The organism is Amycolatopsis speibonae (assembly GCF_042647925.1).
GTDB classification, from domain to species: Bacteria; Actinomycetota; Actinomycetes; order Mycobacteriales; family Pseudonocardiaceae; genus Amycolatopsis; species Amycolatopsis speibonae.
Genome location: NZ_JBHRWK010000060.1, coordinates 1 through 56601, shown reverse-complemented (window position 1 = coordinate 56601; position 56601 = coordinate 1). Strand labels below are relative to the sequence as shown.

Annotated in this window: 54 protein-coding genes (1 of these 54 only partly in view); 30 read left to right on the top strand and 24 right to left on the bottom strand. The window is 69.6% G+C overall.

Annotated elements, in window-relative coordinates:
• The 5 genes from egtC to ACFOSH_RS33105 all read left to right on the top strand — a co-directional run.
• On the top strand, positions 1–503 hold the 3' portion of the coding sequence (egtC, locus tag ACFOSH_RS33125) for an ergothioneine biosynthesis protein EgtC (protein WP_378243689.1). 262 nt of this gene lie to the left of the window's left edge; only the last 503 of its 765 coding nucleotides appear in the window; its start codon lies off the left edge, out of view; the stop codon is at positions 501–503.
• Positions 500–1477: an L-histidine N(alpha)-methyltransferase gene (egtD, locus tag ACFOSH_RS33120; RefSeq protein ID WP_378243687.1), complete on the top strand. Its 978-nt coding sequence runs from the start codon at positions 500–502 to the stop codon at positions 1475–1477. Before egtC ends, egtD begins: the two co-directional genes overlap by 4 nt.
• A gap of 46 nt (positions 1478–1523) precedes the next feature.
• A complete protein-coding gene (locus tag ACFOSH_RS33115) occupies positions 1524–1946 on the top strand; it encodes a nitroreductase family deazaflavin-dependent oxidoreductase (protein WP_378243701.1) in 423 nt (140 codons plus the stop codon).
• 156 nt (positions 1947–2102) lie between these two features.
• The gene (locus tag ACFOSH_RS33110) at positions 2103–3710 is read left to right on the top strand and encodes an alpha/beta hydrolase (protein WP_378243685.1); all 1608 of its coding nucleotides are present in this window, start codon (positions 2103–2105) and stop codon (positions 3708–3710) included.
• Between the two features lie 237 nt (positions 3711–3947).
• Positions 3948–4667, top strand: a complete 720-nt coding sequence (locus ACFOSH_RS33105; RefSeq protein ID WP_378243683.1) for a nucleotidyltransferase domain-containing protein — start codon at positions 3948–3950, stop codon at positions 4665–4667.
• Here the strand turns inward: ACFOSH_RS33105 and ACFOSH_RS33100 are convergent.
• Genes ACFOSH_RS33100 through ACFOSH_RS33090 form a run of 3 tightly spaced genes read right to left on the bottom strand, consistent with a single transcriptional unit; the run spans position 4657 to position 7341 of the window.
• Entirely contained in the window at positions 4657–5004 is a 348-nt protein-coding gene (locus tag ACFOSH_RS33100; RefSeq protein WP_378243681.1) for a darcynin family protein, read from the bottom strand. The two genes, ACFOSH_RS33105 and ACFOSH_RS33100, sit on opposite strands and share 11 nt — an antisense overlap.
• Before the next feature lie 14 nt (positions 5005–5018).
• A complete protein-coding gene (locus tag ACFOSH_RS33095) occupies positions 5019–5909 on the bottom strand; it encodes an SDR family oxidoreductase (RefSeq protein ID WP_378243680.1) in 891 nt (296 codons plus the stop codon).
• Between the two features lie 13 nt (positions 5910–5922).
• On the bottom strand, positions 5923–7341 hold the full coding sequence (locus tag ACFOSH_RS33090) for an MFS transporter (protein ID WP_378243699.1): 1419 nt from the start codon (positions 7339–7341) through the stop codon (positions 5923–5925).
• A 156-nt stretch (positions 7342–7497) separates the two neighbouring features.
• Here ACFOSH_RS33090 and ACFOSH_RS33085 point away from each other — a divergent pair, with 156 nt between their 5' ends.
• Both ACFOSH_RS33085 and ACFOSH_RS33080 read left to right on the top strand, forming a co-directional pair.
• Complete coding sequence (locus ACFOSH_RS33085) at positions 7498–8400, top strand: LysR family transcriptional regulator (protein ID WP_378243678.1); 903 nt, start codon at positions 7498–7500, stop codon at positions 8398–8400.
• Positions 8401–8624: 224 nt separating this feature from the next.
• Positions 8625–9101, top strand: a complete 477-nt coding sequence (locus ACFOSH_RS33080) for an MgtC/SapB family protein (protein WP_449224200.1) — start codon at positions 8625–8627, stop codon at positions 9099–9101.
• 99 nt (positions 9102–9200) lie between these two features.
• Here ACFOSH_RS33080 and ACFOSH_RS33075 read toward each other — a convergent pair whose 3' ends face one another.
• The gene (locus ACFOSH_RS33075) at positions 9201–10001 is read right to left on the bottom strand and encodes an alpha/beta fold hydrolase (protein ID WP_378243676.1); all 801 of its coding nucleotides are present in this window, start codon (positions 9999–10001) and stop codon (positions 9201–9203) included.
• Positions 10002–10075: 74 nt separating this feature from the next.
• Positions 10076–12883: an aconitate hydratase AcnA gene (gene acnA, locus ACFOSH_RS33070; protein WP_378243674.1), complete on the bottom strand. Its 2808-nt coding sequence runs from the start codon at positions 12881–12883 to the stop codon at positions 10076–10078.
• A 341-nt stretch (positions 12884–13224) separates the two neighbouring features.
• On the opposite strand from acnA, the gene ACFOSH_RS33065 reads away from it, so the two are divergent.
• The 5 genes from ACFOSH_RS33065 (at position 13225) to ACFOSH_RS33045 (ending at position 18236) form a co-directional block, all read left to right on the top strand.
• Positions 13225–14574: an NlpC/P60 family protein gene (locus tag ACFOSH_RS33065; RefSeq protein ID WP_378243672.1), complete on the top strand. Its 1350-nt coding sequence runs from the start codon at positions 13225–13227 to the stop codon at positions 14572–14574.
• Between the two features lie 2 nt (positions 14575–14576).
• Positions 14577–15119, top strand: coding sequence for a molybdenum cofactor guanylyltransferase (mobA, locus tag ACFOSH_RS33060; protein ID WP_378243670.1), 543 nt, complete (start codon positions 14577–14579; stop codon positions 15117–15119).
• 121 nt (positions 15120–15240) lie between these two features.
• The gene (locus tag ACFOSH_RS33055; RefSeq protein ID WP_378243669.1) at positions 15241–16305 is read left to right on the top strand and encodes an AAA family ATPase; all 1065 of its coding nucleotides are present in this window, start codon (positions 15241–15243) and stop codon (positions 16303–16305) included.
• A 69-nt stretch (positions 16306–16374) separates the two neighbouring features.
• Entirely contained in the window at positions 16375–17259 is an 885-nt protein-coding gene (locus ACFOSH_RS33050; RefSeq protein WP_221473007.1) for a DUF58 domain-containing protein, read from the top strand.
• A complete protein-coding gene (locus tag ACFOSH_RS33045) occupies positions 17256–18236 on the top strand; it encodes a VWA domain-containing protein (protein WP_378243667.1) in 981 nt (326 codons plus the stop codon). Before ACFOSH_RS33050 ends, ACFOSH_RS33045 begins: the two co-directional genes overlap by 4 nt.
• A 9-nt stretch (positions 18237–18245) precedes the next feature.
• Here ACFOSH_RS33045 and ACFOSH_RS33040 read toward each other — a convergent pair whose 3' ends face one another.
• Complete coding sequence (locus ACFOSH_RS33040; RefSeq protein WP_378243665.1) at positions 18246–20213, bottom strand: hypothetical protein; 1968 nt, start codon at positions 20211–20213, stop codon at positions 18246–18248.
• 154 nt (positions 20214–20367) lie between these two features.
• The gene (locus tag ACFOSH_RS33035) at positions 20368–20829 is read right to left on the bottom strand and encodes a tRNA (cytidine(34)-2'-O)-methyltransferase (RefSeq protein ID WP_378243663.1); all 462 of its coding nucleotides are present in this window, start codon (positions 20827–20829) and stop codon (positions 20368–20370) included.
• Between the two features lie 111 nt (positions 20830–20940).
• Here ACFOSH_RS33035 and ACFOSH_RS33030 point away from each other — a divergent pair, with 111 nt between their 5' ends.
• Positions 20941–22536 (top strand): alkaline phosphatase D family protein, encoded by a 1596-nt coding sequence (locus ACFOSH_RS33030; protein WP_378243661.1) that lies wholly within the window; start codon positions 20941–20943, stop codon positions 22534–22536.
• Here the strand turns inward: ACFOSH_RS33030 and ACFOSH_RS33025 are convergent.
• From ACFOSH_RS33025 to ACFOSH_RS33000, 6 genes are all read right to left on the bottom strand, one after another.
• Positions 22524–22955 (bottom strand): acyl-CoA thioesterase, encoded by a 432-nt coding sequence (locus ACFOSH_RS33025; protein ID WP_378243659.1) that lies wholly within the window; start codon positions 22953–22955, stop codon positions 22524–22526. The genes ACFOSH_RS33030 and ACFOSH_RS33025 overlap by 13 nt on opposite strands.
• A gap of 58 nt (positions 22956–23013) precedes the next feature.
• Positions 23014–24300: an alpha/beta hydrolase family protein gene (locus ACFOSH_RS33020; RefSeq protein ID WP_378243658.1), complete on the bottom strand. Its 1287-nt coding sequence runs from the start codon at positions 24298–24300 to the stop codon at positions 23014–23016.
• Between the two features lie 102 nt (positions 24301–24402).
• Entirely contained in the window at positions 24403–25344 is a 942-nt protein-coding gene (locus ACFOSH_RS33015) for a TAXI family TRAP transporter solute-binding subunit (protein ID WP_378243656.1), read from the bottom strand.
• A complete protein-coding gene (locus ACFOSH_RS33010) occupies positions 25341–26744 on the bottom strand; it encodes a sensor histidine kinase (protein WP_378243654.1) in 1404 nt (467 codons plus the stop codon). The genes ACFOSH_RS33015 and ACFOSH_RS33010 overlap by 4 nt, the downstream gene beginning before the upstream one ends.
• Positions 26745–26747: 3 nt before the next feature.
• Positions 26748–27416 carry a response regulator transcription factor gene (locus tag ACFOSH_RS33005; protein ID WP_378243652.1) on the bottom strand — a complete coding sequence of 223 codons (669 nt, stop codon included), beginning with the start codon at positions 27414–27416 and terminating at the stop codon, positions 26748–26750.
• A gap of 10 nt (positions 27417–27426) precedes the next feature.
• Positions 27427–28779, bottom strand: coding sequence for an MFS transporter (locus ACFOSH_RS33000; protein ID WP_378243650.1), 1353 nt, complete (start codon positions 28777–28779; stop codon positions 27427–27429).
• A 192-nt stretch (positions 28780–28971) separates the two neighbouring features.
• Between ACFOSH_RS33000 and fabG the strand changes: the two genes are divergently transcribed.
• Together fabG and fabI are read left to right on the top strand one after the other, a co-directional pair.
• Entirely contained in the window at positions 28972–29676 is a 705-nt protein-coding gene (gene fabG, locus ACFOSH_RS32995; RefSeq protein ID WP_016334125.1) for a beta-ketoacyl-ACP reductase, read from the top strand.
• Between the two features lie 51 nt (positions 29677–29727).
• A complete protein-coding gene (gene fabI, locus ACFOSH_RS32990) occupies positions 29728–30495 on the top strand; it encodes an enoyl-ACP reductase FabI (RefSeq protein ID WP_378243648.1) in 768 nt (255 codons plus the stop codon).
• Between the two features lie 66 nt (positions 30496–30561).
• On the opposite strand, the gene ACFOSH_RS32985 is transcribed toward fabI, so the two are convergent.
• The 3 genes from ACFOSH_RS32985 to ACFOSH_RS32975 form a co-directional block, all read right to left on the bottom strand.
• Entirely contained in the window at positions 30562–30966 is a 405-nt protein-coding gene (locus tag ACFOSH_RS32985; protein ID WP_378243646.1) for a nuclear transport factor 2 family protein, read from the bottom strand.
• A 9-nt stretch (positions 30967–30975) separates the two neighbouring features.
• Positions 30976–32157, bottom strand: a complete 1182-nt coding sequence (locus ACFOSH_RS32980; RefSeq protein WP_378243644.1) for a Cmx/CmrA family chloramphenicol efflux MFS transporter — start codon at positions 32155–32157, stop codon at positions 30976–30978.
• 71 nt (positions 32158–32228) lie between these two features.
• Complete coding sequence (locus tag ACFOSH_RS32975; protein ID WP_378243642.1) at positions 32229–32813, bottom strand: TetR/AcrR family transcriptional regulator; 585 nt, start codon at positions 32811–32813, stop codon at positions 32229–32231.
• A gap of 85 nt (positions 32814–32898) precedes the next feature.
• Here ACFOSH_RS32975 and ACFOSH_RS32970 point away from each other — a divergent pair, with 85 nt between their 5' ends.
• Positions 32899–33945, top strand: a complete 1047-nt coding sequence (locus ACFOSH_RS32970; protein WP_378243640.1) for a ferrochelatase — start codon at positions 32899–32901, stop codon at positions 33943–33945.
• 172 nt (positions 33946–34117) lie between these two features.
• Here the strand turns inward: ACFOSH_RS32970 and ACFOSH_RS32965 are convergent, their stop codons facing one another.
• A complete protein-coding gene (locus ACFOSH_RS32965) occupies positions 34118–34759 on the bottom strand; it encodes a TetR/AcrR family transcriptional regulator (RefSeq protein ID WP_378243638.1) in 642 nt (213 codons plus the stop codon).
• A gap of 87 nt (positions 34760–34846) precedes the next feature.
• Here ACFOSH_RS32965 and ACFOSH_RS32960 point away from each other — a divergent pair, with 87 nt between their 5' ends.
• On the top strand, positions 34847–35737 hold the full coding sequence (locus ACFOSH_RS32960; protein WP_378243636.1) for an alpha/beta fold hydrolase: 891 nt from the start codon (positions 34847–34849) through the stop codon (positions 35735–35737).
• Positions 35734–36354 carry a VC0807 family protein gene (locus ACFOSH_RS32955; protein ID WP_378243634.1) on the top strand — a complete coding sequence of 207 codons (621 nt, stop codon included), beginning with the start codon at positions 35734–35736 and terminating at the stop codon, positions 36352–36354. The genes ACFOSH_RS32960 and ACFOSH_RS32955 overlap by 4 nt, the downstream gene beginning before the upstream one ends.
• Before the next feature lie 10 nt (positions 36355–36364).
• Here the strand turns inward: ACFOSH_RS32955 and ACFOSH_RS32950 are convergent, their stop codons facing one another.
• Positions 36365–37162 (bottom strand): hypothetical protein, encoded by a 798-nt coding sequence (locus tag ACFOSH_RS32950; RefSeq protein ID WP_378243632.1) that lies wholly within the window; start codon positions 37160–37162, stop codon positions 36365–36367.
• Between the two features lie 132 nt (positions 37163–37294).
• Between ACFOSH_RS32950 and ACFOSH_RS32945 the strand changes: the two genes are divergently transcribed.
• Complete coding sequence (locus ACFOSH_RS32945; RefSeq protein WP_378243630.1) at positions 37295–38692, top strand: sigma 54-interacting transcriptional regulator; 1398 nt, start codon at positions 37295–37297, stop codon at positions 38690–38692.
• A complete protein-coding gene (locus ACFOSH_RS32940) occupies positions 38689–40647 on the top strand; it encodes a vWA domain-containing protein (RefSeq protein ID WP_378243628.1) in 1959 nt (652 codons plus the stop codon). Before ACFOSH_RS32945 ends, ACFOSH_RS32940 begins: the two co-directional genes overlap by 4 nt.
• 1 nt (position 40648) lies before the next feature.
• Here the strand turns inward: ACFOSH_RS32940 and ACFOSH_RS32935 are convergent, their stop codons facing one another.
• The gene (locus ACFOSH_RS32935; RefSeq protein WP_378243626.1) at positions 40649–41962 is read right to left on the bottom strand and encodes a cytochrome P450; all 1314 of its coding nucleotides are present in this window, start codon (positions 41960–41962) and stop codon (positions 40649–40651) included.
• 49 nt (positions 41963–42011) lie between these two features.
• Here ACFOSH_RS32935 and ACFOSH_RS32930 point away from each other — a divergent pair, with 49 nt between their 5' ends.
• Together ACFOSH_RS32930 and mshC are read left to right on the top strand one after the other, a co-directional pair.
• On the top strand, positions 42012–42776 hold the full coding sequence (locus ACFOSH_RS32930) for a MerR family transcriptional regulator (protein ID WP_378243624.1): 765 nt from the start codon (positions 42012–42014) through the stop codon (positions 42774–42776).
• A 75-nt stretch (positions 42777–42851) separates the two neighbouring features.
• On the top strand, positions 42852–44090 hold the full coding sequence (mshC, locus tag ACFOSH_RS32925) for a cysteine--1-D-myo-inosityl 2-amino-2-deoxy-alpha-D-glucopyranoside ligase (protein WP_378243622.1): 1239 nt from the start codon (positions 42852–42854) through the stop codon (positions 44088–44090).
• Positions 44091–44162: 72 nt separating this feature from the next.
• On the opposite strand, the gene ACFOSH_RS32920 is transcribed toward mshC, so the two are convergent.
• Both ACFOSH_RS32920 and ACFOSH_RS32915 read right to left on the bottom strand, forming a co-directional pair.
• Positions 44163–45770, bottom strand: a complete 1608-nt coding sequence (locus ACFOSH_RS32920) for an ABC-F family ATP-binding cassette domain-containing protein (RefSeq protein WP_378243620.1) — start codon at positions 45768–45770, stop codon at positions 44163–44165.
• A 150-nt stretch (positions 45771–45920) separates the two neighbouring features.
• Entirely contained in the window at positions 45921–46400 is a 480-nt protein-coding gene (locus ACFOSH_RS32915; protein ID WP_378243618.1) for a MarR family winged helix-turn-helix transcriptional regulator, read from the bottom strand.
• Between the two features lie 152 nt (positions 46401–46552).
• Here ACFOSH_RS32915 and ACFOSH_RS32910 point away from each other — a divergent pair, with 152 nt between their 5' ends.
• Genes ACFOSH_RS32910 through ACFOSH_RS32900 form a run of 3 tightly spaced genes read left to right on the top strand, consistent with a single transcriptional unit; the run spans position 46553 to position 49206 of the window.
• Positions 46553–47131, top strand: a complete 579-nt coding sequence (locus ACFOSH_RS32910) for an ArsR/SmtB family transcription factor (protein ID WP_378243616.1) — start codon at positions 46553–46555, stop codon at positions 47129–47131.
• Complete coding sequence (locus ACFOSH_RS32905; protein ID WP_378243614.1) at positions 47128–48366, top strand: MFS transporter; 1239 nt, start codon at positions 47128–47130, stop codon at positions 48364–48366. Before ACFOSH_RS32910 ends, ACFOSH_RS32905 begins: the two co-directional genes overlap by 4 nt.
• Before the next feature lie 15 nt (positions 48367–48381).
• The gene (locus ACFOSH_RS32900; protein ID WP_378243612.1) at positions 48382–49206 is read left to right on the top strand and encodes a metallophosphoesterase family protein; all 825 of its coding nucleotides are present in this window, start codon (positions 48382–48384) and stop codon (positions 49204–49206) included.
• Positions 49207–49620: 414 nt separating this feature from the next.
• Here ACFOSH_RS32900 and ACFOSH_RS32895 read toward each other — a convergent pair whose 3' ends face one another.
• Positions 49621–50520 carry a PAC2 family protein gene (locus ACFOSH_RS32895; protein WP_378243610.1) on the bottom strand — a complete coding sequence of 300 codons (900 nt, stop codon included), beginning with the start codon at positions 50518–50520 and terminating at the stop codon, positions 49621–49623.
• A 189-nt stretch (positions 50521–50709) separates the two neighbouring features.
• Between ACFOSH_RS32895 and ACFOSH_RS32890 the strand changes: the two genes are divergently transcribed.
• The 5 genes from ACFOSH_RS32890 (at position 50710) to hisG (ending at position 54631) form a co-directional block, all read left to right on the top strand.
• Positions 50710–51390 carry an HAD family hydrolase gene (locus ACFOSH_RS32890; protein WP_378243608.1) on the top strand — a complete coding sequence of 227 codons (681 nt, stop codon included), beginning with the start codon at positions 50710–50712 and terminating at the stop codon, positions 51388–51390.
• A gap of 56 nt (positions 51391–51446) precedes the next feature.
• Positions 51447–52910: a DNA-3-methyladenine glycosylase 2 family protein gene (locus tag ACFOSH_RS32885; RefSeq protein ID WP_378243607.1), complete on the top strand. Its 1464-nt coding sequence runs from the start codon at positions 51447–51449 to the stop codon at positions 52908–52910.
• Positions 52911–52925: 15 nt separating this feature from the next.
• Positions 52926–53417 carry a methylated-DNA--[protein]-cysteine S-methyltransferase gene (locus ACFOSH_RS32880; protein WP_378243605.1) on the top strand — a complete coding sequence of 164 codons (492 nt, stop codon included), beginning with the start codon at positions 52926–52928 and terminating at the stop codon, positions 53415–53417.
• Positions 53418–53489: 72 nt separating this feature from the next.
• Complete coding sequence (locus ACFOSH_RS32875) at positions 53490–53753, top strand: phosphoribosyl-ATP diphosphatase (protein ID WP_020635144.1); 264 nt, start codon at positions 53490–53492, stop codon at positions 53751–53753.
• A gap of 32 nt (positions 53754–53785) precedes the next feature.
• Positions 53786–54631: an ATP phosphoribosyltransferase gene (gene hisG, locus ACFOSH_RS32870; protein ID WP_378243604.1), complete on the top strand. Its 846-nt coding sequence runs from the start codon at positions 53786–53788 to the stop codon at positions 54629–54631.
• A gap of 73 nt (positions 54632–54704) precedes the next feature.
• Here the strand turns inward: hisG and ACFOSH_RS32865 are convergent, their stop codons facing one another.
• The gene (locus tag ACFOSH_RS32865; RefSeq protein ID WP_378243602.1) at positions 54705–55640 is read right to left on the bottom strand and encodes a ParA family protein; all 936 of its coding nucleotides are present in this window, start codon (positions 55638–55640) and stop codon (positions 54705–54707) included.
• A gap of 67 nt (positions 55641–55707) precedes the next feature.
• A complete protein-coding gene (locus tag ACFOSH_RS32860; protein WP_378243600.1) occupies positions 55708–56493 on the bottom strand; it encodes a thioesterase family protein in 786 nt (261 codons plus the stop codon).
• Positions 56494–56601 lie beyond the last annotated feature (108 nt).

Below are 56601 nucleotides of genomic sequence, written 5' to 3'. Positions count from 1 at the left end.
TCCGGAACGGCACGACGGGGATGCCGGTGATCGAGGCGGCGAACGCGCCGTTCACCGGCGGCGGTTACCTCTTCAGCCACAATGGAGTGGTGAAGGGCTGGCCGGATTCGATGGCCGAACTCGCCGCGAAACTGCCGATCACCCGCCTTCTGACGCTGGAAGCGACCACGGACTCGGCGCTGCTGTGGGCTTTGCTGCGTGAGCGGCTCGAAGCGGGCGAAGACCCGCTCGCGGCCGTCACGTGGCTGACCGGAGTGGTCGAGGAGGCTGGGCCTGGTTCGCGGCTCAACCTCCTGCTGACCGACGGCCGGACGCTCATCGGCACGGCGTGGACGCATTCCCTGTCCTATCGGGACACCGGTGGAGGTGTGCTCGTCGCGTCGGAACCGTGCGACGACGATCCCGGCTGGATCCCCGTTCCCGACCACCACGCCGTCCGGGTCACCGGCGAAGGCGTGCGAATCCTTCCCCTCGAAGCCGATCGGAGCCCTGAGGCACGATGACCGAAGTGGACCTCGACGTACATCACAGCGAATCGGACATCACCGAGCAACTGCGCTCGGACGTCCGCGCAGGCCTGGAGGCCGACCAGAAGTGGTTGTCGCCCAAATGGTTCTACGACGCGCGCGGCAGCGAACTGTTCGAGAAGATCACCGCCCTGCCCGAGTACTACCCGACCCGGAGCGAACGGGAGGTGCTCGCCGCGCGCGGCGGCGAGATAGCGGAAAGCTCCGGCGCGCACACCCTGGTCGAGCTCGGCTCCGGGTCCAGTGAGAAGACCCGCCTCCTCCTCGACGCGCTCACGAAACACGGCACGTTGAAGGAGTTCGTGCCGCTCGACGTCTCCGAAACCGCGCTGGCGGAAGCCGCCGAAGCCATCACGGCCGACTACCCGTCACTCGAAGTCCGCGGTGTGGTCGGCGACTTCACCCGGCATCTCGACCTGCTGCCGGGTGACCGGCCGCGGCTGGTGGTCTTCCTCGGTGGCACGATCGGCAACTTCCTCCCCGCCGACCGTGCCACCTTCCTGCGCTCGGTCCGCGATGTGCTCGACGAAGGGGAGTGGCTTCTCCTCGGGACGGACCTGGTGAAGGACCGGGAAACGCTGGAACGCGCCTATGACGACGCGGACGGGGTGACCGCCGAGTTCAACCGCAACATGCTCCACGTGATCAACAACGGTCTCGGCGCGAACTTCGATCCGGCCGCCTTCGACCACGTCTCGTATTGGGACGAGGAGAACGAATGGATCGAAATGCGCCTGCGCGCGCGTGAGGCCTTGTCCGTCGACATCCCGGGCGCCGACCTGCGGGTGAAGTTCGCCGAGGGCGAATACGTGCGCACCGAGATCTCCGCGAAGTTCCGGCGGGAGGGAATCGCCGCCGAACTGGCCGATGCCGGATTCGCGGTGGAGAAATGGTGGACGGACTCGGAATCGCGCTTCGGGGTGAGCCTGGCAAGATCTGTCCGTGACTAACCCTCTCACCTTGCTCGCTCGCGCGCTCGGCACGAAACCGTGGCTGATGGGGCTCGCGGGCGGGATCATCTGGGTGGACAAGAAACTCCACCGCCTGTTCAAGGGGAAGGTGAGCCTGGTCGCGCTGGCCGGGCTCCCTTCCCTGCGGCTGACCACGACGGGCCGCAAGAGCGGTCTGCCTCGCAGTACCAACCTTTTGTACTTCCCGCACGATGGGGACTTCGTGCTCGTCGGCTCCAATTGGGGGAGGCCGAACGATCCCGCGTGGACACACAACCTGCGTTCGCATCCCGACGCGGCCGTCGCGCTGGCGGGCAAGGAGATCCCGGTCAGGGCCAGGGAACTCCTCGCCGGCGAGTATGAAGCGATGTGGAAACTGCTGCTGGACTTCTGGCCCGGTTACTCCATGGAGGAGCAAGCCGCTCGCCGTGTGTTACCGATTTTCGAGTTAAAGACAACCACTCGATAGGTTCGTACCATCCTTTCGGCCGGTGACTGGGTTACCGCCTTGTGCGAGGCTCGCTTGGTGTTACGCGCCGTGACGTCGACGGCGCACCGTGCGACGTGGTCCGACACGTCGCAAGCCGAGGGAGGAGTCGTTTTGCCGAGATCCACAAGGAGGCCGGTGCGCGGTTTCGCACTGGTAGGGGCACTCGTGGCCGGCGCCGCGTTGACCGGCGCGTCCGGGACGGCTGTCGCCGCCCAGGACGCCGGGACGTCCGCCGCCCAGGTCGGCGTGACCGCGCCGGTGACCTGGGGTGCCTGCACGGCGGACCAGGTCCGCGGTGTTCCCGCAGATCAGGTCAAGTTCTACAGCTGCGCGCGGTACCGCGTACCGATCGACCACGACAACGCGGCGCTCGGCACCATCGACATCGCGATGCTGAAGCGGGCGGCGAAGACGCCCGACAAGAAGGTCGGCTCACTGTTCCTCAACCCGGGCGGCCCCGGCGGCTCCGGGTTCCGGATGCCGATCGGCGCGGCGAACTACTTCCAGCCCCAGGTGCTGGACCGGTTCGACCTGATCGGGTTCGACCCGCGCGGGGTCGGCGCCAGCAACCCGCTCAAATGCTTCACCACGCAGGAGGACGCGAACGACGTCTTCGCCGCGCAGATCCCCGTGCCGTTGTCGCGGCAGGAGATCTCCGGCACGCTGGCGTCGTACCGCGACTACGGCCAGTTCTGCAAGAACAACGCCGGTGGCCTGCTGAACCACATGTCCACCAAGGACGTCGTGCGTGACCTCGACAAGATGCGGGCGGCGGTCGGCGACCAGAAGCTGACCTTCGTCGGCTTCTCGTACGGGACCCTGATCGGGTCGACGTACACGTCGATGTTCCCGAAGCAGAGCCGGGCCATCGTCATCGACGGCAACGTCGACCCGGCGCTGCGCACCAGCGACGGCGTGCAGTACGACCGTGAGCGGGCACGCGGGTTCGAGATCTCGCTGGACGGTTTCCTGCGCAAGTGCGCGCAGGTCGGGCCGAAGTGCTCCTTCAGCTCGGGCACGCCGCGGGAGAAGTTCGACGAGATCCGCGACTACCTGCGCCAGCAGCCGATCAAGCTGCCGGACGGGAGCAGCTACGACATCAACGCGTTCACCAGCACGGTCTCCGGTGTGCTGTACTCGCCGACGTCGTTCCCGCCGCTGGCCGACGACCTGCAGGCGCTGTACAACGTCGTCCACCCGCCGTCGGCGCAGACGCAGACGGCCCAGGCCGTCGAGCTGAAGGTGCTGCGGTCGGGAGCGAACGGGCGCGCGGACGCGGACCCGGACAGCCCGTACACCGGTGACGACTCCTACTTCGCCGTGAACTGCTCGGACAAGAAGATCACGGTCAAGCAGGAGAAGGTGCCGGAGATCGCCGCGAAGTGGGAGAAGGAATCGCCCACTTTCGGTCGCTACCAGGCGTTCTCGGACGTGGCGGGCTGCCCGGTGTGGCCCGCGAAGAAGCCGGACGTCTACCGCGGCCCGTGGCAGGCCAAGACCGACACCCCGGTGCTGGTCGTCGGCAACTACTACGACCCGGCGACCCAGTACCTGTTCGCGAAGCGGATGGCCGACGAGCTGGGCAACGCCCGGCTGCTCTCGGTCGACGCCTTCGGGCACTGCATCCTGGGTGACTCGCTCGGGGTGGACAAGGTGACGGCCGACTATCTGATCGACCTGAAGATCCCGGCCAACGGCCAGGTGTTCCAGCCGAACGTCCAGCCGTTCGAAACCACTGCCTGAAACCTGGGCTCGTGAACACGAAGGCCACCGTCGCGACGGTGGCCTTCGTGGCGTCCGGGGACCGGTCCCGGGCGACCTGCCCTAGGTTTCCGGGCGGGGAGGCTGGACGAACCGGGGCGAGCTTCTCGCTCCGGTTGTCCGGGTGGGTAACCAGGGCACCGGCCGAGACCTCCGGTGCACCTGGCCCCCGCCCGCCGACCGGTGTCGGTAGCTCACTGACCGCGGCATGCTGGACGAATGGATCCCGTCCGGGCCGCCCACGACCTCGTCACCGCTCGTTTCCCCGGTGCACGCGCCGCGATTCTGGGTGGCAGCGCGAACACCGTGCGCCGGACACCGTTCTCGGATCTCGACATCGTCGTGTTCCTCGACGGCCCGCCCGCGCCTTACCGCGAGACGACCGAGCACGAGGGCTCGCCGGTGGAGTGGTTCTGCCACACCCCGGTGTCTTACGAAGCGCTAGTCGAGCGGGAGACAGCGGACCGGCGTTCGCCTCTGCTGCACATGTGCGGCGAAGGCGTCGTGCTGCTCGACCGGGACGGGTTCGGCCATCGGACGAGCGAGGAGGCCCGGGCGCGGCTGCGCTCCGGGCCTCCACCGCTTTCCACTGCCGAACTGGAGGATCACCGCTACCGGCTCACCGATCTCCTGGACGACCTCGACGGCGCGGACGATCCCGACGAGCTGATCTTCATCGCGGACAGACTGCTGATCGCGGTGGCTGAGCTGGTCCTCGTCGTGCGAGGCCGATGGCGTTCACACGGCAAGTGGCTCTTACGCCGGCTTCGCGAAGCCGACCCGGAGCTCTCTCGGGAACTCCTGCTCAGCTACCGCAATGCGGTCTGCGCGGGAGACCCGGAGCAGTTGCGACGGGTCTCCCGCGATGTCCTCAACGGCGTCGGAGGCCGTCTCCTCCTCGGCTACCGGCGGGACGCTCCCGCCGGTCTCAGACGTTGACGCTCGCGTGGGTGTCCAAGCCGTAGTTCGTGGCGTACGCGTTCTCGACCCCGACCAGCAGGTCGACGATCTCGAAGTACCGGTCCCAGAACGGCGTCTCGCGCAGTGCCTCGATGAGCAGCTGGTACGAGTGGTGGTCCTCGGCTTCCCAGACCCACACGTCGGTCACGCGCGCGGAGTAGAACTCGGTGTCGAAGAACCGGGACCGGACTCCCTTCACCTTGCTCTCGATCACCGGGAGGACTTCGGTGGTGAAGGCCTCCACGCGCTGCTCGACGGTGAGGCCGAGCCATTCGGGCGTGGTCTTCACCAGGATGAAAGCGGTCACTTCGGACATGGTGTTGCTTCCTTTCAGGCGTAGGCGCCGGCCTCGATGTCCCCGGCCAGGGTCGGTCCGAAGGGGGCCCACTTGAGGAGTTCGCGGGTGTGCTCGCTCGACGCGGACATGTCCAGCGCGAAGAACCGGCCGACGAAGCCGAAGTGCTCGGCGCCGTTCTCCGGCGCGACGGACACCACGGGGACGTCGAGCATCCGTCCGACGGCTTCGGCGATTTCCTTTGTCGTGACGGCTTCTTCGGCGACAGCGTGGAGCAGCGAGCCGGTGGGCGCGCCTTCCAGCCCCAGCCGGACGAGCCGGGCCGCGTCGGTGCGGTGCACCGCCGCCCAGGCCTTGGTGCCGTCGCCGAGGTATCCGGAGACGCCGTGCTTGCGGGCGGCCGCGACAAGCCCCGAGACGAAGCCGTGGTCGCCGACGCCGTGGACCGACGGCGCGAAGCGGGCGCTGATCACCCGCATGCCCTTTTCGGCGTATTCGAGGGCGAGGTTCTCGCTGCCGCCTCGGTGAGAGTCGGGGCCGACGGCGGGGGAGAGATCGGTTTCGGCGGCGGGACGCCCCGTGGCCAGGGTCGAGAGCCCCGCGGCGAGAACGAAGGCCCGTCCCGTCCCGGTCAGCGCGTCGGCGAAGGTTTCGACGGCTGCTCGCTCGGCGCGGTTGGACTCGGCGGGGTTCGCCCAGTCGTGTTTGTTCGCCAGGTGGATGACCGCCTCGGCTTCGTCGGCGCCGGCGCGGAGGCCGGCGAGATCGTCCAGGTCGCCGCGGCGGACCCGGGCCCCCTTCCGCTCCAGCGTGGCGGCGGAGGCGTCCGAGCGGGCGAGGCCGGTGACCTCGTGGCCGGCGTCGAGCAACTCGTCCACGACGGCCGAGCCGATCCAGCCGGTCGCTCCGGTGACGAATACGTGCATGGGATAACTCCTTCTATTTGGTGTTGCGGGAAAGGCGTGATTGCAGGACGACGAGCGCCCCGAGGACGAGCACACTCACGCCGATCACCCGCAGGGCCGTGCTCGTACTGGTGACGAACGCGGAAATCACTTCGGGGGCGCGGCCGGGCGCGATGGCGAGGGCCTGCGCCACGGTGTGCGGATCGTGCTCCGCACGGAGGTCGGACGGCAGCGCGGCGACGAACTGTCCGGTGAGGACGGTGCCGATGACCGCGACGCCGAGCGCGCTGCCGAACTCGCGGGTGGTGGCTTGCAGCCCGGCGCCGACACCGGCCTGAGCCGGCGGCAGCGAACCGGAGATCGCGGCGGACAGGGTCGGAAGGGCCAGCGTGACACCGATGCCGGTCACCACGAGCCAGGCCGCGTAGACAGGGTACGGCGTCGAAGCGTCGTTTGTGGACAGTCCGACGAGGCCGCAGCCGCAGAAGACGAACGCGATGGCGACGGTGGCGTCGACGCCGACGCGCTGGACGAGCTTGCCCACCTTCCGCGCGCCGAGGACGACCGGCACTGTCAGCGGGATGATCCCCAGCCCGGTCAGCAGCACACTGAATCCCTTGCCGTACTGCAGGAAGGACGCGTTGACGTAGAACAGCGCGAACATCCCGAAGAAGATCGCGGTCATGCCGAGACAGGCACTGCGCAGCGCGGGCACGCGGAACAACCGGGGATCGAGCAGCGGATGCTCGGCCTTAAGTTCCACGAACGTCCACAGGGCGAACAGCACGACCGAACCGGCGAACCCGGTCAGGACGATCGGGCTGCCCCAGCCTTTTTCGGGCCCTTCGACGATGCCGAGCAGCAACGCGACCGACGCGCCGACGAGCAGGACTGCGCCGAGCGGGCCGATCGGCCGGTCGCGCCGCGGGGACACCGGCGCGATCCGGGCGACGAGCGCGGCGAGCACCAGGGAGAGCGGGACAGCGGCCGCGAACAGCCAGCGCCACGACCCTCCGGACAGCACCGCGCCGCCTCCGACGTTCCCGACGGCACCGCCGATCCCGGTCATCGACGCCCAGGTCGCGATGGTCACGCCCTTGCGTTCGGCGGGCACCGCGTGCAGCAGGACGGCGAGCGTGTTGGGCAGTACGGCGGCGGCGCCGACCCCGGTGATCGCCCGGCCCGACAGCAGGACCGGCACGTTCGGCGCGACAGTCGACAGCAGCGCGCCGATCGCGAACAGCGCCAGGCCGGCGAGCAGGACCCCCTTGCGGCCGAAGCGGTCGCCCGCGGCGCCGCCTGGGATCACGAGACAGGCGAAGAAGACGACGTAGGTGTCGACGATCCAGATCAGCGCCGACGCGGACGGGTGGAGGTCGCTCGCGGCCAGCATCGGGACGGCGAGGTTGATCGCGGCGACCATCCCGACCACGAGCACGACACAGGCGCACATGGCGGCCAGCAGGCCGGTTCGCGAGACCGGACGGCTCGCCGCGGCTGCGGCGTCGTCACGGAGGTGAAGTCGGAGTGGCATGTCCGCAAAGCTATTGACCAGCGTGGCCTTCGTGCCACGCAACTTTGGCAAAGAGTAGTTGCGTAAGATGCAACTATGGCCGATCAGCTGGACCTGAACCTTCTACGGGTGTTCGATGCGTTGCTGCGGGAGGGCAGCGTGACGGCGGCCGCTGAGCGGTTGCACCTGTCGATCCCGGCGGCGAGCCGGGCGCTGGGCAGGTTGCGGCGGGCGATGGGGGACCCGATCCTGGTGCGCGCCGGCCGCGGGATGGTGCCGACGCCGTTCGCGCTCCGGACCGTGCCGCGCGTGCGATCGCTGCTGGACGAGGCGTCCGCCCTGATCAGCGCCGACCGCGACCTGGCGATCGGCGATCTCGAACGCACCTTCACCATCCGCATCAACGACGGCGTCGCCGCGACACTCACCACCGCGGCCGTCGAGGCGACCGCCGCCGTCGCGCCGGGTGTGGTCCTGCGTTTCGTGGCCGAAGGCAGCGAGAGCACCGAAGCGCTGCGGGACGGTTCGGTGGATCTGGACATCGGGGCCGGTGACGTCACCGCTCCCGACATCCGTGCGATGCCGCTGTACCGCGAACGAGTGGTCGGGATCGTCAGGGCGGACGGTCCGCTCGGCGGCACACGGCGTCCGACGCTGGCCCAGCTTTGCCGGTATCCGCACGTTTCCGCCTCCCGGCGCGGCAGGGGCAGGGGGCCGCTCGACGACGTGCTCGAAGCGGCCGGCCTCCAGCGCCGGGTCGCGGCGGTCGTCCCCACGTCGGCCGTCGCCGCGTTCCTCGTCTCGTCGAGCGACTACGTCGGACTCGTGCCCTCTCGGCTCGCCGAGCAGTACGGCCGGTCGCTCGGCCTTCGCTGGTTCCCGATCCCCGCTGACCTCCCGGAGATCGAAGTCTGCCTGCTCTGGCACGCGCGCCTCGACGCCGATCCGGCCCAGCGCTGGCTACGCGAAACGATCCGCGACGCGCTCAAGTCCCTGTGAGCCCGTCCACGCGAGGGGTGGCCGGACGGCGGTCCGGTGGTACAGTCCCGAAGGTTGATCAACACCGATCGAGCAAGAAAGCGAGGTGAGCGGCACATGCCGGAAGACAGTTCTGGATCGACCGGAAGCGGTCGCCGTTCACCCGTGTGCGCGGTGCGCTGACCCTTTCCGGTCTCCTTTCCCTGTCTGGCTTTGTGTACGCACGCCAGAAAAGAGCCGGAATCATGAACACCTTCGAAATGCTGCTCAGGGTCGGCACCGGCGTCGGCCTCGGCGCCGTCATCGGCATCGAGCGCCAGTACCGCGCCCGGATGGCCGGACTCCGCACCAACGCCCTCGTCGCCGTCGGCGCCACCCTCTTCGTCCTGTTGTCCGCCCACGGTTTCGGCGGGCTGAACACCAGTGGTGACGCCGACCCGACGCGGGTCGCCGCCCAGATCGTCTCCGGCATCGGCTTCCTCGGCGCCGGGGTGATCCTGCGGGACGGACTGAACGTCCGCGGGCTCAACACCGCCGCCACGCTGTGGTGCTCGGCGGCCGTCGGATCCCTTGCGGGAGCGGGACTTTACGTCGTCGCGCTCGCCGGGACCGTGGTCATCGTCGGGGTCAACGTGCTGTTGCGCCCGCTCGGCCGCGTCGTCGACCGTCGCCCGGACAACCGTGACGAGTGCTCGGAGCAGGAAGAGCCCGAGAGGGCCTGACGAAGTGGGTCGGGTTGGTCGTGAGTGGTAAGTGCCGTTAGAACGGCACTTACCACTCACGACCAACCCGACCCACCACTTGCAGGTACGCCTGTCAGTTCAGCAGTCCAGGAAGTCAAGCAATATCCGCGAAAACCTGCCGGGCTTCTCCAGGTTGACCATGTGCGCGACCCCGGGAACGACGAGTTTCCGGGCGTCGCGTGCCTCGGTTTCGATCCGGTCGGCGATGGCGAGGATGTCCGAGGAATCCAGATCACCCACCAGCGTCAAGGTGCGCGGCGTCAGCTCGCCGACGCGTTCGATGGCCCGCAGTTCGTCCATCAGCATGAACCCGCTGCCGCGGTGCCGGGTGATCGTCTGCGTGTACATCTCCTGGCACCGTCGCCGGACGTCCTGGTCGACGACTCCCGGGACACGGTGCGGACCGTCCACCCACATTCGCAGGATGCATTCGATGGCGGCAGGGAGATCGCCCCTGGCGCCCGCTTCTTCGAGCTTCTTGTTCTGCTCCAAGACAAAGGGATCCTTGGTCACCATGGCGCTGAGCCCGGTCGCCACGAGGACGAGGTTCTCGACCAGGTCCGGGTGGGTCAGCGCGAAGTCGACCGCGATCCGCCCGCCGCCGGACAGTCCGACCAGTGAGGCGCGGGGGAGCGACAGCGCCCTCATCAGCTCGCGGAGATCGTCGTAGTGCCTGAACCGCTCTGTCGGCGTGGACGACTCGCCGTGTCCGCGCGCGTCGTACCGGATGACGGTGTGACGCCGTTCGAGTGTCGTCATCTCGGCGTCCCACATCCGCGAGTCGAGCATCCCGCCGTGCAGCAGGACGATCGGATCGCCCTCGCCCCGGATCTCGTACGCGAGCTCGCCGTTCTCGACCTGAATCCGTCCGTGGGCCATGTGCCCACGCTACCGAAAAACGACGAAGGCCCCTTTCCCCAAAGTGCGGGGAAAGGGGCCGACGCGGGCGATGCCTACGCCTGGGTCATCTTCCGCAGGACGTACTGCAGGATGCCGCCGTTGCGGTAGTAGTCCGCCTCACCCGGGGTGTCGATGCGGACGTCCGCGTCGAACTCCACCTTGGTGCCGTCGGTCTTCGTCGCGGTGACGTGGACCGTGCGCGGGGTTTCGCCGTCGTTCAGCTTCGTGATGCCCGTGATGTCGAACGTCTCGGTGCCGTCGAGGCCGAGCGACGAGGCCGACTCGCCTGCCGGGAACTGCAGCGGGATGACGCCCATGCCGATCAGGTTCGACCGGTGGATGCGCTCGAACGACTCGGTGATCACCGCGCGCACGCCCAGGAGCGAGGTGCCCTTGGCCGCCCAGTCACGCGACGAACCGGAGCCGTACTCCTTGCCGCCCAGGACGACCAGCGGGATGTCCTGCGCCGCGTAGTTCTGCGCCGCGTCGTAGATGAACGACTGCGGGGCGTCGTCCTGGGTGAAGTCGCGGGTGTAGCCGCCCTGCACGTCGTCCAGCAGCTGGTTGCGCAGCCGGATGTTCGCGAAGGTGCCGCGGATCATGACCTCGTGGTTACCGCGACGCGAGCCGTAGGAGTTGAAGTCCTTCTTCTCCACACCGTGCTCGGTCAGGTACTGCGCGGCCGGGGTGCCCGGCTTGATCGCGCCGGCGGGGGAGATGTGGTCGGTGGTGACCGAGTCGCCCAGCTTCGCCAGCACGCGCGCGCCGGCGATGTCGGTGACCGCCGACGGCTCCGCCTTCATGCCCTCGAAGTACGGGGGCTTCCGGACGTAGGTGGACTCCGTGTCCCAGTCGAAGGTCTTGCCCTCGGGGGTCGGCAGCGACTTCCACCGCTCGCCACCGTCGAAGACGTCGGCGTAGTCCTTGGTGAACATCTCCTGCGTGATCGCGTAGTCGATGGTCTCCTGGATTTCCGTGGCCGAGGGCCAGATGTCCTTCAGGAAGACGTCGTTGCCTTCGGTGTCCTGGCCGAGCGGCTGGTTCTCGAAGTCGAAGTCCATCGTGCCGGCGAGCGCGTACGCGATGACCAGCGGCGGCGACGCGAGGTAGTTCATCTTCACGTCGGGGTTGATGCGGCCTTCGAAGTTCCGGTTACCCGAGAGCACCGAAACCGCGGTGAGGTCGTTCTCCTGGATCGCCGCGGAGATCTCGTCCGACAGCGGGCCCGAGTTGCCGATGCAGGTGGTGCAGCCGTAGCCGACCAGGTGGTAGCCCAGCTTCTCCAGGTACGGCCACAGGTTGGCCTTGGTGTAGTAGTCCGTGACGACCTGCGAACCCGGCGCCATCGAGGTCTTGACCCACGGCTTGACCGCGAGACCCTTGTCGACCGCGTTCCGCGCGAGCAGCGCCGCGCCGAGCATGACCGACGGGTTGGAGGTGTTGGTGCAGGAGGTGATCGAGGCGATCACCACGGCGCCGTGGTCGAGGATGAACTCGCCGCGGTCGGACGTGCTGACCTTGACCGGGTTGGTCGGGCGGCCGCTGTGGCCGTTCGCCGCCGACTGGACCTCGACCGCGTCCTCCTCCTTGAAGGAGAGGGCGGCGGGGTCGCTGGCCGGGAAGGTCTCCTCGACGCTCTCGTCCACGTTGGTGTGCGGGACCTGCTCGCCGCCGACGTAGTCGTGGATCGACTTGCGGAACGAGTTCTTCGCGTCGGTGAGCTCGATGCGGTCCTGCGGGCGCTTCGGGCCGGCGATCGACGGGACGACCGTCGACAGGTCCAGCTCGATGTACTCGGAGTACTCCGGCTCGTGCGACGGGTCGTGCCAGAGGCCCTGCTCCTTGGCGTACGCCTCGACGAGCGCGACCTGCTCCTCGGAGCGGCCGGTGAGCTTGAGGTAGCGGACGGTCTCCTCGTCGATCGGGAAGATCGCCGCGGTGGAGCCGAACTCCGGGCTCATGTTGCCGATGGTGGCGCGGTTGGCCAGCGGCACCGCGCCGACGCTCTCGCCGTAGAACTCGACGAACTTGCTGACCACACCGTGCTTGCGCAGCATCTCGGTGATGGTGAGCACGACGTCGGTGGCGGTGACGCCGGTCGGGATCTCGCCGGTGAGCTTGAAGCCCACGACGCGCGGGATGAGCATGGAGACGGGCTGGCCCAGCATGGCCGCCTCGGCCTCGATGCCGCCGACGCCCCAGCCCAGCACGCCAAGGCCGTTGACCATGGTGGTGTGCGAGTCGGTGCCGACGCAGGAGTCGGGATACGCCTGGCCGTTGCGGGACATGACCGTGCGTGCGAGGTGCTCGATGTTGACCTGGTGCACGATGCCGGTGCCCGGCGGGACGACCTTGAACTCGTCGAAGGCGCCCTGGCCCCAGCGCAGGAACTGGTAGCGCTCGCGGTTGCGCTCGTACTCGATCTCGACGTTGCGCTCGAAGGCGTCGGCGCGGCCGAAGACGTCGATGATGACCGAGTGGTCGATGACCAGCTCGGCGGGCGCCAGCGGGTTGACCTTGTCCGGGTCGCCGCCGAGGTCGGTGACGGCCTCGCGCATGGTGGCGAGGTCGACGACGCAGGGCACACCGGTGAAGTCCTGCATGATCACGCGGGCGGGCGTGAACTGGATCTCGATCGACGGGTCCGCACTGGCGTCCCAGTTGCCGAGCGCGCGGATGTGGTCGGCGGTGATGTTCGCGCCGTCCTCGGTCCGCAGCAGGTTCTCGAGCAGGATCTTCAGGCTGTAGGGAAGGCGCTGGGAGCCCTCGACCTTGTTCAGGCGGAACACCTCGTAGGAGGCGTCGCCGACCTTCAGCGTGTCTTTGGCGCCGAAGCTGTCCTTGCTGGCAGGTGCTGTCACTTCTTACTCCAGTGGCGGGTCAGTTCGGTGTGTTCTCCTGGCCGTTCGGGTCGGCCCGGAGCGAGTGTTGCGCACCCCCACCGTAAGTCCGGACCCGGGATGGCACACCTCGTTCGTCCCTTCAAACAGTACGCCTGTACTTTTTGGCTGGCAACCCGACACGCGGGTAGGGAACATCTCATCGACCTGCGTCCATTCGAGTGACGAAACGTTCGTCTGTTCGTCCCCCGTTGAGGGGAAATGGTGCCTACGGTGTGTAAGTTCCTGGTGGTGCTTCTGGTAATGCTGTTACTGCAGTGGCACAGTGAGCTCGTCGTTCAAGATCAGGAGGTGGGCGGATCGTGCGTGGTGAAACCGGGTCAGGGGCCGGTGCCCGCCGTGGCGTGACCATCGGCGCGCTCGGCATCGCCCTGTTGCTCGGGGTGACCGGCACGGGTCTCGCGGTCCCGCCGCCCCCGCCGAACCCCAGCGACTCCGAAATCAACTCCAGCAAGGCCGACGCCAACGCCAAGGCGGGCGACGTCGGCAGGCTCACGAACCAGCTGGCCCAGGCCGAGTCGAAGCTCGCCCAGCTCAACGACGACGTCGAGCTGAAGATGGAAGAGGCCAACAAGGCGAGGGTCGACGCCGACACCGCGCAGGACGAAGCCGCGCAGGCGGACCGCGAAGCGCAGTCCGCGCGCACCGAATCCGATGCCGCGCAGGCGACCATCGACAAGGCCCGCGCCGACCTCGACAAGTTCGCCGCCGCCAGTTTCCAGCAGGGCAGCACCATCGGTTCGGTGTCGGCGTACATCACCGCCGACAGCCCCAAGGAACTGCTCGGCCGCGCCCAGCTGCTCGACGCGGTCGGCGGCAGCAGGCTGAACGCGCTCGACACGATGAAGCGCGCGCAGACGGAGAAGTCCAACAAGGACGCGACGGCGCGCAAGAAGCTGGAGATCGCGCAGGAACGCAAGCGCGCGGCCGAGGCGGCCAAGCACGAGGCCGACAACGCGCAGAGCGCCGCGCAGCACGCGCAGGACACGCAGTCCACGCAGAACGAGAAGCTCGAAGCCGACAAGACGAGCGTCGAGAAGCAGCTCTTCGAAGCGCAGCAGAAGGTCAGCGGGCTGCAGGGACAGCGGCAGCGCTACGACGACTGGAAGGCGCAGAAGGCCCGCGAGGACGAGGAGCGCGCTCGTCAGGCCGCTCTCGCCGCGTCGAGGCCCAGCCAAGGCGGCGGTGGCCGCCCGTCGAGCGGCAGGCCGGTCCAGTCGGCTCCCGCCGGGGCGAGTGTCGAAGCGGCCGTCCAGCGGGCGTTGTCGCAGCTGGGACTCCCGTACGCGTGGGGCGGCGGCAACACCTCCGGTCCGACGCGCGGTATCCGTGACGGCGGCACGGCCGACCGGTACGGCGACTACCTGAAGATCGGCTTCGACTGCTCGGGCCTGATGATCTACGCGTTCGCCGGGGTGCGGGCGCTCCCGCACTACAGCGGATACCAGTACAACGCCGGGCGGAGGGTGCCGCTTTCGCAGATGCGCCGCGGCGACATGCTCTTCTGGGGCGGCGGCGGAGGCATCCACCACGTCGCGATGTACCTCGGGAACGGGCAGATGGTCGAGGCGCCCCAGTCGGGCCTGCGGGTCCGGGTCGCGCCGGTGCGCTACGGCGGCATCATGCCGTACGCGGCCCGCTTGATCGGCTAGGCGTGGCGTACGCGGGGATCGTGCTGGCTGGCGGTGCCGCGCGCCGCCTGTCCGGTGTGGACAAACCCGCGCTCCCCGTTGGCGGGAAACCGTTGCTGGCCAGGGCTCTGGCCGCCCTTGTGGACGCCGACCCGGTGATCGTGGTCGGCCCCGAACGGCCGGGTTTCGGCGATGTGCTGTGGACGCGGGAGTCCTCGCCCGGAGCGGGTCCGGTGGCCGCGCTGGCGGCCGGTCTCGCGTTGGTGCGCACGGAGATCGTCGTCGTGCTGGCCGGGGATCTCGCCGGCGTCCGGTCGTCCACTGTGGATCGGTTGGTGACTTCGCTCGGCGCCGCGTCCGGTGCGGTGCTGGTCGACGGCTCGGGGGAGCGGCAGTGGCTCCTCGGTGCCTGGCGTGCGGAGGCGCTGTGCGGCGCCTTGCCGGAGACGGTCGAGAACGCGTCGTTGCGGCGGACGCTGGGTGGGCTGGAGATCGTCGAGGTGCCCGAAGAGCCGGGAGAGAGCGACGACATCGACACGCCGGAGGACCTCGACCGCTGGTCGTGAGAGCCCCTTCACAGCCGTCATACCGCTGATCGGGTTGGCTACCTTCACGAACGGCTGTGCCACCGACCACTACGGTCACATCCGGACGGAACAACGCAAGCGGGGAACACAGGAGGCACGAGTGACCGAGCCCGGCTACGCCGACGGCGCGCAGCAGCAGCCCGGAACGCCGGCGCGGGACGCCCAGTTGCTGGAGCGGACCGTGTTCGAGGTCAAACGGATCATCGTCGGCCAGGACAGGCTGGTCGAGCGGATGCTGGTCGGCCTGCTGGCCAGGGGGCACCTCCTGCTCGAAGGCGTTCCCGGTGTCGCGAAGACCCTCGCCGTCGAGACCTTCGCGCGCGTGGTCGGCGGTTCGTTCTCGCGTGTGCAGTTCACCCCGGACCTGGTCCCCGCCGACATCCTCGGCACCCGGATCTACCGCCAGGGCGCCGAGCGGTTCGACGTCGAGCTCGGCCCGGTCGTGGCGAACTTCGTGCTCGCCGACGAGATCAACCGCGCGCCGGCGAAGGTGCAGTCGGCGATGCTCGAGGTGATGGCCGAGCGGCACGTGTCGATCGGCGGCCAGACCTTCCCGATGCCCGACCCGTTCCTCGTGCTCGCCACGCAGAACCCGATCGAGAACGAGGGCGTGTACCCGCTGCCCGAGGCGCAGCGCGACAGGTTCCTGTTCAAGATCGTCGTCGAGTACCCGACCGCCGAGGAAGAGCGGGAGATCATCTACCGGATGGGCGTCACCCCGCCCACCCCGCAAGAGGTGCTGAGCCCGAGCGAGCTGGTCCGGCTGCAGAACGTCGCCTCGCAGGTCTTCGTGCACCACGCGCTGGTCGACTACGTCGTCCGACTCGTGCTCACCACCCGTACGCCGAACGACCACGGACTCGCCGATGTCGCGGGCTGGGTGTCCTACGGCGCCTCGCCGCGTGCCAGCCTCGGCATCATCGCCGCCGCCCGCGCGCTGGCACTGGTCCGCGGCCGGGACTACGTGCTGCCGCAGGACGTCGTCGATGTCGTCCCTGACGTGCTGCGTCACCGGCTCGTGCTGTCCTACGACGCGCTGGCCGACGGCGTCCCCATCGACCACATCATCACGCGGGTGCTGCAGACCGTGCCCCTGCCGCAGGTCTCGGCCCGTCCGCAGGGCGGCGCCGCGCAGGGTGTCCCGGCCGGTGCACCGGTCAGGTAGGGAATCCGCGTGAAGAACGAGAAGGGCGAACGTCCTTCCTGGGCACCGCCGGTACTACGCGGGGAGCGGATGGAGGCGGGCCTGCGCACGCTCGAACTCGACGTGCGCCGCCGCCTCGACGGTCTGCTGCAGGGAAACCATCTCGGCCTCGTGCCAGGACCGGGTTCGGAGCCGGGGGAGGCCCGGCCGTACCAGCCCGGTGACGACGTCCGCCGGATGGACTGGGCGGTCACCGCGCGGACGACGAGCCCGCACATCCGGGAGACCGTCGCCGACCGTGAGCTGGAGACGTGGCTGGTGGCGGACGTGTCCGCGAGCCTCGACTTCGGCACGGCGCTGTGCGAGAAGCGTGACCTGGTCGTCTGCGCGACGGCCGCGGTCGCCCATCTGACCGGCGGCGGTGGCAACCGGATCGGCGCGCTCGTCTCCAACGGGGCGGGCAGCATCACGCGGATCCCGGCGCGCGGCGGGCTCCCGCACGCGCGGGGGCTGGTCCGCAAGCTCGCCGAGACCCCACGCGCCGAGGAAGGCGTCCGCGGGGACCTCGCCGCGGCATTGGAGAAGCTGCGCCGCCCGCCCCGCCGTCGCGGGCTCGCCGTGGTGATCTCCGACTTCCTCGGTGACACCGAATGGCAGCGCCCGTTGCGCGCGCTCGGCGGGCACCACGACCTCATCGCCATCGAAGTCCTCGACCCGCGCGACATCGACCTGCCCGACGTGGGCACCGTCGTGCTGGCCGACCCGGAGACAGGGAAACAGCGCGAAGTGCACGCTTCGGCCTTGCTGCGCAAGGAATTCGGCGCCGCGGCGCATGCTCACCGGCAGGAGGTCGCGGCCGCGCTGCGCCGGGCCGGTGCCGCGCATCTGGTGCTGCGCACCGATTCGGACTGGATCGCGGACATGGTCCGGTTCGTGGTGGCACGCAAGCGCCGCTGGTCCGGTGGTGTCGCGTGAGCCTCACCGGATTCGCTTCGCCGTGGTGGTTCCTGCTGCTGCTGGCGGTCGCCGCGGTGGCCGTGGGCTACGTGCTTTCCCAGCGCGGGCGGCGCAAGCGCACCATGCGGTTCGCCAACCTGGAACTGCTGGAGAAGGTCGCGCCGAAGAGCCAGGGATGGGTGCGGCACGTGCCCGCCATCCTGATCGTGCTCTCGTTGCTGGTGCTCACAGTCGCGCTCGCCGGGCCGACGGCCGAACAGAAGGTGCCGCGCAACCGGGCCACCGTGATGCTGGTGATCGACACTTCGCTGTCGATGGAAGCGACCGACGTCGCCCCGACCCGGCTGAAGGCGGCTCAGGAGTCGGCGCGTTCGTTCGCGCAGAACATGACACCCGGGGTGAACCTCGGGCTGATCTCCTTCGCGGGGACGGCGACCGTGCTGGTCGCGCCGACCACCGATCGCGGCGGTGTCGTGAAGGCGATCGACAACCTGAAGCTGGCGCAGTCGACGGCCACCGGTGAAGGGATCTTCGCGGCGTTGCAGTCGATCGAGAGCTTCTCGGCGATCGTCGGTGGCGCGGAAGGCCCGCCGCCCGCCCGGATCGTCCTGATGAGCGACGGCAAGCAGACCGTCCCGGATGATCTGTACGCACCGCGAGGCGGCTACACGGCCGCGCAGGCGGCGAAGCAGGCCCAGGTGCCGATCTCGTCGATCTCGTTCGGGACCACGCACGGTTCGGTCGACATCGACGGCAAGCCCCAGGACGTGAAGGTCGACGACGAATCGCTGGAGGAGATCGCCCGGCTTTCCGGCGGCGACTTCTACAAGGCGGCGAGCGCGGACGAGCTGAAACGCGTGTACGACGACCTCGGCGAGCAGATCGGGTACGAGCTGAAGGACGCCGACGCGAGCCGGCCTTGGGTCATCGTCGGGACGTTGGTGCTGATGATCGGCGCCGCCGCTTCGCTCTTCCTGGGCCAACGCCTGCCGTAGCGGGTTCGGCTAGCGGATGACCACCGCGCTCCCGGTGGCCGGCCAGCGCACCGCGTGCACCTGGCCGGCGCTGTTGTCGGACGAGCCGACGATGTCACCGAGGGCGTTGATGCCGTTGGCCTTGGTCCGGTGTCCGCCGGGCAGCGCCGGCAGCTCGGTCACCGTCCCGTCCGGGGCCCAGCGCAGCGCCTGTCCCGGGGCTCCGGCGACGCCGAATTCGTACGAGCCCGACACGACCCCGGCGTCGCTGATCCCGGTCGCCTCGCCACGCGAGGTGCCCTCGGGGAGGGACAGCTTGGTGATCCGGCCGTCGGGGCTCCACCGGACCGGGTGCTCCCCGGAATAGCCGACGACGTCGCCACGATCGTTGAGCGCGACGGCACGGGTGTGCTCCTCGCCGGGCAAGCCCGTCAGCTCGGTCACCGTTCCGTCCGGATCCCAGCGGACCACGTGGTCGTTGGTCTCGTTGCGGATTCCGGAACTTCCGATGATCACCCCGCGGTTGTTGATCGCCTTCGCGGCGCCACCGGCGTGGCCGGGCAGGAGGGGCAAGAGGCTCGGCGTCCCGTCCGGGGCCCACCGCGTCGGCTGTGAGCCGCCGCGCCGGGAGCTCGCGCTGCCGACGATCACCCCGTTGTCGTTGATCCCCGAAGCGCGTGAGCGGTGCGTGTGGAACTCCGGCTCCTTGAGGGCCGTCATGGTTCCGTTCCGGTCCCAGCGGATCGCGCGGTCCTTGTTCAGCTTCTTGTTGTCGGTTCCCACGATGACGCCGTGAGCGTTGATGTCGTCGGCCTCCGGCGTGTTCGAGTCGGGGGAGAGGTCGGTAAGGACACCGGACGGTGTCCAGGTGACAGGGTGCGGCATGCCCTCCGGCGGGAGGGACTGGCCGATGGCCTGTCCGTGGACGTTGATCGCGAAAGCCTCCGCACGGTCGCCCCCGGGGAACGAACGGCTCAGATCGATGGCCTTGCCCGGTGCCGTCCACTGCGCTGCGTGCCGCCCACGCACGGAGGTTTGTTCGGATTCGCCGGCCACGACGCCACGGGCGTTGATCGCCGCACCTGTGCTCTGGTCGTGTCCTGGCAGGGCGCCGAGGCCGGTGACGGTGCCTCGGGCGTCCCACACGACGGCGGTGTGGTGACCACTTCCGATGCTGGAATGCCCGGTGATGACGCCGGAGTCGTTGATCGCCTCGGCGCTGCCCCCTGGGTGCTCGGGGTGGAGGTAGGGCAGGGGCGTGGCGGTGCCGTTCACGGCCCAGCGCACGGGGTGGGCGCCGGAGCTGCCGACGACGACGCCGGCGTTGTTGATGCCTTCCGCCGAACCGCGGTCGTCACCAGGAAGCGGGGCCAGCTTGACGACGGTTCCGTCGGGGTTCCAGCGCACGGCCTGGGTCCCGGAGGTCCCGGCGATCGCGCCCGCGTCGTTGATCGCCGAGGCCGACGATCGGGAGTCGCCTGGTGCCAGCGCAAGCAAGGTCATGACGCCTTTCGCGTCCCACCGCGCCGCGCGCTCGACCGGCGGACTGCCGATCATGACGGTGCCGGCCACGACAACGCCGGTGTTGACCGCGGTGGCCTCCGAGTGCTCGTAGCGGTCGGGCGAGCTCAGCTCGGTGAACGAGCCGTCCGGACGCCAGAGCGCGGGCCGCCGGACGGACAGGTCGTCATAGGCCGAACCGGCGATGAACCCCTTGGCGTTGATCGCCCGCGCTTCCGTCATGCGGTATGTGCCCGGCACCGCGAGCGGGACCACCGCGCCGTCGGCGTTCCAGCGCGTGGCGATCGCCCCGCCGGCGGCGGTGCTGTGGACGCCGGCCATGGTGCCGGTGTCGTTGATCCCGGTGACGCGGCTGTCGCTGTCGACGGGGAACGCGCCGAGATCGACGACCTGCACCGAGGCACCCGCCGCCTTCTGCGCGCCGCCGAGCAGAAGGACCGCGACAAAACCGCACAGCAAGAACTTTCTCCGCGCCACGTGAACCCCTCCCGATTCGCCCGAGTCGGAGTATGGCGAAACGAGGGCAGGGGCGGGAACCGCTGATCGGACGCGGGCACACTCGTCCGCCCGTACTTCGTACGACGTCTCACAAATCCTTTGTGGCTCTACGAAACCATCTATCCACAAAGGATCAGGGGGCTGCGAAGCCGTTCTGCCGCCAAGCCTCGTAGACGCTGATCGCCGCGGTGTTCGACAGGTTCAGCGACCGGCTCGACGGCAGCATCGGCAGCCGCACCCGATCGGTCACCTGCGGGGATTCCTGGACTTCGGGAGGTAGTCCCGCCGACTCCGGCCCGAACATCAGCACATCACCGGGCTCGTACGCGACGTCGGTGTGCAGCCGCGTCGCCGAAGCGCTGAACGCGAAGACCCGGGCGGGCAGCAAGGCCGCCCATGCCGCGTCGAGATCCGCGTGGACGTGGACGCGCGCGAGGTCGTGGTAGTCGAGCCCGGCGCGCCGCAGCTGCTTGTCCTCCAGCGTGAAACCGAGCGGTTCCACCAGGTGGAGCTCACAGCCGGTGTTCGCGGTCAAGCGGATCGCGTTACCCGTGTTGGGCGGGATTTCGGGGCGGTAGAACAGGATGCGGAACACGAGGGTTGATCGTCTTTCGTTCACGGGCGGTTCGCCTGAGTGCGGCCGGGTGGCCATCAAGCCGGACAAGCATGAGGCCCGCCCGTGACCATCCCACCACAGGAGGGCTTCATGCCTTCGCTCCCTCACCCCCTGTCGCGGCGTCGCTTCCTCGGATACGGCTCCGCCGGCGCGGCCGCCGTCCTGCTGGGGACCGGTGCCTGGAACGCCGCCGGTGCGATGCCGCTCGCTCGCGGTGCCGGAAACCCGTTCACCCTCGGCGTCGCGTCGGGTGACCCGCTGCCCGGCGGCGTCGTGCTCTGGACCAGGCTCGCGCCGAAGCCCTACGAGGCCGACGGCTTCGGCGGCATGCCGCGGACGCCGGTCCGCGTCGAGTACGAGGTTTCGCTCGACGAGCGTTTCCGCGCCGTGATCCGCCGCGGTTCCGCGGTCGCCACGCCCGAACTCGGCCACTCCGTGCACCCCGAGATCCACGGGCTCGCGCCGGACCACGAGTACTTCTACCGCTTCCGCACGGGCGGGGAGATCTCGCCGGTCGGCCGCACCCGGACTGCGCCCGTCGCGTGGTCTTCGCCGCGTGAGCTGAACTTCGCGTTCGCGTCCTGCCAGAACTGGGAGGCGGGGCACTTCACCGCGTACGACCACATGGCGGCCGAAGACCTCGACCTGGTCGTGCACCTGGGCGACTACCTCTACGAAAGCGGTGTCACGGGCGTCGGCCGCGGGACGCCGGTGGGTCCGCAGTTCAAGGGCGAGACCTTCGACCTGGCCCGCTACCGGCTGCAATACGCGCTCTACAAGTCCGAAGCGCCGCTGATGGCCGCGCACGCCGCCTTCCCGTGGATCCACGTCAACGACGACCACGAGGTGGAGAACAACTGGGCGGGCGACCACTCCCAGGCCGACAACGAGCCCGACCAGGACCCGGTGGTGTTCCGCCAGCGCCGCGCCCAGGCCTTCCAGGCGATGTACGAGCACCTGCCGTACCGCATCGCCCAGCTGCCGAAGGGGCCGGACGCGCGTCTGCACCGGAGGCTGAGCTACGGCACTCTCGCCGACTTCACCATGCTCGACACCCGCCAGTACCGCGACGACCAGCCGTGCGGCGACGGTCAGTCGGCGAACTGCACCGAGCGGTTCGACGAGGAGCGCACCCTGCTCGGCTCGGAACAGCGGAAGTGGCTGCTCGACGGCTTCTCCCGGTCCCACGCGCGGTGGCAGATCCTGGGCAACCAGGCACCGATGGGCCAGACCGACACCGACGCGGGCGAACCGACGAACGTGTACCTCGACCCGTGGGACGGCTACGTCGCCGACCGCGACCGGGTGCTCGCCGCGGCGCAGGACCGGGGCGTGCGGAACCTGGTGGTCATCACCGGCGACAGGCACCAGAACTACGCCTGGGACCTCAAACGGAACTTCGGCGACCCGGGTTCGCCCACCGTCGCGAGCGAGTTCGTCGGGACGTCGATCACCAGCGGCGGCAACGGCGCCGACATGACGCCCGCGGGGGAGAACCTGCTGAAGGCCAACCCGCACATGAAGTTCTTCAACAACCAGCGCGGGTACGTCCGGGTCAACGTCAACCGGCAGCGCTGGCGGAGCGACTTCCGGGTGGTCCCGTTCGTCAACACCCCCGGCGCGCCGATCAGCACGCGGGCCAGCTACGTCGTCGAAGACCGGCGCCCCGGCGTTCAGTCCGCCTGAACGGGCAGGAAGGCGGCGTACTCCTCGCGGACCGACGCGGGCGGCGCCGCCTTCTTGAGCGTCGCCGGATCGACGAAGACATAGCGGGTCTTCACTTCCGTGCACACGTCGCCGCCGCGGATGATCTCGAAGTCGACGATGAGCGACGTGGTGCCGAGGTGGTTCAGGAACACGGCCACGACCAGTTCGTCGTCGTAGCGGCAAGGCGCGCGATAGCGGAGGTTCGACTCGGCGACGACGACGTCCACCCCGCGGGCCAGCGCCGCCTCATGGGAACCGAAGAGCGCTCTCTCCACCTCGAACATGGCCATGTCGACGTAGGCGAGGTAGTTCGCGTTGAACACGATGCCCTGTCCGTCGCACTCGTGGTAGCGCACGCGCAGCGGCATTTCGACGATCGGTTTCCGTGGCTCGGTCACGTTTTCCAACCTACTTGAGGGGCCCTTCCCCGGGCTGGGGAAGGGCCCCTCACCAGGCTCAGTCGATGAAGTCGATGTTCGGATAGCGCGGCGACTCTCCGTCGAACAGCTGCCGGTCACGGCCCTTCAGGTGCAGATCGAAGAACGCCCCGATGTAGTCCCGTTGTGCGGTCAGCGACCGCTTCGGGTCGATGGTGCCGATGGACGCCTTCCGTTTCTCCGGCGTCACCAGCGCGCCGAGCTGCGGCACGACGATCTGCAGATCGCTGTACGACATGTGCGTGCTGCCGCCTCGCAGGAGCAGGTCCCGCTTCCAGCCCCGCTGGTTGGCCCAGAAGTCCGCCCAGCTGCGGTCGAAGCCGGGTTGACGGTGCGTGTGCTCCAGCGGCTTCCCGTTCTCGTCGACGCCCTCGGCGCCCATCAGCAGGAACGGCCGGTCGAGACCGCGTTTCGTGACCTCGCCCGGGACGTAGGCGCTTCCCGGCGGGTAGCCGAACGCCGTCGCCATCGCGCCGTCCAGGTTGATCCCGGCGTCGATCCGGCGGTCGTGGACCATCGTCTCGCCCGCCGTGAACCCGCCGTAGGAATGCCCGTAGGCCCCGACCTTCGACAGATCGAGCGACCAGCCGAGCCCGCGGGGGAGCGGCCGGTTCTCGGCGTCCGGGTTCTGCCCCCGAGTGATCTTCGTGAGCTGGTCGAGGACGAACCGGCTGTCGCCGACCCGCGCGTCGAGCGCCTTCTTCATGAATTCGGGACCCTCGCCAGGCGGGAGTGCCGTTTCGAGCCGCCCGCCGGGGAACTCGACCGCGGCGCTCTCGTAGGTGTGCGAGAGCGAGACGACCACGTAGCCGCGGCTCGCCAGGTCGTCGACGATCGCCGAGTACGTCTCCCGAGGTCCCCCGAAGCCGGGAGAGAAGAGCACGACCGGCTTCGGCGCACCGGACGCCACCGGAACGCCGATCTCGGCCCGCCGCTTCGACGACGGCCAGTCGACGCTGCCGACCGGGACATCGAGGTCGTTCTTGTCCGCGAGAGCCTGGTCGATGACGGCGCTCATGCCGGGCGTGAGCCACGGCGCCCGGGGGCCTTCGGCGAACCGGTCCGCCGGATAGGTGACGGTGGCCATGAGCTCCCGGCGCCGTTCCGGTTTCCACGGATCAGCGCGGGAGCCGTCGATGAGGTGGAGGTCGGTGGTGCCGACCTCGTAATGGCCGGTGAGGGCTGGTGCGGTGAGTTTGACCTGTTCCGCCGCGAGAGCGGGGGCGGTCGTGGCGAGCCCGCCCGCGAGCGCGAGGCCCGCGACGACTGCCGAACCCCGCACCACCCTGGTGTGTCTCGATGACACTGCTGGAGTCCTTCCGGATCGGGGGCGGCCCGACGACCGCCTCCCTTCCGACCATGGCAGCGCCACCGGGTGACGCGCATCCCTCTGGAGGTGGAGCCCCGGTCACCCGTGCAGGGCACGGTAGGCCGACGCGGCTCCCGGATGCAGCGGCACCTTGCCGGTGCCGATCAGCGTCCGGACATCGAGGAACTGGGTCCCGACGGCGGGCGCCGGGACGAGGTCGGCGGCGTGCCCGGCCAGTACCCGCGCGACGGCGGCCGCGGCGTCGTCGGGCAGGGAAGGCGCCGCCAGCAACAGGTTCGCGACGCCGATCGTCCGCAGTTCGCCGACTCCCCGATAGGCCTGGGCCGGGACGTGGACCTGGTCGTACACCGGGCCGTAGCCCGCGCGCAGGGCGGGAAGGTGGGTGTCGAGGGGGAGGAGCGTGATCGGGGTGGTCCGGTTCAGTTCGGTGAGCGCGGGTGTGGGGATCCCGCCGGACCAGAACAGCGCGTCGACCTCGTGCGCCACCAGCGCGTTGATCGCTTCCCCGAGGAGGAGGTTCTTCGCGTGCACCGGGATTTCCGCGCGGGCGAACAGCCGGGTGCTGAACACCGCGACGCCGGATCCGTTCGCGCCCATCGCCACCGGCCGCCCGGCCAGGTCGGCGAGCGATCGCACGCGGCCGTCCGCGCGGACCACGGCCTGGTGGTAGTTCTCGTAGACGCGGCCGATGGCCGAAAACGAGATCGGCACGGAGAACGGCTCCGCCCCGGTGAAGGCGGACTCGGCGACGTCGCCGAGGACGAGTCCGAGATCGGCCCGGCCGTCCCGCAGCCGTCGCAGGTTCTCGACACTGGCCTCGGTCGCGACGGCCGTGGCGCGCAGCCGCGGTTCCATCCGGTTCAGCTGCTGGGCCAGCAACTCCGCGAAGGCGAGATAGAAACCGCCGCTCTCGCCCGCCGCGATGACGATCTCACGTTCGGGGCCCTGGTAGCCCGCCGTCGAGCAGCCTGCGAGGGTCGCGAGCCCGGCGAGGAGCGCGGTGCGCCTGGTGACGGTCATGGTGTGTCCTCTGCCGCGAGCGGGAGTTCGACGCGGACTTCGAGTCCGTGCGGTTTCGCCTCGCACAGCTCGAGTTTCCCGCCGCGGGCGACGACGTACTGGTTCGCGATCGCGAGGCCGAGCCCCGTCCCGCGCGGCGCGCCGTCGCCACCGGCACGCCAGAACCGTTCGGTCGCGCGCTCACGGTCCTCTGTGGACAGTCCGGGACCGTTGTCGGACACGAAGACCGTGGCGGTCTCGTCGCCGGTCTCGTAGCCGGTGGTGATGGTCGCGCCCTGACCGGCGTAGTGCACCGCGTTGTCCAGCAGGACATCCAGCACCTGCGCGAGGTCGCTTTCCGCACACCGCACCGGTACCGGCGTGTGGTGACCCTCCGCGGCGGGGAGGTGGACGCCGGCGTCGTCGGCCGACGGGCGCCACGCGTCGACCCGTTCGGCGAGTACGGAAGGGAGATCGCAGGGTTCGTCGTCGGCTTCACCCGCGGCGAGCCGGGTCGCGGCGCTTTCGGCGAGCGCCAGCGCGAGCAGCCCGTCGAGCAAGGACTCCAGGCGTTCGACCTCCGCGACGGTCGCCCGGTAGGCCCGCTGGCCGTCGCCGTTGACCTGCGCGGCCAGGGAATCCACCCGCAACCGCAAGGCCGCCATGGGATTGCGCAGCTGGTGCGACGCGTCCGCGACGAGCCGCCGCTGCTGTTCGGACGCCTCGACGACGGCGTCGGACATCCGGTTGAACGAGGTCGCGAGCGACCGCAACTCCCTCGGTCCCGCTTTGTCCGGAACCTGCGCCCGATGCCCTCCGGTGACCGCCTCCACGCCGGTCTCGAGTTCGTGCAGCGGCCGCACCATCCACCGCGCGAGCAGGACCGCGAGCAGGACGAACATGGCCGCGACCAGTACAGCGCCCGCGACGATCGCGGCCCAGCGCGTGGCGACGTCGGCCGCCGCCGTGGTCACCGCCGCGCGAAGCACGACCACCCCGGCCACCCTGGTCCCGGTGCCGACCGGGCGGGCGAAATAGACCGGATCCGCCGACCACGGGGTCAGCTGTTCGGGTCCCTTCGCGGGCTGGTTGCGAAGCGCCGACTCGACGAGCGTGTGGACCAATGGTTCCGCGGCGGTCATCCCGCCGGTTTCGACCAGGGGCATCCCGCGCGCGTCGACCACCACGACGGCCTCGCCGTATAACGACGAATACCGCGCGGCGTCGACCCCCAGCGCGGTCGGGTCAGCGGCGTCGACGGCCTGCTGGGCGAGGACGACGAACCGGTCGACGTCGGCGTTGCGGGCGATGACCAGCTGCTGCGTCCGCTGCGCGGCGGTCGAGCCGAACAGCGGGATCGCGAACGCGGCGACCACCGTCAGCGCGAGCGCGACGAGGACGACCAGCAGCCGGGTGCGCACCGGTCAGTCCCGGCCGAAGCGGTAGCCGAAACCCCGGATCGTGGTCAGCAGCCCCGGCCGGTCGAGTTTCGCGCGCAGCTGGGTCAGGTGCACGTCGAGCGAACGGGAGACGGCGAGGTACGCGTCGCCCCAGACCTCGTCCATCAGCTGCTGCCTGCTCACCGCGGTGCCGGGCCGGGCCGCGAGCACCGCGAGTACGGCGAACTCCTTGGTGGTGAGACCGATGTCGTTCCCGCCGACCAGCACCCGCCGTGCCGCGAGGTCGATTTCGACGTCTTCGACGCGGACGACGTCGTCCTGCGGCACGGACGAGCTGGCGGCGCGGCGCACGACCGCGTCCATCCTCGCCAGCAGTTCGGCGAGCCGGACCGGTTTGGTCAGATAGTCGTCGGCGCCGAGCCGCAGCCCGCGCACCACGGACCGCTCGTCCCCGCGCGCGGTGAGGACCAGCACCGGCACCAGCGACACCTGGCGCACTTTCCTGAGCACGTCGAGCCCGTCCATGTCGGGCAGGCCGAGGTCCAGCAGGATCACGTCGGCCTCGCGGTGCCGGTGCAGCGCGTCGCAGCCCCGGACCGCGTGGGAGACGGTATGGCCGCGCGTTTGCAAGGTCTCGGCGAGAGCGTCTGCGACGCTGGCGTCGTCTTCGACAAGCAGCACCCGCACGGCCATACCCTTCCGCCTAGCCTTCTCGGCCGGACACCGGCTCGGACTGCTTCTTCTTTTCGAGCTCCGAGGTCTTCGACGTTTCCCGCATTGTGCCGTACACGATGAGCGACACCAGGACACAGCCCGCGACGTAGTAGAAGAACACCGATTCGTGGCCCGCCCCCTTCAGCGCCTGCGCGATGAGCTCGGCGGTGCCGCCGAAGATCGCCACGGTCAGCGCGTAGGGGAGACCGACGCCGATCGCGCGGATCTTCGTCGGGAACAGCTCGGCCTTCACGATCGCGTTGATCGAGGTGTACCCGGTGACGATCACCAGCCCGGCCAGCATCAGCAGGAACGCGAGCACCGGCTCCTTCGTCCCGCCCATCAGCGTCATGATCGGGACGGTCAGCAGCGTGCCGGCGATCCCGAAGAACATCAGCAGCGGACGGCGGCCGATGCGGTCGGACAGTTTGCCCGCGAACGGCTGCAGGATCGCGGCGACGAGGATCGCGCAGAACAGGATCAGCGTGACCGTCCGGCGCGGGATGCCCGCGGTGTTCTCCATGAACTTCTGGCTGTAGGTGGCGAAGGTGTAGAACGACACCGTGCCGCCGAGGGTGAGGCCGACGACCAGCGCGATCTCCTTGGGGTACTTGGCCAGCGCGCGCAGCGTGCCCTTGTCGCCCGCGTCCTTGCCGGTGCCGGACTCCTTGGCCTCCTCGAAGCTGGCCGACTCGTCCATCCCGCGGCGCAGGATCATCACCACGACCGCGGCGAGCGCGCCGACGACGAACGCGATCCGCCAGCCCCACGAGGTCAGCTGCTGCTCGGTGAGGATGGCCTGCAGCAGCAGCTGGAGGCCGAGCGCCAGCAGCTGGCCGCCGTACAGCGTCACGTACTGGAAGCTGGAGTAGAACCCGCGTTTGCCGGGGGTGGCCACCTCGGACAGGTAGGTCGCGGAGGTCGAATACTCGCCACCGACCGAGAGGCCCTGGATGAGCCGGGCCACCAGCAGCAGGATCGGCGCGGCGATCCCGATCGTGGCGTAGGTCGGGGTCAGCGCGATCATCAGCGACCCGGCCGCCATCAACGTGACGGAAAGCACGAGTGCGCTTCGTCGCCCGAAGCGGTCGGCGAACCGGCCCAGCATCCAGCCGCCGAGTGGCCGCATGAGGAATCCGACGGCGAACACCGCCGCCGTGCCGAGGAAGGCCGCCGTCGTGTCCTTGGTGGGGAAGAAGGACTTGGCGAAGTACGTGGTGAAGGCGGCGTAGGCGTACCAGTCGTACCACTCGACCAGGTTGCCGATGGAGCCGCGCAGCACGTTGCCGACGACTCGCCTCTCGCTTACGGGCGGCGACGCTTCACCGATCCGGGTTGTCATCTTTGACCTCCTGTGTTCCGGCTCACGGTGAACAATCCGTGACGGCCGGGCAAGGTTTCGGCCCGGTTCCTAACATCCGCTTAGGACGGTCGCGGTTACCCGGAGGTAGGGGTGGCGCGGCTCCGGCTGGTCCCGGGTGTGCCGATAGCCTCAGTGCGTCAGCGGGACGAAGACGAGGCGAGGAGAGCTGAAGTGGGACGGTCGGTACTGGTCACCGGCGGCAACCGCGGCATCGGTTTGGCGATCGCGAAGGACCTCGCGGCGCAGGGACACAAGGTCGCGATCACGCACCGCGGTTCCGGAGCGCCCGAAGGCCTCTTCGGGGTGCAGGCCGACGTCACCGACGCCGAGCAGATCGACGCCGCCTTCAAGCTCGTCGAGGAGCACCAGGGCCCTGTCGAGGTCCTCGTCGCGAACGCCGGCATGACCGACGACACCCTGCTCATGCGCATGAGCGAGGAGCAGTTCACCCGCGTGGTGGACGCGAACCTCACCGGCGCCTACCGGGTCGCCAAGCGCGCCTCCCGCGGCATGCTGCGCGGCAAGTGGGGCCGCTACATCTTCATCTCGTCCGTCGTGGGCCTCACCGGGTCGGCCGGTCAGGTCAACTACGCGGCGAGCAAGGCCGGTCTCGTCGGTCTCGCCCGTTCGCTCGCGCGTGAGCTGGGCTCCCGCAACATCACCTCGAACGTCATCGCGCCGGGCTTCGTCGCCACGGACATGACCGACGAACTCGGCGAGGACCGCAAGAAGGAGATCCTCGCCCAGGTCCCCTCCGGCCGGTACGCCGAGCCGTCGGAGATCGCGGCCGCCGTCCGCTACCTTGCCTCCGAAGAGGCCGGCTACGTCAACGGCGCGGTGCTGCCGGTCGACGGCGGCCTCGGCATGGGCCACTGACGTCCCCGTTTTCCCCGTACCGATCGAAAATCACTCCGGACTGGAGGTCCCGTGCCAGGACTGCTCGAAGGCAAGCGCCTGCTGATCACCGGCGTCATCACCGACGCCTCGCTCGCGTTCCACGCGGCCAAGATCGCGCAGCAGGAGGGCGCGAAGGTCGTGCTCACCGGCTTCGGCAGGTTGTCGCTCGTCGAGCGCATCGCCAAGCGTCTCCCCGAGGAGGCGCCGGTGCTGGAGCTGGACGTCACCAACCAGGAGCACCTCGACTCGCTCGCCGACCGCGTCCGTGAGCACGTCGACGGGCTCGACGGCGTGCTGCACTCGATCGGATTCGCCCCGCAGTCCTGCCTCGGCGCGCCGTTCCTGGACGCGCCCAGCGAGGACGTGAAGGTGGCCGTCGACGTCTCGGCGTACTCGTTCAAGTCCCTCGCCGTCGCGACCCTGCCGCTGCTGTCGCGCGGTTCGTCGATCGTCGGCATGGACTTCGACGCGCGCGTCGCGTGGCCCGTCTACAACTGGATGGGCGTGGCGAAGGCGGCGCTGGAGTCGGTCAACCGGTATCTGGCGCGCGACCTCGGTCCGAAGGGCATCCGGGTCAACCTGGTCAGCGCCGGTCCGATGAAGACCATGGCCGCGAAGTCGATCCCCGGTTTCTCCGAGCTGGAGGAGGGCTGGGGTGACCGTGCGCCGCTCGGCTGGGACAGCTCCGACCCGGACCCGACGGCGAAGACGGTCTGCGCCGTGCTGTCGGACTGGCTGCCCGCCACGACCGGCTCGATGATCATGGTCGACGGTGGAGTGCACGCCCTCGGCATCTGATTTCTTTGAAGCGCGTGAAGGCCCCCTTCCCTCGGTTCAGCCGAGGGAAGGGGGCCTTCACGCGCTTCAGGGGAGGACGGCGTTGGCGACGTGCCAGGAGTCCTCGAGCAGCAGGTACTTGGTGATCAGGCCGTCGTCGTTCACCTCGAACTCGATGGTGAAGGCCGAGTCGATGACCTTGCCGGTGTTGCGGATCGTCGAAAGCAGGCGGCCGATCGCGACCGCGTGCGGTCCGTCGACGAGGACACGTTCGACGTCGAACCGGCCCTTGGCGAGGCCCTTGTCGAGCAGGTCGTAGAACTCGCGGACTTCCGCCCGGTTCCGGCGCGGGCCGATCCACGGGACCAGTTCGGTCGCGCCGGGGATGTCCCACGCCACGGTGTCGGCGAAGAGTTCCGTCGCGCCATCGGCGTCCCCTGTGGACACTCGCCGGAAGAGCTCGGTGATGGTGGATCGTGTTCGTTCGGACATGATTTCTCCTTACTGGGTAACAGGTTCGCGAAGCAGTCGGGTGTCGTCGGTGCGCTGGACACCGACCGCGAAGGTGAGTAGGAGTACGGTGGCGGCCCCGAGCCCGGCGCTCACCCACGCGACGCTGGGGTAGCCGAGTCCGGCGTCGATCGACTCGCCGCCGAGCCACGGGCCGACGGTGTTGCCGACGTTGAAGGCGGCTGTCGTGCTCGCGCCGACGAGGGTGGGCGCGTTCCCCGCCACGGCGAAGGCTCGGACGTTCAAGGCGGGATTGATCCCGAAGCCGGCGACGCCGAACAGGAACACGGCGAAGATCGCCACAGGGGTCGCCGGGCCGGAGAGCGCGAGCAGTACCAGGGCGAGCAAGGCGACGGCGAGGCCTCCATAGAGGGTGGCGAAGGGCTTCGCGTCGGCGAGCCGCCCGCCGACCGTGATGCCGACCAGCGCGCCGAGCCCGAACAGTGACAGCACTCCGGGCACCCAGCTTTCCGGCAGTCCGGCGACTTCGGTCAGTAAGGGCGCGAGGTAGCTGAAGGTCGCGAAGATCATCGCCTGCGCGAGCGCGATCACGCCCAGCGCCAGCCAGAACCGGCCCCCGCGGTAGAGCCGCAGCTCGGTCGCGACATCCGTTTTCGCGCTGTCGTCCTGGGTTTCCGGGACGAAGGCGAAGACGCCGATCAACGCGATGACGGTCAGCGCCGTCACCGCCCAGAAGGCCGCCCGCCAGCCCGCGTGCTGGCCGAGGAAGGTCCCGGCGGGCACGCCGGCGATGTTCGCGACGGTGAGCCCGCCGACCAGGATGGCCATCGCGCGGCCACGGCGTTCCACCGGGACGAGAGCGACGGCGGTGGCCGCCGACACCGCCCAGAACCCGGCGCAGGCGACGGCGCTGACGACGCGGGTCGCGAAGAGCAGGGCGTACCCGGACCCCAGCGCGCCGACGACGTGCGAGATCCCGAAGACGACGAGCAGGGTCATCAAGGTGGCACGCCTCGGCACCCTCAGTGTCGCGATCGCGAGCAGGGGAGCGCCGACCACCATGCCGATCGCGAAGGCCGAGATGAGCAGCCCGGCCTCCGGGATGCCGACGTTCAGATCGGCCGCCATCCCCGGCAGCAGGCCGGTGATCATGAACTCGGACGTGCCGAGCGCGAACACGCTCAGTCCGAGTACGCAGACTGCCAAAGGCACGGGCTTTCCCTCCAGTTTTGTATTGATCGGTCCAAAATGTGGGCAGCGTTGCGCACAGGGCTTTCTCGGGTCTATTTCGCGGCGATCGCGTTCAGCGCGATGTCGGCGACGGCCGTCATGGCCGCTTGCCGGGCGCCGCGGCGGGACATCAGCCGGAGACCGGCGACGGTGCTGTGCGCGAACTCGGCGATGTCGCCGGGCTCGCGGGCGCTGTCGATCGTTCCGTCGAGCTGTCCTTCCCTGGCGCAGGCCGCGAGAAGGGTGAGGTGCCGTCCGGTGTCGGCGCCGATCCGTGCCTTGATCTCGGGGTCGCGGTCGCCGAATTCGGCGACGGTGTTGACCACGAGGCAACCCCGGCCGCGGTGGGCGACTTCTTCGTCGATCGTGTACGAGAACAGGGCACCGAACCGCTCGATCCCGGTTCCGGAATCCTCCAGCAAGGCCGTTCTGGCCACGATCCCGCGCTCGGCGTAATGGTCGAGCGCGCGCATGAACAGTTCGTGCTTGCTGGTGAAAGTGTTGTAGATGCTGCTGCGGCCCAGGCCGGTGGCTTCGCAAAGAGCCTGCGTCGATGTGCCCTCGTAGCCGCGATCCCAGAACGCGTCCATGGCGCGCCCGACCGCGGCGCGCTCGTCGAATTCCTTCGGCCTGGCCATGGAAGTGACCGTACCAGGTTTTGGATCGGTCGGTTCAAAACGGGCCGGGTCAGCGTGCGGGGCGCCACAACGGCAAGATGACAGGGTGGGTTACGACGCGCTGCTTTGGCTTTCGTTCGGTGGTCCCGAGGGACCCGACGAGGTGATGCCGTTCCTGGAGAACGTCACGCGGGGACGAGGGGTCCCGCGGGAACGGCTGCTCGAGGTCTCGGAGCACTACCAGCACTTCGGCGGGGTCTCGCCGATCAACCGCCTGAACCGGGACGCGATCTCCGCGGTGGAGAAGCAACTCGCGTCCGCCGGGATCGACCTGCCCGTCCACTTCGGCAACCGCAACTGGCGGCCGATGGTCGAAGACACCCTCGCCGAGATCACCAAGGCTGGCGCTCGGCGCGTCCTGGTCTTCCCCACGAGCGCGTACGGCGGCTACTCGGCCTGCCGTCAGTACGACGAGGACATCGAGCGCGCCCGCGCGGCCGTCGGCGACGGTGCGCCGGAACTGGTGAAGCTGCGACAGTTCTTCGACCACCCGCTGTTCGTCGCGGCCGTCGCCGACGCCGTCCGCGCCGCGCACGCGGAACTCGGGAACGCCCCCGGAACCCGGACGGTCTTCTGTGCCCACTCGGTGCCCGAGTCCGCCGACACCGCCTCCGGGCCGCCTTCGGAAGGCGGCCGCCGCTACTCGCGCCAGATCGCCGAAGCCGCCCGCCTCGTCGCGGCCGAAGCGGGGATCGAGACCTACGACGTCGTTTGGCAGTCGCGCTCCGGCCCGCCCCAGGTGCCGTGGCTGGAGCCGGACATCGTCGACCACATCGACGCGCTGCACGCGGAAGGCGTCACCTCGGTGGTCGTCTGCCCAGTGGGCTTTGTGTCCGACCACCTCGAGGTGATCTGGGACCTCGACAACGAGGCCGCCGAGCGGGCCGCGGAGCACGGCATGGGCTTCGCGCGGGCCGCGACACCGGACACCGACCCGAGGTTCGCCGAACTCGTCGTCGAGCTGATCCGGGAGCACACCGAAGGGGCGCCGGCGCGGAAGCTGTCGCCGTTCACTGCTGCCGGGTGCACGATCAACGGGGCGCCTTGCGCGGTGGGCTGCTGCGAGCCCGCCAAGAGGCCCGCGCGCCCGTAAGCTTTTCGGTCCTCGTGAGTGGCGGGCTGGGGTTGCTCGCCGGTCCGGTCCGTCCGTGAAGGCCTCCTTGCCTACCTTCAGGGTAGGGAAGGAGGCCTTCACTACCTTCGGCATCGCCACATGCGTCGGGTTGGTCGTGAGTGGCGATTCGGGCTCTAACCCGAATCGTCACTCATGAGGTCTCCGCAGCGGACGCCACTGTCCGCCCACTCGAAGCCCAGCCGGCCTTCCCCGGCGCGGCCGTGATCCTCGACAGGTGCAGGTCAACCAGGGCGATGGCCTCTTCGCCGGTCTGGTAGCCCAGAAGCACCGCGTCACCCAGGCCGGACACCAAAGCCAGAAGCAGGACAGCTTCAGCGGGCGGGTCGACCGTGGCCACGAGGTCGCCGTCGTCTCGTGAGGCGGCGAGCATGGCCGCCACCACGTCGCGGAGCTGGCCGTGACCGGTCCGGAAGTGGCCGGCGATCTCGGGATCCTTGAGCGCGCGGACCAGGAAGGCGTTGGCGACCAGCGCGTCGTCACGGGCGGCGTCGTCCAGGGGGAGCAGGGCGACGAGCAGGTCCCGGACACCGGGTTCGCCGTCCGGCCGGGCGGCGGCGATGCGTTCCTCGATGCCTCCCCGCAAGGTGGTCGCCGCGTGGCGCAGCATGTCGTCTCTCGACGCGAAGTAGTGCTGGACGAACCCTTTCGAGATGCCGGCTTCGGCCGCGACCTCGTTCAGGCTGACTCCTTCGAGTCCTCGTTCGGCCGCGATGCGGCGGACGGCCGCGGCGATCTGCTGCCGCCGGTGCTCGTGATCGACGCGTTTGGGCACCCGCTCCTCCTTTTGGCAGTCCGATCGGATTGCCAACCTCTCACCAACTGCTTTACAATCCGATCGTATCGTAAAAAGGGAGGGTAAATGAAGGTGGGCGGGTTCGCCTCGTCGGAGGCGCGGGCCGAGTACGAGGTGGTCTACGAACGCGGTCTGGCGGCCTTGCCGCCGCCGGCCGGGATTCACGACATCCAGACGGCGTTCGGGGTGGCGCGCGTGTACCGGTTCGGGCGGCCCGGCGGACCGCCGGTCGTGCTGTTGCCCGGGCGGGCGGGGACAGCGGTGATGTGGGAACCCAATCTCGAGGCACTGCTCCCGCACGGCGAGGTCTACGCGGTGGACCTCATCGGCGAACCCGGCCGCAGTGAACAGACCGTCCCCATCCGCGACGGCGCGGATCAAGCCGCCTGGCTGAGCACCGTGCTCACCGAACTCGGCTTGGCGGAGGTGCACCTGGTGGGGTACTCGTTCGGCGGCTGGCTCGCGGCCAACCTCGCCGCACGGGCGCCGGAACGGCTGAGGTCGCTCACTCTGATCGATCCGGTACTGACGTTCGGCGGACTGACCGCGGGGCTGGTCGTCCGCGCAACGCTCAGCGCGGTTCCCGGCGTCAGCCGATGGGCTCGCCCGTCGTTCCTCCGCTGGATCTCCGGCGGCGCGGAAGTCGATGCCGCGGATCCGGTCGCGCGGGTGATCGACGAAGGGATGCGGACCTATCGCATCGCCCTGCCCGCGCCCAGGTTGATCACCGACGTGCAGCTGAGGTCGCTGCGGATGCCCGTGCTGGCCCTGGTGGCCGGGCGCAGCGTCATTCACCACCCGGAACGCGCGGCCGCGCGTGCCCGCGAGCTCCTGCCGCAGGGGCAGGTCGAACTGTGGCCGTCGGCGACCCATGCCATCGCGGGCGAAGCGGCGGCTGAGGTCAACGCGCGAGTCTTGGCCTTCCTGGCCGACTGCGATGCGAAGGCGCGGCCGTGACGGCGCGCGGCGGGAATCCGGCGCTTTCCTTGCTGCTCTGGGACGTCGCGCTCCCGTTGGCCGCCTATTACGGGCTCCGGCTCGCCGGGCAGAGCGAGCAGGTTTCGCTGCTGGCGGGAGCGGTGGTGGCCGCGGCCCGGATCGCCTGGGTCGCTGTTCGCGACAGGTCCTTCGACGGCTTCGCCGCGTTGCTGGCCGGGGTGCTCGGAGTCGGGCTCGTGTTCTCGCTGGTCACCGGTGACCCGAAATTCTTGTTGCTGAAGGAATCCTTCGGCACCGCGACCGCCGCGATCGTGCTGCTGGCGAGCTGTTTCAGTCGCACGCCCCTGGTGCTCGTCGCCGTGCGCGCCGGTTCCGGCGCGGCCAAACGCGCCGAGATCGACCGGCTCGGCGACGAGGTGCCCGCTTTCCGGCGGGCGTTCACCCGGATGTCGGCGGTGTGGGGAGTGGCACTGCTCCTGGAGGCCGTGATCCGGGTGCCGCTGGTCTACGCCTTGCCGGCCGACATGATGAGCGGGCTCAGCGTGGTCCTGCTCCTCGCCGTCATCGGCGGGCTGTCCCTCTGGTCCGTCCGGCACGCCGGGAAAGTCCTGAAAACTCCCGCCGTGGCCGCCTGACCAGCGTTGGCTACGGGCGCCTGTCCGCCTGCTCCGCGAACACCCGCACCGCTTCGTTGATCGCCGCGCAGCGCGCGTTGCGGACGGCCTCGGTCAGCGGCCGCAACGCCTCCGACCGCTGAAGCGCGGCCGACGAGGAGAGCGCGCCGCCCGGATCGTCGGACTCGGCGATCGCGAGGATCGCCGCGATCTCCTCGGCCCGCTGAAGCACCCGCAGCACCCGGCCGGGCATCCCGGCGGGCCAGGGCGCGTCGGTGGCCGACCGCAGCCGCGCCGAGAGTTCCGCTCGCACGCCCGGCCGCTCACTGGCGACGTCCAGTGTCTGCAGCGCGCCGGCACTCTCGCGGATCGCGTCGGTCAGGCCGTGCTCGGCCTCGCCCAGCGGGCGGTACTCGAGGACACCCGGCATGGGCACCGAGTACACGGTCCACCGCATCAGGCCTTCGGCGATCGCCTCGGGGATCACGCCGTAGCCGAGGTCGGGCAGTACGGCGGCGTCACCGGTCCGCAGCGCGGCCTCGGTGAACGGCCCGCCACCGCCCAGCCCGCGGACGTCACCGGGCACCGGGAGCAGCATTTGCATGCTCTTCGCCCCCTGGGCGCGCAGGGCGAGCAGCAGCTGGACCGGGGTCGCGGCCCGGTTGAACGCGAGCGGCAGGTCGAACGCCTCGGCGGCCGCGGCGTCCGCGGCGACGAAGTCGTGGGCTTCGCCCCAGACCTGAAGGGCGTCAAGGACGTCGTCGGAGGCGGCGGCCCCGTTCAGCCACGCCGAAGACCAGACCGCGAGGGTCGCACTAGGACGGCACACCGGAGTGATTTTAGTCGTGCTTCGAAGTGCGTGGGCCGCCCATCCCCGCCAGGCGGACCGAGCAGCGGTTGATCCAGAGCTGGAGTTGCTTCACGTCGACAGGGGCCACGATCGCGACGTAGCGTCGAACGGGTGAACGATGTTCCCGCAAATCTGCCCCGGACCGCCGGGGACCTTCGCGCGGCGGGCCACCTGCCGCGTTCGATCAAACAAGAGCTGCACGACAACCTTCTCGTCAAGCTTCGCACCGGCGAAGACGCCTGGCCCGGCATCGTCGGCTTCTCGCGCACTGTCCTGCCGCAGCTGGAACGCGCGCTGCTGGCCGGGCACGACGTCGTCCTCCTCGGCGAACGCGGCCAGGGCAAGACCCGGCTGCTGCGTACCCTCGCGGGACTCCTCGACGAATGGACGCCCGTCATCGAGGGTGCCGAACTGGCCGAGCACCCGCTCGACCCGATCACCCCGGAATCGCGCCGTCGCGCCGCCGAACTCGGCGACGCCCTGCCGGTCACCTGGCGGCACCGCGACGAGCGCTACACGGAAAAGCTGGCCACACCGGACACTTCGGTCGGTGACCTGATCGGCGACGTCGACCCGGTGAAGGTCGCCGAGGGCCGCAGCCTCGGCGATCCCGAGACCATCCACTTCGGACTCGTCCCGCGTGCCCACCGCGGCATCGTGGCGATCAACGAACTGCCGGACCTCGCCGAGCGCATCCAGGTCGCGCTGCTGAACGTGATGGAGGAACGCGACATCCAGGTGCGCGGGTACACCCTGCGCCTGCCGCTGGACGTGCTGCTGGTGTCGACGGCCAACCCGGAGGACTACACCAACCGCGGCCGCATCATCACGCCGCTCAAGGACCGGTTCGGCGCGGAGATCCGCACGCACTACCCGCTCGACGTCGACGCGGAGATCGCGGTCGTCCGGCAGGAGGCGCATCTGGTCGCCGAGGTCGGTGAGCCGCTGCTGGAGGTGCTCGCCCGGTTCGTGCGGTACCTGCGCGAGTCGCCGGTCATCGACCAGCGGTCCGGCGTCTCGGCCCGGTTCGCCGTCGCGGCGGCGGAAACGGTCGGCGCGGCGGCACTGCGCCGGTCCGCGCTCACCGGCGAGGAACCCGCCGTGGCGCGCCCTGTCGACCTCGACGCGGTGCCGGCCGTCCTGCGAGGCAAGCTCGAATTCGAGCCGGGGGAGGAGGGGCGCGAGACCGAGCATCTCGTGCACTTGCTGCGCCGTGCGGTCGCGGAAACGGCCCGTTCCCGGTTCGCCGGTTTGGATCTCCTGCCGCTGGCCGACGCCGTCGAGTCCGGCCATCTGGTGGCCACCGGGGAACGTGTACCCGGCAAGGACGTCCTCGCCGCGCTGCCCGAATTGCCCGTGCTCCACGACGTCGCCGCCCGTGCCGGAGTGAGCCCGGACGAACCGGCGGGCCGGATCGCCGCGGCGATCGAACTGGCGCTGGAATCCCTCTTCCTGTCGAGGAAACTCGCCAAGGACTCCGACGACACGACGACCGTCTACGGCCGATGAGCACCCTCCCCGAGGGCTACTCGTACGGGCCGTGGCACGACGGCCCGGACCCGCTGGCGCCGCCCGCCGACCTGCGGGACGCGCTCGACGAGATCGGCCGCGACGTGATGGCGGGCGCTTCTCCCCGGTCCGCGCTGGAAGAGCTGTTGCGGCGCGGGACACCGCGCACCGCCGGGCTCGACGAGCTGACCAGGCGGCTCTGGCAGCGCCGGTCGGAGATCCAGCGGCGGCACCGGCTGGACGGGACGCTCCAGGAGGTCCAGCGGCTGTTGGATGAGGCGCTGGAGGCCGAGCGGCGCGAGCTGTTCCCGGATCCGGACGACGATGCCCGCTTCCGCGAGGCCCAGCTGGACGCGCTCCCGCCGGGGACCGCGGCCGCCGTGCGTGAACTCGCCCAGTACGACTGGCGTTCCGCGCAGGGCCGGGAGAACTACGGGAAGATCCGCGACCTGCTCGGCCGCGAGCTGCTGGATTCCCGCTTCGAGGGGATGAAGGAAGCACTCCAGAACGCCGGGCCGGAAGAGGCCGAGCAGGCCAACCGGATGCTGGCCGACCTGAACGCCCTCCTGGCCGCGCATGCACAGGGACGAGAGGACGTCCCCGAGCGTTTCGCGGAGTTCCTGCGCGAGCACGGCGAGTTCTTTCCGGAGAACCCGAAGAACGTCGAGGAGCTGATCGACGTCCTCGCCGCCCGCTCGGCCGCGGCGCAGCGGATGCTCAACTCGATGACCCCGGAACAGCGGGCCGAACTGGCCGAGCTGTCCCAGCAGGCGTTCGGCGATCCCCGGCTCGCGCAGCAACTGTCCACTTTGGACGCCCAGCTGCGTGCCCTGCGGCCCGGCGAGGACTGGACGTCTTCGGAACGGTTCCGGGGTGACGATCCGCTCGGCCTCGGCGAGGGCGCCAGGGCGATGTCCGATCTGGCCGAACTGGACGCGCTGGCCGAACAGCTCGGCCAGTCCTATCCCGGCGCGAGGCTGGAGGACATCGACGTCGACGCGCTGACGAGACAGCTCGGACCGGACGCCGGTGTCGACGCGCGGAGACTGTCCGAACTGGAACGCGAGCTCCGGCGCCAAGGCCTGTTCGAGCGAGCTCCCGATGGCACGCTTCGGTTGTCTCCCAAGGCCTTGCGGAGACTGGGGGAGACGGCGCTCGCCGACGTCGTGAACGCGATGCGGGGCAAGACGGGGCAGCGGGATACCGAGTCCGCCGGGGCCGCGGGCGAGCCGACCGGCGCGACCAGGCCGTGGCGGTTCGGGGACATGCAGCCGTGGGACGTCTCCAGGACGGTCCGCAACTCCGTCCTGCGCTCGGTTTCGGTGGGCGAGCGGTCCGTCCGGATGGACGTCTCCGACGTCGAGGTGATCGAGACCGAGCACCGGTCGCGGGCGGCGGTGGCGTTGCTCGTGGACACCTCGTGGTCGATGGTGCAGGAGGGCCGCTGGCTGCCGATGAAGCGGACGGCGCTCGCGTTGCACCAGCTGATCAGCACGCGGTTCCGCAACGACGCCCTGCAGCTGATCACCTTCGGCCGCTACGCGACGTCAGTGGAACTGGCGGAACTGGTCGGGTTGGAAGGAGCCTGGGAGCAGGGCACCAACGCCCATCACGCGCTCCTGCTGGCCGGACGGCATCTGCGGCGGCATCCCGACGCTCAGCCGGTGATCCTGATGGTCACCGACGGCGAGCCGACGGCGCATCTGGAGCCCGACGGCACGGCGGAGTTCGACTACCCGCCCCAGCCGAGGACCTTGCTCAAGACCCTGTCCGAAGTGGACCGGATGGCGAAGCTGGGCGCGTCGGTGACGGTGTTCCGGCTCGGGGACGACCCGCGCCTGACGGAGTTCGTCGACCTCATCGCGCGCCGCTCGGGCGGCAGGGTCGTCGCTCCCGACCTCGACGGGCTCGGCGCCGCCGTGGTCGGCGACTACCTGCGGACCAGGAAGCGGTAGCTCAGCGGCCGGTCACCTTGATCCTGGCGCCCCGCGCCGGTTCCAGGGTGATCGGCCGCGACCGGATCCGCTCCGGCCGCGCGTGTTCCGGGGCGACGGTGAACCGGCCGAACAGCTCCCGCAGCACGATCGAGGCCTCCATCAGGGAGAACCCGGCGCCGAGGCAGCGGCGAGCACCTCCGCCGAAGGGCAGCCAGCTGCCTGGCGGCGGCGAGCCTTCGAGGAACCGCTGCGGACGGAACCGGCGAGGATCGGGGTGCTGGCCGTCGTCGGCGTGGACGACGATGATCGACGGCATGACGTCGAATCCGGCCGGGATCCGGTAGCCGCCGATCTCGACGTCCTCGGTCAGCCGACGGACGACTTCGCCGATCACCGGGCGCAGCCGCATCGCCTCCTTGACCACCGCTTCGAGCGCCTTCTCGTCGCCGTCGTCCGCCGCACGGGTGGTGAACGTGGCCTGCTCGGGATCGCGGGCGAGTTCGTGCAACGCCCAGGCGAGCGCGGTCGCGGTGGTCTCGTGCCCGGCGAGCAGCAGCGTGACCAGCTGATCACGGAGCTCGACGTCGCTCAGTTCGTCCCCGTCGGCGGGCATCGTGAGGAGCCGGGAAAGGACGTCGGTGCGCTGGTCGAGGTCGGTGGCTCGGCGCCGTTCGGCGATCTCGGCGTAGAGCAGTTCGTCGACCCGGGCCTGATGTTCCGCGTAGGTGCGCCAGGGCCGGTAGCGCTGCAAGCGCGGGTTCTGCCAGCCGATCACCTGGACCAGGCCGATCTCCACCAGATGCCCGATGAGCCGCCGGAGTTCGTCGAGCCGCGGTCCTTCGGCGACACCGAACACCACTCGCAGGATGATCTCCAGCGTCAGCGCACGCATCCGGTCGTGCGCGCCGAACGCCCGGTTCTCCGGCCAGCGGTCGAGTTCGGCCCTGGTCAGCTCGGTGATCATGTCGCGATAGCCGCGCAGCGCCACGCCGTTGAACGCGGGCATCAGCAGTTTCCGCGTGCGCAGATGCCGGTCCTCGTCGGTGACCAGGATGGAATGGTCGCCCATCACCGGCTTCAGGATGATGTTGCCTTCGCCCGCGTGGAACGTCGTGACCGGGCCGGAGAACACGGTTTTGATGTCCTCGAGATCGGTGAGCATGACGATGTCGCGGTGCGGCGCGAACCTCAGCCGGACGACGGATCCGTAGCGGCGCTTGAGCAGCGGGAGCACGTGATGCCGGAGATTGCCGACGACGAGGGTCTGGACGAGGCCGGGCAGGGGGGGCCCGGGTGGAAGTGCGGCCGACACGGTGGTTCCAGCTGTCCCCATCCTTCGTTTCTACGCGCGGCCCGGGATGGAGTCCACCTACGCTGGACCGATGGGGTATCCGGTGGGAAGGGTCGCGGCGCTGTCGGGGGTCACCGTGCGCGCGCTGCATCACTACGACGAGATCGGCCTGTTGTCACCGAGTGGGCGGACGGCCGCCGGCTACCGCAGCTACAGCGACGACGACCTCGACCGCTTGCAGCGCGTCCTGTTCTACCGCGAACTCGGGTTCGGCCTGGAGACGATCGCGAAGGTCGTGGACGACGCGGGAGTGGACGCGCTGGAGCACCTGCGGCGTCAGCGCGCGCTGCTCGTGGAGCGGGTCGGTGAGCTGACGCGGATGGTCGAATCCGTCGACCGGGTGATCGCGGCGAAGCAGGTCGGCGGCGCGTTGACGCCAGAGGAGCGGTTCGAGGTCTTCGGCGAGTTCCGTGAACCGGAGGGCTACGCGGAGGAGGCCGTCCGGCGGTGGGGCGAGACCTCGCAGTGGCGTGCGGCGGCCGTGCCGCGGTCCAAGGAGGAATGGATCGAGGCGGAGGAGGCCCGGCAGGACTGGGTCCGGCGGCTGCTCGACGTCGTCGACTCCGGCGCGCCCGCCGACAGCCCCGCGGCGATGGACCTCGCCGAGGAACACCGCAGGATGCTCGCGGCGTTCATGGGGGACTGCGACCACACCATGCACCGTGGGCTTGCCGGGCTCTACGCGACCGAACCGGTCCAGCTCGGCTTCCTGGTGCGTGAGCCGGACCAACGGCCGGGCCTCGGCGAGTACATCCGGGACGCCGTCCACGCCAACGCCGACCGGGCCGGGAAGTAGCGACTTCGGTTACTCCGGCCGTGTTCGTCTCCCACCGGACGGGAACGGCGCGGCGGCTCCGCTTACAGTCGGGGTATGCAGACTTGGTCATCGGTCGACGTGCCCCGTATCCCCGGCACCCCCCGTCCGCTGCGGCTTCACGACACGGCGACGGGGCAGATCCGCCCCACGGCGCCCGGGTCCACCGCCCGGATGTACGTCTGCGGCATCACGCCGTACGACGCCACCCATCTGGGGCACGCCGCAACGTATCTGACATTCGACCTGGTGAACCGCCTGTGGCGTGACGCCGGGCACGACGTCCACTACGTGCAGAACGTGACGGACATCGACGAGCCCCTGCTGGAGCGGGCCGAGCGGGACAAGGACGACTGGATCGTCCTCGGCATGCGCGAGACGGCGCTGTTCCGCGAGGACATGACCGCGCTGCGGGTGCTGCCGCCGCGGCAGTTCGTGGGGGCCGTGGAGAGCATCCCGGAGATCGTCGAGGTCATCGCCAAGCTGGTGGCGAACGGCAGCGCGTACCGCGCGGACGACGCGGAGTACCCGGACATCTACTTCGACCACAACGCGACCGGGCATTTCGGTTCCGAGTCGAACTACGACGCCGAGACCATGGCCAAGTTCTTCGCCGAACGCGGCGGCGACCCGGATCGTGAAGGCAAGCAGCACCCGCTCGACGCGCTGCTGTGGCGGATGGCGCGGCCCGGCGAGCCGTCGTGGGAGTCCGAACTGGGCGCCGGGCGGCCCGGCTGGCACATCGAGTGCAGCGCGATCGCGGTCAACCGCCTCGGTCTCGGCTTCGACGTCCAGGGCGGCGGCTCGGACCTGATCTTCCCGCACCACGAGTACAGCGCCGCGCACGCGGAGGCCGTCGCGGGGGACCGGCCGTTCGCGCGGCACTACGTGCACGCCGGGATGATCGGCCTCGACGGCGAGAAGATGTCGAAGTCGCGCGGGAACCTCGTGTTCGTCTCGCGGCTGCGCGCCGACAAGGTCGACCCGGGCGTCATCCGGCTCGCCCTGTTCGCCGGCCACTACCGCGAAGACCGGCCGTGGACCGCGCAGCTGCACGCGGACGCCGAAGACCGCCTCGCGCGCTGGCGCGACGCCGTCTCCCTCGGCGCCGGCCCGGCCGCCGAGGACACCGTCGCGCGCCTGCGTGACCACCTCACCGACGACCTCGACACGCCCAAGGCGATCGCGGCCGTCGACGCGTGGGCGGAGCAGGCCCTGAACCGCTCCGGCATCGACTCCGCGGCCCCCGGTCTGATCCGGAACGCTGTCGACGCGCTGCTCGGCATCGAGCTCTGAGAAACGTCATGAAAGGGGCTTTCAGGACGAATTTCGTCCTGAAAGCCCCTTTCATGACACTCGTATAACGCCCTACACGGCGACGCGACCGGCCTCCAGCCGGAGGTGGTCACCGGCCCAGTCCCGCCGCAGCCACCGATCATGGGAAGCGATGACGACGGCGCCGGGCGCGGATTCGAGCGCGGCGAACAACTCCTCGGCCAAGGTGAGCGAGATGTGGTTCGTCGGCTCGTCCAGCAGGAGCACCTCGGGCGGGTCGGCGATCAGCAGCGCCAGCGCGAGCCGCCGCCGTTGCCCGACCGACAGCGCGCCCACCCGGGTCCCGAGATCACGCGGGGCCAGCAGTCCCAGGCCTCGCAACGGGGGAGCGCCCTCGCCGAGGGCTTCGGCGTACGTCCGCTGGGCGGTCTTCTCCGGCTCGGCGAACGCGACATCCTGGGCCAGCATGCCGATCCGCACCCCGCGTCCGGAAAGGACGGTCCCGGAGTCCGGCGCCAGCGAGCCGGCGAGGACCGACAGCAGCGTCGACTTCCCGGCCCCGTTCCCGCCGGTGATCAGGAGCCTCGACGTCGTCGTGATGTCGAGCGTCGCCAGGCAAAGCCGCCCGGCGACCTGGAGGTCCCGTACCGAGATCGCAGTCTTGTCCTCGCCGGGTTCGCCGGTCAGGCCGCCCTGGAACCGCAGGGGCGCGGGTGGTTTCCGCACCTGGTCGCGTTCCAGTTCGTCCAGCCGCAGTTGCGCGTTGCGGACCCGGCGCGAGATCTGCTTCTGCACCCTCCCGGTCTTGAAGTCGTAGAGCATCTTGGCGTTGTCGCGCTGAGGCCGGTTGTGTGCGACGTTGCGCGCGGTGACGGCCACCGATTCGCGCAGTTCCTTGAGTTCGTCCTGCTCCTCGGCGTAGCGCTGCTCCCAGCGCGCACGCTCGGCCCGTTTCTGGTCGAGGTAGTCGGAATACGTGCCGCCGTACCGGGTCGGGCCGCCCAGCGCCGGGTCGAGGTCGACGATGTCGGTGCACACCGCGTCGAGGAACACGCGATCGTGCGACGACAGCACGAGGACACCGGTCAGTGAAGCGAGATGGTGCTCCAGGAACTCCATCGCGGCGTCGTCGAGGTGGTTCGTCGGTTCGTCCAGGACGAGCGTGCCCGGCCGCCGGATCAGCAGCGCGGCGAGGCCGAGCCGCGACCGCTGCCCACCCGAGAGCGTGCCCAGTTCGCGCGCCGGGTCGATCCCGGCGAGCCCGAGACCGGCGCAGACGACCTCGGCCCGCCGGTCGGCGTCCCAGAGGTCGTGCGCCTGGGCCCATTCGAGCACGGTGCCGTACTCGTCGAGCACCGCCGTGTCGTCTGGGCGTTCGGTGAGCGCTTCGGTCAGTTCGTCGAGTCTCGCCGTCGCTTGCCGTATCTCGGCGAGCGCGTCGTCGATGACGTCGGAGAACCGCGCCGTCAGCGGGAAGGGCAGCTCCTGCAAGAGGAATCCGAGGTCGTCGCCCCGCAGCACCTCACCCCCGTCGGGCTCTTCGACCCCGGCCAGCAACCTCAGGAGCGTGGACTTGCCGACGCCGTTCTCGCCGACCAGGCCGAGCCGCTGCCCGGCCGAAGCGGTCAGGTTCACGCCGTCGAGCACGACGCGGGCGCCGTAGGAGTGGACGAGGTCCTTGGCGATCAGGGAAAGAGACATACGACATCACCGCGTTTTCTTCGACCATGAGGGATCCCCGCCGGGCTACGTCGCTTACGGGAGCAGTGCTCGACCGAAGCCGCCTCGGGACGGGGAAGGTGCGATGTCAGTTGTCCATGATGCGAGCAGTCTAACGCTACACCCGTAGCATTAGTCAACCCCCTCTTCGGGCGAACCGGATCGCAGCCTGGAGGCCTCTTGTTCGGCGAAGGTGCGCCCGTCGGTCAAGACGCCGAGAAGTGCGGCGAGCTGACGCCGGTCGAGCCTGGCGAGACGGTCGCCGAAGAACCGGGCCACGGGGGAGTAGAGGTCGGCCACCTCGTCCAGTCGATCGGGGAGCGGGCGGACCACGAGTCGTCGGCGGTCGGCGGGATCGGGGGCGCGCTCGACGAGGCGCTGTGCCTCCATCCGGTCGAGCATCCGGGTCACCGCCCCGGTGGTCATGCCGAGAGCACGTGCCAGCTGGGTCGGCGCGGTCGCGGCGCCGCTGATGACGAGCTGGAGCCCGTGCAGTTCGGTGGCGCTGATCCCGAGCCGCTCCGCCATGGCCGTCTGGAACAGGACGGTCGCGCTGACGAACCGGGGGATCTCCAGGGCTGCGGCTGTGGCGAGTTCTCGCTGGTCAGGCATGTGTGTTCCCAAAGCAGTAGTTGAACTGTGCAGTTACTGATGTAGGCAGCAACTGTCCCGACAAGGGTAATCGGTGCCGCTTGACATCGCCACGGCCGCCTGCAAATCTGAAAGAGAACTTTCGAAAGATATCTTTCAGATTGGATCGGGCGATGACCGGGTTGCCGCCGCGCAAGCGGATCGAAGACGTCGAGCTGATGCGGGCGCTGGCGCATCCGCTGCGGTCGGCGCTGGTGGACCACCTGATGGCGGTCGGGCCGCGGACCGCGAGCGAGTGCGCGACAGCGGTCGGCTCGACCGCCTCGAACTGCAGCTGGCATCTGCGGCAGCTGGCCCAGCACGGCCTCGTGGAACGGGTCGAGGGGGAGGACGGGCGGGAGCGGCCCTGGCGGGCCTGCCAGGTCGGCATCGAGTTCGGTGACGACCCGGAGCTGCACGGGGCGCAGTTGGCGGTCGTGGGCACCGCCCTGGCGCGCGAGAAGGAGCTGATCGAGCGCTATCTCGACACCGCCGACCAGCTCGACAAGGAGTGGCGGGACGCGTCCGGGATCAGCACGTACTCGCTGCGGGTGACCGCGGCCGAGCTGGACGAACTGGTCCGTGGGATCGACGCGCTCGTGCGGCCTTACGTCAGCGCGATCCGCGAAGACGCCCCTCACGAGGCCATACCGGTCCACCTGGGACTGCGGGCGTTCCCGCGCATCGACGCGGAAGGGAAACCGAGTACATGAGACCGTTGAGGGAACCCGCTTTCGCGCGGCTGTGGATCGCCGCCTTCTTCTCCGAGACCGCCGAGTGGATGCTGCAGATCGCGCTGCCGGTGTTCGTCTTCAAGGCGACCGGGTCCGCGGCCACCACGGCGATGAGCATCGTCCTCGGGCTGGTGCCTGCCGTGCTCCTCAGCCCGGTCGCCGGCGTGATCGCGGACCGCTGGAACCGGCGGCTGGTGCTGTGCGTGGTGTGCGCCGGACAGGCGTTCGTGGCGCTGCCGCTGCTGTTCGTCGCGTCCGGCGGCCCGGTGTTCGTGGTCTACGGGGTCATGGCCGCACAGGCGGGGCTGGCGTCGTTGTTCGAGCCCGCCCGCAACGCGCTCGTGCCGGAACTGATCGCCTCGGACGAGCTGATCGGCGCCAACGGCCTCATGAGCATCAACGGCAGCGTCGCGCGCCTCGCCGGTGGCTGGGCAGGCGGCCTCCTGCTCGGGTTCGGTGGCCTGGGCTGGGTCGTGGTGGCCTATCTCGCCGTACTGGTGATCGGTTCGGTCCTGCTGTCGCGCCCGTTCCGGCGGGCCGCCGCGCCGATCGCGGCGGGTCCGCACGAGCCGGTAATGCGCGCCTGGCTCGACGGGCTTCGCGAGATCGGCCGCGAAGGGCGTCTGCGGCTGGCCGGCGTCGTCGTGGTGCTGACGTCACTGGCACAGGGCATGTTCCTGGTGCTGTTCGTGGTCTTCGTGCTTGACGTCCTCGATGGCACAGAAGGCGACGTCGGGCTGCTTCGCGGTGTCCAGGCGCTTGGCGGGCTGGCCGCGGGATTCGCCGTCGCCACCGTCGCCCGCAAGGTCGCGCCCACCGCTCTGCTCGGCTGGGGCGGGCTCGCGCTCGGCCTGCTGTCGGCGGTGATCTGGAACCTGCCCGCGCTGACCGCGTCGCTGGGTGTCTTCATCGGACTCTTCGGGCTCGTCGGCGCGCCCGGGGTGCTGGCGGGGTCCGGTTTGCTCTCCCTGGTCCAGACGACAGTGTCGCCCGAGCGGTCCGGCCGCGTTCTGAGCACCGTGTTCGCCGGGACGGCGGGATTCACCGCGCTGGGCGCGTTGCTGGCAGGCGGGCTGGTGACCGTGCTGGGCACCGGTGTCCTGCTGAACGTCCAAGCGGGTCTGCACGTCGCCTCGGCGTTGACCGTCCTGGGCGTGTCGGCGTCGGGCCGGTTACGCGACGATGCGGTTTCGGCGGTTCCCCGGTCCGGGTGAAGCTACGGTGGAGGAGTGCCGCATCTCTTCGCCACCAGCGACCTCCACGTCACCCACGAGGGCAACGCCCCGATCGTCGACGAGGTCGTCCCCCGGACCCCCGACGACTGGCTGCTCGTGGCCGGTGACGTCGCCGAACGCGCCGAATCCGTGATCGGGGTGCTCAAGACCTTGCGTGAACGCTTCGCGAAGGTCGTCTGGGTACCCGGCAACCACGAGCTGTGGACCACCCAGAAGGACGAATGTCAGCTGCGGGGCCAGGCGCGCTACGAGCACCTGGTCGAGCGATGCCGGGAGATCGACGTGCTCACCCCGGAGGACCCGTACCCGGTGTGGGAACACCAGGAAAAGCCGTTGACGATCGCCCCGCTGTTCGTCCTTTACGACTACAGCTGGCGGACGCCCTCGGCCGAGGGCCTGCCGTTGACGGCGGCCGTCGACCAGGCGCGCGAGGCGGGTGTGCTGTGCACGGACGAGTTCTTCCTGCATCCCGATCCGTACCCCAGCAGGCAGGCTTGGTGCGCCGACAGGGTGAAGATCAGCACGGAGCGGCTGGAGGCGATCCCGGAGGACCACGGGACGATCCTGATGTCGCACTGGCCGCTGCACCGCCACCCGACCGAGCCGCTGTACTACCCGGAGTTCGCGCTGTGGTGCGGGACGACCGAGACCGAGGACTGGCACCGCCGGTTCCGGGCGGAGGTCGCCGTCTACGGGCACCTGCACATCCCGCGTTCCACCGAGGCGGACGGCGTGCGGTTCGAAGAGGTTTCGCTCGGCTACCCGCGTGAGTGGCGGAAGCGGGCGCGGGGACCCATCCCGCTGCGCCGCATCTTCTAGGGCCTCGTGAGTGGTGAGGTCGGTCAGGCCAAAGGTGTCTCAGGTACCTACGGTCGGGTGGTTTCGCGTGACCAGTGGGACGACACTCGTCCACTCGGTCACGCGAAAGTACCGGCTCGAGCCGCCCTCTGCGGTTCGGCACTCTGGGCCCTTGCCCCGCTTGAGGTACGTGAAGGACCCCTTCATTGCGCCTGGCGCAGTGAAGGGGTCCTTCACGTACCTGGGGAAGGTGTGAAGGTCGAGTTTCCTCGGCTGAGCCGAGGGAAGGGGGCCTTCACGCGCATCCGCTGTGACTGCTGGTGCGTGTGGGGCTCATGTGGCGATCCTCAAGCCTGCGAGCAATCCGCACCTAGAACCCGGTAGACACCTAAGACATCCTTGGCTCTAACCGTCAACCACTCACGAGCCACGTTCTCAGCCCCGTCCGGGACCGTCCTGGCCGGGACGCCGCCGACGCAGGTACCGCTCGAACTCGGCCGCGATCTTGTCCCCGCTCACGTCGTCGAGCGTGAACTCGGTTTCCGCGTCCCCGCGCTCCTCGAGCCCCCGGACGTACTCGGTGATCTCCTCGTCCTCTTCGGCCATCTCGGTGACCGTCCGCTGCCACTCCTCGGCCTGCTCGGGAAGGGCACCGAGCGGGATCTCGACGTCGAGGACGTCTTCGAGCTTGTGCAGCAGCGCCAGCGTGGCCTTGGGCGACGGCGGGTGCGAGACGTAGTGCGGCACGGCCGCCCAGATCGACACCGCCGGGACGCCCGCCTGCACGCAGTAGTCCTGCAGGACACCGACGATGCCCGTCGGCCCCTGGTAGTTGTTCAGCTCCAGGCCGAACTGCGAAGCGGTGTCCTTGTCGTACGCCGTTCCGGTGACCGGGACGGGCCGGGTGTGCGCGGTGTCGGCGAGCAGCGCGCCGAGGGTGATGACGGTCGACACGTCCAGTTGCTGGATGTGCTCCAGCAGTTCGGCGCAGAAGGCGCGCCAGCGCATGTTCGGTTCGGGCCCCTGGACCAGCACGATGTCCCGGCTGAAGCCTTCCGGACGGCACACCGAGAGCCGCGTGGTCGGCCAGTCGACCCGTCGGGTGACGCCGTCCACCATGCGTACGGTCGGTCTGCTGACCTGGAAGTCGTAGTACTCGTCCGGACTCAGCTCGCTCAGCGGTGTCGCATCCCAGTTGAGCTGCAGATGCTCGACCGCCCGGCTGGCCGCGTCACCTGCGTCGTTCCATCCTTCGAAGGCGACGATCATGATCGGCTTGGTCTCATCCGGGTGGTCGCGGCCGGGCCGCTGGGTCTCGTCGACGGGCTCACTCACCGGACCAGCCTACGACCAGGCGGGTGTTCACCGTTGAGCATGTCCGATCGCCTTCGCTCAGGGCGAACTACGCGGATCCGGCACAATGCGGCATTTCAGGCAAGACGCCTCAGCGTCGGCGTGATCCGTCTCGGCTACCGTGGGCCCCGGAACGTCGATTCATGCAGGACCTGATCTCGAGGGGGAGCCGTGACCGAACCGTCCACACTGGACGGACTCGCCGCCGTGCTGTGGGATATGGACGGCACGCTGGTCGATTCGGAGAAGCTGTGGGACGTCGCCCTCTACGAGGCCGTCGAAACCCTCGGCGGCACGCTGACCGAGGAGCAGCGCCTGAGCCTGGTCGGGTCCAATATGGACGACACGGCCGCGTTCCTGCTGGAAGTGTGCGCCGAACCCGTCACGCCTGAGTCGATCGCGGAGATGGGGGAGTGGATCCGCAAGCGCACGGCGAACCTCTTCGACGGTCCTCTCCCGTGGCGCCCCGGCGCGCAGGAGCTGCTCGAACTGTTGCGCGCCAACGGTGTCCCGATGGCGCTGGTCACCTCCACCGAACGGTCGCTGACCGAACTCGCGCTCAACACCATCGGCCGCGAGTACTTCGCGGCCACCGTCTGCGGCGACGAGGTCGATGGTCTGAACAAGCCGGACGCCAGGCCGTATCAGCTGGCGGCGGAGCTGCTGGGAGTCCCGGCTTCCCGGTGCGTCGCGATCGAGGATTCACCGCCGGGCGCGGCTTCCGCCGCCGCGGCGGGCTGCACGGTGGTGGTGATCCCGAACGACGTCGATGTCGAACCAGGAGAGCGGCGGGTGTTCCGTTCGACACTGGCCGGGCTCGACGTGCCCGCGCTGACCGCGCTCCTGCCCTGACAGCCATGTCGCTTTTCCGCTAGACCACACCCCGTGCGGTCGGTGATGCTTGCCGGGTGCATGAGGATTTCGAGCGCTGCGTCCGGGCGGTCCAGGCGAAGGACGCCCGGTTCGACGGCTGGTTCTTCACCGCCGTCCTGACGACGCGGATCTACTGCCGGGCGAGCTGTCCGGTCGTCCCGCCCAAACCGGAGAACATGACGTTCTACCCGAGCGCGGCGGCCGCGCAGGAGGCCGGGTTCCGCGCCTGCAAACGGTGCCGCCCGGACGCGAGTCCCGGTTCGCCGCAATGGAACGAACGCGCGGACCTGGTGGCCAGGGCGATGCGGCTGATCGCCGACGGCGTCGTCGACACCGACGGCGTGAGCGGGCTGGCCGCCCGGCTCGGCTACAGCGTCCGGCAGGTCGAGCGGCACGTCCGCGCCGAACTCGGCGCGGGCCCGCTCAGCCTCGCCCGCGCGCAGCGCGCGCAGACCGCACGGCTGCTGATCGAGACGACCGGCCTGTCGATGATCGACGTTTCCCTCGCCGCGGGGTTCGGCAGTGTCCGGACGTTCAACGACACCGTCCGCGAGGTCTTCGCACTGTCCCCGACCGAGCTGCGGGCCCGGGTCCGCACCGCCCCGGCGACCGCGCCCGGGACGCTGAACCTGCGCCTGCCGTACCGGAAGCCGTTGTTCCCGGACAACCTCTTCGGGCATCTGGTCGCGACCGGCGTCCCCGGCGTCGAGGAATGGCGCGACGGCGCGTACCGCCGGACGCTGCGGCTCCCGCACGGCCCCGCCGTCGTCGCGCTCAAACCCGGAGACGGCCACATCGGCTGCCGGCTCACCCTGTCGGACCTGCGGGACCTCTCGACCGCGATCAGCCGCTGCCGCCGCCTGCTCGACCTCGACGCCGACCCGGTCGCGGTCGACGACGCCCTGGCCGCGGACAAGCTGCTCGGGCCGCTCGTGGGGGCCGCGCCGGGCAGGCGGGTGCCGAGGACGGTCGACGGCGACGAATTCGCCGTCCGCGCCGTCCTGGGCCAGCAGGTCTCCACCGCCGCCGCCCGGACCCACGCCGCCCGGCTGGTCGTCGCGCACGGCGAGCCCGTCGACGATCCCGAGGGCGGCCTCACCCATGTCTTCCCGGACGCCGCCGCGCTCGCGGAGATCGACCCGGAAAGCCTCGCGATGCCGCAGAGCCGCAAGCGGACCCTGCTCGGTCTGGTCGCCGAACTGAACGACGGCGAACTCGACCTCGGCGCGGGCAGTGACTGGCAGCGGGCCCGGGAACGGCTGCACGCGCTGCCCGGGTTCGGCCCGTGGACCGTCGAGAGCATCGCGATGCGCTCGCTCGGCGACCCGGACGCCTTCCTGCCGACCGACCTCGGCGTCAAAGTCGCCGCGAAGGGGCTCGGGCTCACCCCGGCGGAGTTCGCCTCGCATGCCGAGCGCTGGCGGCCGTGGCGCGCCTACGCCGTCCAACACCTCTGGGCGACCGGGGACCACCCGATCAACCGGCTGCCCGCCGCCTGAGTTCCGAGGAGCACCATGCGCACGCACACCGTCATCGACAGCCCGTACGACCGGTTGACGCTGGTCGCGGACGGCGAGAGCCTCTGCGGTCTCTACATGGTCCAGCAGCGGCACCGGCCTGCCGAGGAGAGCTTCGGCCATCCGGATCCGGGTTCGCCGATCTTCGTGGAGACCGAGAAACAGCTCAAGGAGTACTTCGCCGGTCAGAGGAAGGACTTCACTCTCTCGCTGAGCTTCGGCGGCACCGAATTCCAGCGGACGGTCTGGGAAGGCCTGCTCGGGATCCCGTTCGGTGAGACGGTCTCCTACGGCGAACTCGCCGACCGGCTCGGCAGGCCCACCGCGTCCCGCGCGGTCGGGCTCGCGAACGGGAAGAACCCGATCAGCATCATCGTGCCGTGCCATCGCGTGATCGGCTCCAACGGCGATCTCACCGGTTACGGCGGTGGTGTCGAACGCAAGCGGCACCTGCTCGACTTCGAACGGGGCGGCGCCGTGCTGTTCTGAGGTGTGACGCTGGTGTCAACACACCGGCCCGGGGCAGCGCGACGCGAGCGCGGATGGAAGGATCTCCAGACTGTGAAGACCTTCGATGAGCTGTTCGCCGAGCTTGCCGAGCGCGCCCGTACGCGCCCCGACGGTTCCGGCACCGTCGCCGCGCTGGACGCGGGAGTGCACGCACAGGGCAAGAAGGTGCTCGAAGAGGCGGGCGAGGTGTGGATCGCCGCCGAGCACGAATCCGACGACAGGCTCGCGGAGGAGATTTCACAGCTGCTGTACCGGTTGCAGGTGCTCATGATCGGCCGTGGACTGTCGAAAGAGGACGTGTACCGGTACCTGTGACGCGTCCGCGTCCGGAGAACCAAGGAGAAGCAATGCTGCGTGTCGCCGTGCCTAACAAGGGAGCCCTCGCCGCCGCCGCGACGGAGATGCTCGGCGAGGCCGGCTACCGCAAGCGACATGAGGCCCGTGATCTGACCGTGCTGGACACGGTCAACGAGGTCGAGTTCTTCTTCCTGCGCCCCAAGGACATCGCGATCTACGTCGGATCCGGTGAGCTGGATCTCGGCATCACCGGACGCGACCTCGCGCTCGACTCCGGCGCCCCGGTGGAGGAGATCCTCGGTCTCGGCTTCGGCGGTTCCACCTTCCGGTACGCCGCACCCGCGGGCCGGGACTGGAAGGCCGAGGACCTGCATGGCAAACGGCTCGCGACGTCGTACCCGCGGCTCGTGCGGGAGAACCTGAAGCAGCACGGGGTGGAGGCGGAGGTCATCCGCCTCGACGGCGCCGTCGAGATCTCGATCCAGCTCGGCGTGGCCGACGCCATCGCGGACGTCGTCGAGTCCGGTCGCTCGTTGCGCCAGCACAACCTCGTGGCCTTCGGTGACCCGATCTGCGTGTCGGAGGCGGTGCTGCTGCAGCGGGCGGGCACCGAGCACACCCGGCCCAAGGACCAGCTGAAGGCGCGGCTGCAGGGTGTCGTGTTCGCCCAGCACTACATGATGCTGGACTACGACTGCCCGCGGCCGCTGCTGGAGGCGGCCATCGCGATCACGCCGGGCCTCGAATCACCGACCGTGGCGCCGCTGGCGGACGAAGGCTGGGTGGCCGTGCGCGCGATGGTGCCGCGCAAGGAGGTCAACCGGATCATGGACGAACTCGCCGAGACCGGCGCCAAGGCCGTCCTGGCCTCGGACATCCGGGCCTGCCGCCTCTGATCCCTGGTCCGGACGCTATGAAAGGTCCTTTCCTTGCAAATTTGGCAAGGAAAGGACCTTTCATAGCGTTGGGCTACCGGGGCCTGTTCGGCTTCTTGGGCATGAGGTCGTAGAGCCGCTTGCGGGCGCCGTTGTCGTTGGCGCTGCGGGTCACCGACACCTCGGTGATGAAGTCCTCGAAGACGAACTCCTCGTCCGCGGGCACGATCGCCGGGGCAGGGTGGTTCTTCAGGTACCCGTCCAGCGTTTCCGCGATCTCCCGGAACGACAGCGCCTGCAGGGTCTCCGGCGCGTACGTCGTCACCGGCACGCCGTGCGCGGCGGCCTCGTTCATCACCACGCCGAGCGGGACGTGCGAAAGCATCGGGATCCCGAACGTGTACAGCTCCTGCAGAGCGGCCGCCGCGTAATGCGAGACCGGACGGCGGTACAGCCCTGGAACGAGGCCGTAGTAGGCGATCGGCGGACGGCCGACGGTCTGTTCGACGTAACGCACCTGGTCCGAAAGCAGGCGCAGCGCCCGGATGCTCGTCCTGTCCGGTTGCACGGGCACGAGGATCCCGTGCGAAGCGGCGAGCGCGTTGTTGGTCAGCACGTCGAGCGCGGGCGGGCAGTCGATGATGACGTGGTCGTAGTTGGCGAACTGGATGACCCTGGCCAGCTGCCAGCCCGGCACCCGGAACCGGTCCAGCCGCCGGATCAGGTCGAACATTCCCGGCGACGTCGGGATGACGTCGAACGCGCCACCCCGTCCGAGGTTGCTGCGCGGATGCCGCACGGCCAGTTCCTCGATCGGGCCCTTCCACACCTTGGTCAGGGCTTTTGCCAGGCTGGGCTTGTCGGGTGCCACCTCGTCCAGCCCGAGGAGTTCGGTGGTCGCGTGCCCCTGCGGGTCGAGGTCGATCAGCAGCACGCGCCGGCCGCGTTCGGCCAAAGCGGCCGCCGCGCCCACGCTGAGTGAGGTCTTGCCGACCCCGCCTTTCTGGTTGACCACCGAGGTGATCTGCATGCCGAAGCGCTCCCTGCGTCTGTTGTTCCGGGAAGGCTATTGGAAACACGCCGAGAATGCGCGTCTATCAGCCCGCCTGTCGCGGTCGCACCAGCAGAGCCTGTGCTCCGGAGGCCAACGGGCCGGACGCGTCGTGCAGTGTGGTCGTCGCCGTGCCGATGCCGTTCGGGCCGACCAGGGTGGCCGCGTCGACGCCGATCCACTCGCCCAGCGGCGGGCGGCGGAGGTGCACCGTCAGCTCCGAGTTGATGAACCACCATTCCCGCGGGTCGAGAAAGTTCGAAATCCCGTTGCCGGAATCCGCCAGGACGAACAGCCGCTGCAGCGGGCTCGGCTTCTCCCCGCCCACGAGTGCGACGCGCTGACGGCCCCAGACCGTCGCCGGACCGGGTTCGTCCAGCGCGCCACTGACGCGCCGCCACTCGACGGCGTCGAGATAGCCGCCATGCCAGCCCTCCGGCCAGTTCGACGTCGGGAGGCCCTCCGGCGACGGCAGCGCGGGACCCTCCGCCGTGGCCACCGCGGTGGTGTCCGAGGTCGCGATGCGCCAGGCCGAGGCCCGGCCGACGATCCGCTCCCCGTGGGAGAGCTCGGCTTCCAGCCACTCGACCGACCGGCCCGGCCGCTCCACCCTGGCCCGTACCGACAGCTCCTTCAGCGGCGCGGGCCCGAGGATCTCGATCGTCACCCGCGCCAGCTGACTCGCGTGCGGCGCCTCGACCTCTTCGAGCGCGCGGACCAGCAACGCCGAGGGCGGCCCGAAGTGCTGCGCGTCCGGGGTCCACGGGCCCGCGGTATGCCGGGTCGGGAGGAAGAGGCCCTCGCCTGACGGTTCGTAGAAGGCTTCTGTCACGAAGGGCACCCTAGATGATTGATTCCGTGAAGATCACGTGAAGGAGGCCGGTGTGATGGCCGGGAGGAGGGTGTCCAAGATCAAACCGTGACGAAAGAACTGAACACC

Excerpts from the sequence above, each read along its gene's own strand:
- egtD (WP_378243687.1), top strand. The coding sequence starts at position 500 with ATGACCGAAGTGGACCTCGACGTACATCACAGCGAATCGGACATCACC.
- ACFOSH_RS33115 (WP_378243701.1), top strand. The coding sequence starts at position 1,524 with ATGGGGCTCGCGGGCGGGATCATCTGGGTGGACAAGAAACTCCACCGC.
- ACFOSH_RS33105 (WP_378243683.1), top strand. The coding sequence starts at position 3,948 with ATGGATCCCGTCCGGGCCGCCCACGACCTCGTCACCGCTCGTTTCCCC.
- ACFOSH_RS33100 (WP_378243681.1), bottom strand. The coding sequence starts at position 5,004 with ATGTCCGAAGTGACCGCTTTCATCCTGGTGAAGACCACGCCCGAATGG.
- ACFOSH_RS33095 (WP_378243680.1), bottom strand. The coding sequence starts at position 5,909 with ATGCACGTATTCGTCACCGGAGCGACCGGCTGGATCGGCTCGGCCGTC.
- ACFOSH_RS33090 (WP_378243699.1), bottom strand. The coding sequence starts at position 7,341 with ATGTGCGCCTGTGTCGTGCTCGTGGTCGGGATGGTCGCCGCGATCAAC.
- ACFOSH_RS33085 (WP_378243678.1), top strand. The coding sequence starts at position 7,498 with ATGGCCGATCAGCTGGACCTGAACCTTCTACGGGTGTTCGATGCGTTG.
- ACFOSH_RS33080 (WP_449224200.1), top strand. The coding sequence starts at position 8,625 with ATGAACACCTTCGAAATGCTGCTCAGGGTCGGCACCGGCGTCGGCCTC.
- ACFOSH_RS33075 (WP_378243676.1), bottom strand. The coding sequence starts at position 10,001 with ATGGCCCACGGACGGATTCAGGTCGAGAACGGCGAGCTCGCGTACGAG.
- ACFOSH_RS33050 (WP_221473007.1), top strand. The coding sequence starts at position 16,375 with ATGGAGGCGGGCCTGCGCACGCTCGAACTCGACGTGCGCCGCCGCCTC.
- ACFOSH_RS33030 (WP_378243661.1), top strand. The coding sequence starts at position 20,941 with ATGCCTTCGCTCCCTCACCCCCTGTCGCGGCGTCGCTTCCTCGGATAC.
- ACFOSH_RS33015 (WP_378243656.1), bottom strand. The coding sequence starts at position 25,344 with ATGACCGTCACCAGGCGCACCGCGCTCCTCGCCGGGCTCGCGACCCTC.
- ACFOSH_RS33005 (WP_378243652.1), bottom strand. The coding sequence starts at position 27,416 with ATGGCCGTGCGGGTGCTGCTTGTCGAAGACGACGCCAGCGTCGCAGAC.
- ACFOSH_RS33000 (WP_378243650.1), bottom strand. The coding sequence starts at position 28,779 with ATGACAACCCGGATCGGTGAAGCGTCGCCGCCCGTAAGCGAGAGGCGA.
- ACFOSH_RS32985 (WP_378243646.1), bottom strand. The coding sequence starts at position 30,966 with ATGTCCGAACGAACACGATCCACCATCACCGAGCTCTTCCGGCGAGTG.
- ACFOSH_RS32975 (WP_378243642.1), bottom strand. The coding sequence starts at position 32,813 with ATGGCCAGGCCGAAGGAATTCGACGAGCGCGCCGCGGTCGGGCGCGCC.
- ACFOSH_RS32960 (WP_378243636.1), top strand. The coding sequence starts at position 34,847 with ATGAAGGTGGGCGGGTTCGCCTCGTCGGAGGCGCGGGCCGAGTACGAG.
- ACFOSH_RS32940 (WP_378243628.1), top strand. The coding sequence starts at position 38,689 with ATGAGCACCCTCCCCGAGGGCTACTCGTACGGGCCGTGGCACGACGGC.
- ACFOSH_RS32935 (WP_378243626.1), bottom strand. The coding sequence starts at position 41,962 with ATGGGGACAGCTGGAACCACCGTGTCGGCCGCACTTCCACCCGGGCCC.
- ACFOSH_RS32930 (WP_378243624.1), top strand. The coding sequence starts at position 42,012 with ATGGGGTATCCGGTGGGAAGGGTCGCGGCGCTGTCGGGGGTCACCGTG.
- mshC (WP_378243622.1), top strand. The coding sequence starts at position 42,852 with ATGCAGACTTGGTCATCGGTCGACGTGCCCCGTATCCCCGGCACCCCC.
- ACFOSH_RS32920 (WP_378243620.1), bottom strand. The coding sequence starts at position 45,770 with ATGTCTCTTTCCCTGATCGCCAAGGACCTCGTCCACTCCTACGGCGCC.
- ACFOSH_RS32915 (WP_378243618.1), bottom strand. The coding sequence starts at position 46,400 with ATGCCTGACCAGCGAGAACTCGCCACAGCCGCAGCCCTGGAGATCCCC.
- ACFOSH_RS32910 (WP_378243616.1), top strand. The coding sequence starts at position 46,553 with ATGACCGGGTTGCCGCCGCGCAAGCGGATCGAAGACGTCGAGCTGATG.
- ACFOSH_RS32905 (WP_378243614.1), top strand. The coding sequence starts at position 47,128 with ATGAGACCGTTGAGGGAACCCGCTTTCGCGCGGCTGTGGATCGCCGCC.
- ACFOSH_RS32880 (WP_378243605.1), top strand. The coding sequence starts at position 52,926 with ATGCGCACGCACACCGTCATCGACAGCCCGTACGACCGGTTGACGCTG.
- hisG (WP_378243604.1), top strand. The coding sequence starts at position 53,786 with ATGCTGCGTGTCGCCGTGCCTAACAAGGGAGCCCTCGCCGCCGCCGCG.
- ACFOSH_RS32865 (WP_378243602.1), bottom strand. The coding sequence starts at position 55,640 with ATGCAGATCACCTCGGTGGTCAACCAGAAAGGCGGGGTCGGCAAGACC.